The 47,339-nt window shown below is 71.9% G+C and carries 43 protein-coding genes; 13 read left to right on the forward strand and 30 right to left on the reverse strand.

The genetic code is table 11. From position 1 onward, the window contains the following. Window positions 1-92 precede the first annotated feature (92 nt). Complete coding sequence (locus ACFQ53_RS13210; protein WP_377860401.1) at window positions 93-239, reverse strand: hypothetical protein; 147 nt, start codon at window positions 237-239, stop codon at window positions 93-95. Between the two features lie 375 nt (window positions 240-614). Here ACFQ53_RS13210 and ACFQ53_RS13215 point away from each other — a divergent pair, with 375 nt between their 5' ends. The 3 genes from ACFQ53_RS13215 (at window position 615) to ACFQ53_RS13225 (ending at window position 3,803) form a co-directional block, all read left to right on the forward strand. Beyond that, window positions 615-1,481, forward strand: coding sequence for an IclR family transcriptional regulator (locus ACFQ53_RS13215; protein ID WP_377860403.1), 867 nt, complete (start codon window positions 615-617; stop codon window positions 1,479-1,481). Window positions 1,482-1,650: 169 nt separating this feature from the next. Then, window positions 1,651-2,238 carry a hypothetical protein gene (locus ACFQ53_RS13220; protein WP_152351889.1) on the forward strand — a complete coding sequence of 196 codons (588 nt, stop codon included), beginning with the start codon at window positions 1,651-1,653 and terminating at the stop codon, window positions 2,236-2,238. After that, window positions 2,238-3,803 carry a GMC family oxidoreductase gene (locus tag ACFQ53_RS13225; protein ID WP_377860405.1) on the forward strand — a complete coding sequence of 522 codons (1,566 nt, stop codon included), beginning with the start codon at window positions 2,238-2,240 and terminating at the stop codon, window positions 3,801-3,803. Before ACFQ53_RS13220 ends, ACFQ53_RS13225 begins: the two co-directional genes overlap by 1 nt. A gap of 134 nt (window positions 3,804-3,937) precedes the next feature. Here the strand turns inward: ACFQ53_RS13225 and ACFQ53_RS13230 are convergent, their stop codons facing one another. The 3 genes from ACFQ53_RS13230 to ACFQ53_RS13240 form a co-directional block, all read right to left on the reverse strand. Beyond that, the gene (locus ACFQ53_RS13230; protein ID WP_377860407.1) at window positions 3,938-4,567 is read right to left on the reverse strand and encodes a hypothetical protein; all 630 of its coding nucleotides are present in this window, start codon (window positions 4,565-4,567) and stop codon (window positions 3,938-3,940) included. Window positions 4,568-4,677: 110 nt separating this feature from the next. Next, window positions 4,678-5,517 carry an SDR family oxidoreductase gene (locus ACFQ53_RS13235; RefSeq protein WP_249479093.1) on the reverse strand — a complete coding sequence of 280 codons (840 nt, stop codon included), beginning with the start codon at window positions 5,515-5,517 and terminating at the stop codon, window positions 4,678-4,680. Between the two features lie 200 nt (window positions 5,518-5,717). Next, a complete protein-coding gene (locus ACFQ53_RS13240; RefSeq protein ID WP_377860410.1) occupies window positions 5,718-6,647 on the reverse strand; it encodes a LysR family transcriptional regulator in 930 nt (309 codons plus the stop codon). Between the two features lie 87 nt (window positions 6,648-6,734). Between ACFQ53_RS13240 and ACFQ53_RS13245 the strand changes: the two genes are divergently transcribed. Further along, a complete protein-coding gene (locus ACFQ53_RS13245; RefSeq protein ID WP_377860412.1) occupies window positions 6,735-8,525 on the forward strand; it encodes an L-aspartate oxidase in 1,791 nt (596 codons plus the stop codon). 63 nt (window positions 8,526-8,588) lie between these two features. On the opposite strand, the gene ACFQ53_RS13250 is transcribed toward ACFQ53_RS13245, so the two are convergent. Continuing rightward, the gene (locus ACFQ53_RS13250; RefSeq protein WP_377860414.1) at window positions 8,589-10,166 is read right to left on the reverse strand and encodes an AMP-binding protein; all 1,578 of its coding nucleotides are present in this window, start codon (window positions 10,164-10,166) and stop codon (window positions 8,589-8,591) included. Window positions 10,167-10,259: 93 nt separating this feature from the next. Further along, complete coding sequence (xylB, locus tag ACFQ53_RS13255; protein ID WP_377860416.1) at window positions 10,260-11,669, reverse strand: xylulokinase; 1,410 nt, start codon at window positions 11,667-11,669, stop codon at window positions 10,260-10,262. 261 nt (window positions 11,670-11,930) lie between these two features. On the opposite strand from xylB, the gene htpX reads away from it, so the two are divergent. Then, complete coding sequence (gene htpX, locus ACFQ53_RS13260) at window positions 11,931-12,782, forward strand: zinc metalloprotease HtpX (RefSeq protein WP_228359682.1); 852 nt, start codon at window positions 11,931-11,933, stop codon at window positions 12,780-12,782. A 31-nt stretch (window positions 12,783-12,813) separates the two neighbouring features. Here htpX and ACFQ53_RS13265 read toward each other — a convergent pair whose 3' ends face one another. Further along, window positions 12,814-13,611 carry a VOC family protein gene (locus ACFQ53_RS13265; protein ID WP_377860418.1) on the reverse strand — a complete coding sequence of 266 codons (798 nt, stop codon included), beginning with the start codon at window positions 13,609-13,611 and terminating at the stop codon, window positions 12,814-12,816. A 145-nt stretch (window positions 13,612-13,756) separates the two neighbouring features. On the opposite strand from ACFQ53_RS13265, the gene ACFQ53_RS13270 reads away from it, so the two are divergent. After that, on the forward strand, window positions 13,757-14,440 hold the full coding sequence (locus ACFQ53_RS13270) for a hypothetical protein (protein ID WP_377860420.1): 684 nt from the start codon (window positions 13,757-13,759) through the stop codon (window positions 14,438-14,440). A 12-nt stretch (window positions 14,441-14,452) separates the two neighbouring features. On the opposite strand, the gene ACFQ53_RS13275 is transcribed toward ACFQ53_RS13270, so the two are convergent. The 6 genes from ACFQ53_RS13275 to ACFQ53_RS13300 form a co-directional block, all read right to left on the reverse strand. Continuing rightward, entirely contained in the window at window positions 14,453-15,238 is a 786-nt protein-coding gene (locus ACFQ53_RS13275; protein WP_377860422.1) for a helix-turn-helix transcriptional regulator, read from the reverse strand. A 72-nt stretch (window positions 15,239-15,310) separates the two neighbouring features. After that, window positions 15,311-16,159, reverse strand: a complete 849-nt coding sequence (locus tag ACFQ53_RS13280) for a sugar phosphate isomerase/epimerase family protein (protein WP_377860424.1) — start codon at window positions 16,157-16,159, stop codon at window positions 15,311-15,313. A gap of 104 nt (window positions 16,160-16,263) precedes the next feature. Beyond that, window positions 16,264-17,436: a Gfo/Idh/MocA family protein gene (locus ACFQ53_RS13285; protein ID WP_377860426.1), complete on the reverse strand. Its 1,173-nt coding sequence runs from the start codon at window positions 17,434-17,436 to the stop codon at window positions 16,264-16,266. Window positions 17,437-17,561: 125 nt separating this feature from the next. Beyond that, complete coding sequence (locus ACFQ53_RS13290) at window positions 17,562-19,001, reverse strand: MFS transporter (protein WP_377860428.1); 1,440 nt, start codon at window positions 18,999-19,001, stop codon at window positions 17,562-17,564. A 317-nt stretch (window positions 19,002-19,318) separates the two neighbouring features. Beyond that, window positions 19,319-20,164 (reverse strand): SurA N-terminal domain-containing protein, encoded by an 846-nt coding sequence (locus ACFQ53_RS13295; RefSeq protein WP_377860430.1) that lies wholly within the window; start codon window positions 20,162-20,164, stop codon window positions 19,319-19,321. Window positions 20,165-20,393: 229 nt separating this feature from the next. Then, entirely contained in the window at window positions 20,394-21,401 is a 1,008-nt protein-coding gene (locus tag ACFQ53_RS13300) for a transglycosylase family protein (RefSeq protein WP_377860432.1), read from the reverse strand. 551 nt (window positions 21,402-21,952) lie between these two features. On the opposite strand from ACFQ53_RS13300, the gene ACFQ53_RS13305 reads away from it, so the two are divergent. The 4 genes from ACFQ53_RS13305 (at window position 21,953) to ACFQ53_RS13320 (ending at window position 26,147) form a co-directional block, all read left to right on the forward strand. After that, entirely contained in the window at window positions 21,953-22,996 is a 1,044-nt protein-coding gene (locus tag ACFQ53_RS13305) for a tripartite tricarboxylate transporter substrate binding protein (protein WP_377860434.1), read from the forward strand. Continuing rightward, window positions 22,993-23,580, forward strand: coding sequence for a tripartite tricarboxylate transporter TctB family protein (locus ACFQ53_RS13310; RefSeq protein ID WP_377860436.1), 588 nt, complete (start codon window positions 22,993-22,995; stop codon window positions 23,578-23,580). The genes ACFQ53_RS13305 and ACFQ53_RS13310 overlap by 4 nt, the downstream gene beginning before the upstream one ends. 1 nt (window position 23,581) lies before the next feature. After that, window positions 23,582-25,120 carry a tripartite tricarboxylate transporter permease gene (locus ACFQ53_RS13315; protein ID WP_377860438.1) on the forward strand — a complete coding sequence of 513 codons (1,539 nt, stop codon included), beginning with the start codon at window positions 23,582-23,584 and terminating at the stop codon, window positions 25,118-25,120. Window positions 25,121-25,205: 85 nt separating this feature from the next. Beyond that, window positions 25,206-26,147 carry a helix-turn-helix transcriptional regulator gene (locus ACFQ53_RS13320; protein ID WP_377860440.1) on the forward strand — a complete coding sequence of 314 codons (942 nt, stop codon included), beginning with the start codon at window positions 25,206-25,208 and terminating at the stop codon, window positions 26,145-26,147. Between the two features lie 16 nt (window positions 26,148-26,163). Here the strand turns inward: ACFQ53_RS13320 and ACFQ53_RS13325 are convergent, their stop codons facing one another. The 8 genes from ACFQ53_RS13325 to ACFQ53_RS13360 form a co-directional block, all read right to left on the reverse strand. Further along, entirely contained in the window at window positions 26,164-26,526 is a 363-nt protein-coding gene (locus ACFQ53_RS13325; protein ID WP_377860442.1) for a hypothetical protein, read from the reverse strand. A gap of 1 nt (window position 26,527) precedes the next feature. Beyond that, window positions 26,528-27,208, reverse strand: coding sequence for an N-acetylmannosamine-6-phosphate 2-epimerase (locus ACFQ53_RS13330; protein ID WP_377860444.1), 681 nt, complete (start codon window positions 27,206-27,208; stop codon window positions 26,528-26,530). 97 nt (window positions 27,209-27,305) lie between these two features. Beyond that, a complete protein-coding gene (locus ACFQ53_RS13335; RefSeq protein WP_377860446.1) occupies window positions 27,306-28,322 on the reverse strand; it encodes an ROK family protein in 1,017 nt (338 codons plus the stop codon). Further along, window positions 28,309-29,268: a dihydrodipicolinate synthase family protein gene (locus ACFQ53_RS13340; protein ID WP_377860448.1), complete on the reverse strand. Its 960-nt coding sequence runs from the start codon at window positions 29,266-29,268 to the stop codon at window positions 28,309-28,311. The genes ACFQ53_RS13335 and ACFQ53_RS13340 overlap by 14 nt, the downstream gene beginning before the upstream one ends. A gap of 46 nt (window positions 29,269-29,314) precedes the next feature. Further along, entirely contained in the window at window positions 29,315-30,148 is an 834-nt protein-coding gene (locus ACFQ53_RS13345) for an ABC transporter ATP-binding protein (protein WP_377860450.1), read from the reverse strand. Further along, the gene (locus ACFQ53_RS13350; protein ID WP_377860452.1) at window positions 30,145-32,313 is read right to left on the reverse strand and encodes a dipeptide/oligopeptide/nickel ABC transporter permease/ATP-binding protein; all 2,169 of its coding nucleotides are present in this window, start codon (window positions 32,311-32,313) and stop codon (window positions 30,145-30,147) included. Before ACFQ53_RS13350 ends, ACFQ53_RS13345 begins: the two co-directional genes overlap by 4 nt. 1 nt (window position 32,314) lies before the next feature. Further along, entirely contained in the window at window positions 32,315-33,280 is a 966-nt protein-coding gene (locus ACFQ53_RS13355; RefSeq protein WP_377860454.1) for an ABC transporter permease, read from the reverse strand. Window positions 33,281-33,386: 106 nt separating this feature from the next. Continuing rightward, window positions 33,387-35,000 carry an ABC transporter substrate-binding protein gene (locus ACFQ53_RS13360; RefSeq protein ID WP_377860456.1) on the reverse strand — a complete coding sequence of 538 codons (1,614 nt, stop codon included), beginning with the start codon at window positions 34,998-35,000 and terminating at the stop codon, window positions 33,387-33,389. Window positions 35,001-35,267: 267 nt separating this feature from the next. Here ACFQ53_RS13360 and ACFQ53_RS13365 point away from each other — a divergent pair, with 267 nt between their 5' ends. Beyond that, a complete protein-coding gene (locus ACFQ53_RS13365; RefSeq protein ID WP_377860458.1) occupies window positions 35,268-35,960 on the forward strand; it encodes a FadR/GntR family transcriptional regulator in 693 nt (230 codons plus the stop codon). Window positions 35,961-36,009: 49 nt separating this feature from the next. Here the strand turns inward: ACFQ53_RS13365 and ACFQ53_RS13370 are convergent, their stop codons facing one another. The 8 genes from ACFQ53_RS13370 to ACFQ53_RS13405 form a co-directional block, all read right to left on the reverse strand. Continuing rightward, window positions 36,010-37,149: a hypothetical protein gene (locus ACFQ53_RS13370; RefSeq protein WP_377860460.1), complete on the reverse strand. Its 1,140-nt coding sequence runs from the start codon at window positions 37,147-37,149 to the stop codon at window positions 36,010-36,012. A gap of 258 nt (window positions 37,150-37,407) precedes the next feature. Then, entirely contained in the window at window positions 37,408-37,737 is a 330-nt protein-coding gene (locus ACFQ53_RS13375) for a plasmid stabilization protein (RefSeq protein WP_377860462.1), read from the reverse strand. 81 nt (window positions 37,738-37,818) lie between these two features. Next, entirely contained in the window at window positions 37,819-38,265 is a 447-nt protein-coding gene (locus tag ACFQ53_RS13380) for a hypothetical protein (protein WP_377860464.1), read from the reverse strand. A 47-nt stretch (window positions 38,266-38,312) separates the two neighbouring features. Continuing rightward, window positions 38,313-38,942 (reverse strand): mismatch-specific DNA-glycosylase, encoded by a 630-nt coding sequence (locus ACFQ53_RS13385; RefSeq protein ID WP_377860466.1) that lies wholly within the window; start codon window positions 38,940-38,942, stop codon window positions 38,313-38,315. Beyond that, window positions 38,939-39,838: a TIGR02206 family membrane protein gene (locus ACFQ53_RS13390; protein WP_377860468.1), complete on the reverse strand. Its 900-nt coding sequence runs from the start codon at window positions 39,836-39,838 to the stop codon at window positions 38,939-38,941. Before ACFQ53_RS13390 ends, ACFQ53_RS13385 begins: the two co-directional genes overlap by 4 nt. A 57-nt stretch (window positions 39,839-39,895) precedes the next feature. Continuing rightward, the gene (locus ACFQ53_RS13395) at window positions 39,896-42,025 is read right to left on the reverse strand and encodes a fructose-specific PTS transporter subunit EIIC (protein ID WP_377860470.1); all 2,130 of its coding nucleotides are present in this window, start codon (window positions 42,023-42,025) and stop codon (window positions 39,896-39,898) included. A gap of 106 nt (window positions 42,026-42,131) precedes the next feature. Next, window positions 42,132-43,289 carry a 1-phosphofructokinase family hexose kinase gene (locus tag ACFQ53_RS13400; RefSeq protein WP_377860472.1) on the reverse strand — a complete coding sequence of 386 codons (1,158 nt, stop codon included), beginning with the start codon at window positions 43,287-43,289 and terminating at the stop codon, window positions 42,132-42,134. Beyond that, a complete protein-coding gene (locus tag ACFQ53_RS13405) occupies window positions 43,286-44,047 on the reverse strand; it encodes a DeoR/GlpR family DNA-binding transcription regulator (protein ID WP_377860474.1) in 762 nt (253 codons plus the stop codon). Before ACFQ53_RS13405 ends, ACFQ53_RS13400 begins: the two co-directional genes overlap by 4 nt. 205 nt (window positions 44,048-44,252) lie before the next feature. Between ACFQ53_RS13405 and ACFQ53_RS13410 the strand changes: the two genes are divergently transcribed. Continuing rightward, complete coding sequence (locus tag ACFQ53_RS13410) at window positions 44,253-44,768, forward strand: phosphoribosyltransferase (protein ID WP_200501749.1); 516 nt, start codon at window positions 44,253-44,255, stop codon at window positions 44,766-44,768. A gap of 42 nt (window positions 44,769-44,810) precedes the next feature. Here the strand turns inward: ACFQ53_RS13410 and ACFQ53_RS13415 are convergent, their stop codons facing one another. After that, entirely contained in the window at window positions 44,811-46,424 is a 1,614-nt protein-coding gene (locus ACFQ53_RS13415; protein WP_377860476.1) for a glycoside hydrolase family 10 protein, read from the reverse strand. A gap of 208 nt (window positions 46,425-46,632) precedes the next feature. On the opposite strand from ACFQ53_RS13415, the gene ACFQ53_RS13420 reads away from it, so the two are divergent. Next, complete coding sequence (locus ACFQ53_RS13420; protein WP_249479128.1) at window positions 46,633-47,277, forward strand: NAD(P)-binding oxidoreductase; 645 nt, start codon at window positions 46,633-46,635, stop codon at window positions 47,275-47,277. The last annotated feature ends 62 nt before the right edge of the window (window positions 47,278-47,339 follow it).

The following is a 47,339-nucleotide window of genomic DNA, read 5'->3' on the forward strand; positions in this document are numbered from 1 at the left end:
TCGACTACCGCACCCCCGCAGCGGTCGAAGCGTCCTACACTCACCCCACGACGACCGCGCCCGCCTAACCACGGAACGAAACCCAGGGCGCTTCACGTGATCACCTGGTCGGAGACCTTGTAGCTGGTGATGTCGATCGGGTGCGTGCTCGCGCTCGCCGCGGGGGCGAGGGCGACGGACGCGAGAAGTGCGATCAGGACGGCGACCACCGGCGCCATCAGTCGCTGGATTCTGGACACAGGACCTCCCAGGGAAACGGGCAGCAGGAAAAGGGGATGATGCAGGTAGGACAGGGAAAACGGTGAAGCAGGATGTTGTGCGGCGCCCACCATCGGACGCAGCATCCAGGGCTCCCTCCGACCCTCGATGGCAGGAAGATAACCCGAGACCCCGACATCCGAGAAGAGTCGGACGTGCGTGGCGTGATGCGCCGCGCCCTGACAGCAGGGAACGCCTGTCGTGCACGACCCAGTCGGGCACGCGTCCGCCGCTTCCGCTCACGCAGGGCGAGGCCTGGGCGAACACTCGGCAAGCGGCGCTCGGAGGCGCCTGCACGGGGGAGTCGCCGGTGCTCTCGGTATGACACCGGGATGCGGACCTGAGAGGATGAGCGGGTGACGACGGTGTTCAACCAGAAGCGGGGCGACGAGGCCCCGGAAGGTCGGGGCGAGGCTCCGGAGCGGCTGGGCGAGGACGCCTCGCTGGACCACCACGAGGACGCTCCTGCAGGTCAGATCCCCCGTGCGTTCGCGGTGCTCGAGGCCGTGGCGGCCCATGGCAGCAGCACGGCGCGCGCGATCGCGGATGCCACGGGCATCCCCCTGCCCACCGTGTACCGCCTCGCCCAGGAGCTCATCCGCGCCGGCTACCTGGTGCACCTGAAGGACGAGAAGCGCTTCGCGCTCGGCTACCAGCTGCACCGGCTCGCCGTCGGCCTCCACGAGGACCTCGGGATCCCGTGCGCGGTGCGCAACGAGGTCTGCGCGATGCACCGCGACCTCGGGATGGCCTCCTACCTCGCGATCCACCGCGGCACCGACTTCGTGGTCGTGTTCGTGGCGGACTCCCCGCAGGCCCCGCGCCTGAGCCCCATGGGTTTCGGATTCCACGAGAGCCCTCACGCGACCGCCTTCGGCAAGGTGGGGCTCGCGGCCCTCAGCATCGAGGAGCGCGACGACTACCTCGCCGGCCGCACCCTCATGGCGCACACCGACCGCACCCTCACCGATCCCGAGGTCCTGCGCCGCCAGCTCGACGAGATCTCCGAGCGCGGCGTCGCCTGGGAGCACCAGGAGTTCCAGAGCGGCACCGACTGCCTGGCCGCGTCCTTCAAGGCCGACGACGGCATGCTCATCGGCACGGTCGCCGTCTCCGCCCCGGTGCGCGCCTACGAGGGCCGCACGCGCCACATCGAGGACCGCGTGCGCGCCTGCGCCTCCCGGGCGGGCCGCGCCTACCGCCTGGGCGGTCACCAGGGCTGAAGGCGGGCCCCGCCGCTCACGCCCGAGGATCCGGCCCCGACGCGACCCGCCCGTCGGCCCCCGTTCTCGCCCGACGAGAACGCCCGTGGCCCGGGCTCCCGCCGCCTTCCTAGTGTGTGTCTCGGATCACCGACGATCACCGGCGACGACGCCGGAGGAAGGACACGTCATGAGCACATCGGACTGCGGCGAAGCGGTCAACGACGTCGAGGGGACCGCGGAGGCCCATCGCACGCTCGTCGCCCTCATCAAGGCCGCCTTCCCCCACCAGAAGACGGTGCCCGACTCGGCGTACGAACGGGTCGCCGACACGGTCCTCTCCCAGGCCGAGGAGAGCGCGTGGCTGCGGGCGAAGGTCGCCCAGGGCCTGGACTCCCTGCAGGGCCTGGCCGACGGGCGCTTCCACGAGCTGCCCCAGGAGCAGGCCTACCTGATCCTGCTGCGCATCCAGCACACGACGTTCTTCGGCTTCATCCGCCAGACCGTCGTCGTGAACCTCTACGAGGACGAGGAGCTCTGGGAGGCCGTCGGTTACGAGGGGCCCTCGTTCGAGAAGGGCGGGTACATCGACCGCGGCTTCGACGACCTCGACTGGCTGCCCGACCCGCGCATCGAGGAGTACGACGGCGAGCCGCTGCAGGAGGTCGTCTCCGACCTGCCGACGGCGGCGTCCACCCGCAGCACGCGCGGCGCTGCCGTGCCCGCAGGACAGAGCAAGGCGCGCTCGACGCGCGTGGGATCCGGGAGGAAGAACTGATGACCAGCATCGACCACGACGCGAAGCCCGTCGTCATCGTCGGCTCCGGCGCCGGCGGCGGCACTCTCGCCTACGAGCTCACCAAGCAGGGCATCGAGTGCGTGCTCCTGGAGGCCGGCCCCTACCTGCGCAACGAGGACTACATGAACCTCGAGTGGGAGGCCTTCAACCAGATGGCCTGGACCGACACCCGCACCACCTCGGGCTCCTGGCGGGTGGCGACGGACTTCCCGAACCTCCCCGCCTGGATCGTCAAGGCGGTCGGCGGCACCACCACCCACTGGTCGGGTGCGACTCCGCGCTTCAAGGCCCACGAGTTCTCGCCCCGCAGCACCTACGGCCGCATCGACGGGGCGAACCTGCTGGACTGGCCGATCACCCTCGAGGAGCTCGAGCCGTACTACACGCGGGCCGAGGACGCGATCGGCTCCACCCACCGCGGCGGACGCAAGGCGCTGCCGGCGAACAACAACTTTAAGGTGCTCGCCGCCGGCGCCGAGAAGCTCGGCATGAAACACTACGCGACCGGTCCCTACGGCACCAACGCCGAGCCCTACGACGGCCGTCCCGCCTCCGTCCAGGACGGCTTCAACTTCCAGGGCGACAAGAACCGCTCGAAGTGGTCGACGATGGTGCGGGAGATCCCGCGGGCCCTGGAGACCGGGAAGCTCGACCTGCGGCCAGACTCGCACGTCGCGCAGATCCTCCACGACCGCAGCGGACGCGTGGACGCGGTTCTCTATCTCGACTCCGAGGGCAAGCTGCACCGCCAGTGCGCCTCCGTGGTGTGCGTGGCGGGCAACTCCATCGAGACCCCTCGCCTGCTGCACATGAGCTCGTCCTCGATGTTCCCCGACGGGCTCGCGAACTCCTCCGGGCAGGTGGGCCGCAACTACATGCGCCACCTCACGGGCAGCGTGTACGCGCAGTTCGACAAGCCCGTGCACATGTACCGCGGGGAGACCATGGCCGGGCTCGTCGCCGACCAGTCGGTGCACAATCCCGCCCGCGGCTTCGCGGGCGGCTACTACATCGAGACGATCTCCCTGGGGCCCGCCTTCATGGCGAGCTTCGTGGAGCCCGGCGCCTGGGGGCCGGAGTTCACCGCGCTGCTGGACGGGTACGAGAACACCGCCGGCTGCTGGATCGTGGGGGAGGACATGCCCCAGGAGTCCAACGCGATCACGCTGAACTCGACGGTCACCGACCAGCACGGCCTGCCCGTCGCGGACGTCCGCTACGACGACCACGCCAACGACCTGGCCATGCGCGAGCACGCCTACTCCACGTCGCAGAAGCTCTACGACGCGGTGGGCGCGGTCTCCAGCCACCGCACCCCGCCCTACCCCTCGACGCACAACCTGGGCACCTGCCGCATGAGCGAGCGCCCCGAGGACGGCGTCGTGGACAAGTGGGGCAGGGCGCACGACGTGCCGAACCTGTTCATCTCCGACGGCTCGCAGTTCACGAGCGGCGCGGCGGCGAACCCGACGCTCACGATCGTCGCGCTCGCGATCCGCCAGGCCGAGTACCTCGCCGATGCCCTGAAGAAGGGCGAGGTCTGAGGACGAGGACGACGGACACGGCCGACGTGAGCCGCTGACCCGAGCAGTCGACGGGCCCGTGCCCCGGGAGAGATCCCGGAGCGCGGGCCCGTCGGCTGCTCGCCGTTCCCCGTGGTCGCTTCTCCCCGCCGGCATCACCGGCCCAGCATCAGCGGGACCAGGTAGGCGAGCGAGAACGCCTCGTAGAGGGCTCCGATCACGAGCAGGACGAGCGCCGGGAGCAGGAGCACGCCGAGGGCGCGCAGGCCGCGCAGGTAGCCATCGCGCCGACGCTCGACCCCCACGCTCGCGGGGCGCAGCCACGCCCTGCCCAGCACGAAGGCGCCCAGCATGACCAGCACGTAGGCCTGCACCTCGAGGAGCAGGGTCAGCGAGTGCGGGACGAGCGTGGTGCGCACGGTGGGGTCGACGGGGGCGAGGGATGTGCCGATGCTGAGCGCTCGCACGGCGAAGATCGCGATGCCCGCGAAGGGCACGATCAGGGAGGGCACGGAGATCGAGGCGATGACCACCGTCCCCACGTTGATCGCGAAGATGACGAGGGCGAACAGCAGCGGTGTGGACATCAGCGAGCTCGCGAGGGCCGTGGATCCGTTGGATTCCATGTCGGCCAGGCTCGCGGCGTTCAGCCCGGGGAAGAGCGCGCCGACTGCCATGCCGACGAGCACGAGGCCGTAGGCCAGGAGACTCAGCAGCAGGTAGGCGCGCCGGTTCTCCCGGAGGATGCCGAGGACGGGGACGAGGGGACTGTGCAGGGACCGCATGGTGCGTCCTCCTGGGGTGAGGGGGCCGGGTTCCGGCTCTGTCCCCTCACCCCAGACGGTGTGGTCACCACAGGGTCAAGCTCGGCCCTGCGGCCGAGGAGGCGCGGACCTCAGCTGAACTGGATGCCGCCGTCGACGAGGATCGTCTGGCCGGTGACGTAGTCCGAGTCCTCGCCGGAGAGGTAGGAGACCAGGCGTGCGATGTCGTCGGGCTCCGAGACGCGCCCCAGATGGATGGACTCCGCGTTCTCCGCGAGCGCCTCGCCGCGCTTCTGCCCGTTCTTCGCGGCGAGCTTCTCGTCGATGAGGTCCCACATGGCGGTGCCCACGATGCCGGGGCCGTAGGCGTTCACGGTGATGCCGTGCTCGGCCCACTCCATGGCCGCCGCCTGGGTGAGGCCGCGCACGGCCCACTTGGTCAGCGAGTAGGGGCCGAGGAAGGCGAAGGGGCGGAAGGCCACGATCGAGGCGGCGCCGATGATCTTGCCGCCGTGGCCCTGGGCGACCATCTGCTTCGCCGCCTGGCGGTAAGAGTTGAACACTCCCGTGATGTTCACGTCGAGGATCTTCTGGAAGTCCGCGGCGTCGTAGTCCAGAAGCTCCTTGACCTGCGCGATGCCGGCGTTGGCGACGAACACGTCGAGGTGGCCGCCGGCGGAGACCGCGGTCTGCACGAGCGCGGCCACCGAGTCCTCGTCGCTGACGTCCACGGTGGCGCCGGTCGCGGTGCCGCCGGCCTCGGTGATCGCGGCGACGGTCGCGTCGATGCCCTCCTGCATGCTCGGCAGGTCGGCGACGACGACGTGCAGGCCGTCGCGCCCGAGACGCTGCGCGATGCCCTCGCCGATGCCGCGGGCCGAGCCGGTCACGACCGCGACCTTCCGCCCCTCCGGGGCCTTCGCGCGGGCCTTCTCCACGGTCGAGAGTTCCTGGGATCCGGTGCTGTTCATGGCGTCTCCTCATCGAGTCGTTCTCGGGGTCGGAGTCCGGAGGTCGGTGCGGTGTGATCGACCGGTCGACGGGCGGGCTCCTCGTGGCCTGCGACTCAGGTCACGCTCTCAGCAGACCAAGCGCGCGGGCCGACCGGCAACGCGGGTTCTCGCGCCGCGAGAAGCAGGCGAGAAGCCGCCTCTGACGGGCCGACGGAGCGTCAGGACAGCAGCGGCACGACCCCGGGCCCCGCCATCGCGGGAACGCTCGCGAGCACCATCTCGTGCATCGCCGCGGCCGCCGCGCTCGCCTGCGCGTCACGACGCAGCGCAAGGTTGACCGTACGCTCGAGCGCCGGGCGGACCAGCCGTGCCGAGCGCAGGCCCGCGCGCCCGCGCACCACCATCGCGGGCACGACGGCGACGCCGATCCCGCGCTCGACGAAGCGCAGCACGGCGTCCATCTCCGCGCCCTCGACGGCGATCCGCGGGGTGAGGCCGTGGGCGGCGAAGGCCGCGTCGGTCGAGGCCCGCAGCTCGTAGGAGCGGTTGAAGGCGACCTGGGGGAGCGCGGCGAGCTCGGCGAGGGTGACCTCGTCCGGCAGCGTCGTCCCGTCGTGCGGGCGCTGCGCGGTCGCGACCACCACGAGCTCCTCGCGCAGCAGCGGGACCAGCCGCGCCTCGTCGGCACCCGGGCGGTCCTCGCGGGTCACGGTGAGGGCGAGGTCGAGGTCGCCCGCCTCGAGGGCCTCGGCGAGGGTGTGCGCGCCGGCCTCGAGCACATGTAGCTCGATGTCGGGATGGCGTGCGTGGAAGGCGGCGAGCACGTCCGCCACGAGCGAGACGCACAGTGTGGGCGGGGCGCCGATGCGCACGAGCCCGCGGCGCAGGCCGGCGAGCTCGTCGAGGGTCCGACGGGCGGAGCGCTCGTCGGCCAGGATCCGCCGGGCGATCGGCAGCAGCGCCTCGCCCGCCGCGGTGAGCGCGGCGCCCCCGCGGCCGCGATCGAAGAGCGGGGCGCCCAGCTCGGCCTCGAGCCCCGCGATCTTCCGGGAGAACGAGGGCTGGGTGAGGAAGAGCTCCTCGGCAGCGTGCGTGAAGGTGCCCAGCCTCGCGGCGGCATCGAAGGCCTGCAGGTGATCGATCCTCATGGTGCCCACGGTATATGCGATTCGCGTATCGAAGGCACGCCGGAGTTGCATTAGCGCTATGGAAGCAGCGTCCGTAGCGTCGGCCGCATGAGCGATGACGCGACCACCCCCGACGACCAGGCGCAGAGCGCGAACCCCACGGCACCTCCCACCCGACTGCTCTCGACCTCGGTCCTCGTGATCGGCACCGGCGGCGCAGGCCTGCGCGCCTCCATCGAGCTCGCCGAGCGCGGCGTCGAGGTCCTCGCCGTCGGCAAGCGGCGCACCCACGACGCGCACACGACCCTCGCCGCCGGCGGCATCAACGCGGCGCTGGGCACCATGGACCCCGAGGACTCCTGGCGCCAGCACGCCGCCGACACCCTGCGCGAGTCCTACTTCCTCGCCGACCCCGAGATCGTCGAGACCGTCACCCGCAGCGCCGCCCGCGGCATCGAGGACCTCGAGCGCTGGGGCATGCCCTTCGCCCGCGAGGCCGACGGCCGGCTCTCCCAGCGCTTCTTCGGCGCCCACACCTATCGCCGCACCTGCTACGCCGGCGACTACACGGGCCTCGAGATCCAGCGCACGCTCATGCGCCGCGCCCGCGAGCTCGACGTGCCGATCATCGACACCGTCTACATCACCCGGCTGCTGGTCGCGCACGGCGCCGTGTTCGGCGCCTACGGCTTCGACATCGTCACGGGCCAGGAGGTGCAGATCGACGCCGACGCCGTGATCCTCGCCGCCGGCGGCCACACCCGCATCTGGCGGTACACCTCCTCGCGGCGCGACGAGAACACCGGGGACTCCTTCCGCCTGGCCGCGCTCGCCGGCGCCCGCATCCGCGACGCCGAGCTGGTGCAGTTCCACCCCTCCGGTCTGCTGGCGCCGGAGGACGCCGCGGGCACCCTCGTCTCCGAGGCGGCGCGCGGCGAGGGCGGCGTGCTGCGCAACGCCCGCGGCGAGCGCTTCATGGAGCGCTACGACCCGGAGCGGAAGGAGCTGTCCACGCGCGACCGGGTCGCGCTGGCGAACTTCACCGAGATCGCCGAGGGCCGGGGCACGGAGAGCGGGGGCGTGCTCCTGGACGTCTCGCACCTGCCGCGCGAGCAGATCCTCGAGAGGCTCCCGCGCGTCTACCGGACCCTCATCGACCTGCAGATGCTCGACATCACCACCACCCCCATCGAGGTCGCGCCCACCGCCCACTACTCGATGGGCGGGGTCTGGGTGCGCCCCGAGGACCACGGCACCGGGGTCGACGGGCTGTTCGCGATCGGGGAGGCCTCCTCGGGGCTGCACGGCGCGAACCGCCTGGGCGGGAACTCCCTCATCGAGCTGCTCGTCTACGGGAGGATCACCGGCGCCGAGGCCGCCCGGTACGCCCGGGAGCGCACGCGCATCGAGCGCGATCCGCGGGCCGTCGAGATCGCCCACGAGGAGATCCGCGCCTTCCTCACCGGCGACGGCATCGAGGTGTCGCGGCGGCTGCAGCGCGAGGTGCGCGACGTGATGAGCGCGCACGCGGGCGTGGTGCGCACCGAGGACGGGCTGCGCGAGGGACTCGATCAGATCCAGGAGCTCGAGACGCGGGCCCTCGAGGTCACCGCGCATCCCGATATCGCCGGCTTCGACGACCTCGCCCACGCCTTCGACCTGCTCGGCTCCCTGCTCGCCGCCCGCGCGACCCTCGAGTCCGCGATCGAGAGGCGCGAGACCCGCGGCTGCCACAACCGCGCGGACTTCCCGGACCAGGACCCGCAGCTGCGCGGGAACATGGTGTGGAGCCCCGACGACGGCGTGGTGTTCGAGCCGCTGCCCGAGGTGCCCGAGGACCTGCGCGATCTGGTCGAGGCTCCGTCCGACGACTCCTCGGAGGGCAAGCTCGTCGAGTGAGTCGAGATCCTCGCCGCCGCGGGCCCGGGGACCACCTCAGGCTTTCCGGGCCCGCACCGCTGCTCAGGCGCTCCGCAGGTTCCGGCGCAGGATCTTGCCGCTCGAGGACTTCGGGATCGCATCGATCATCACGACCTGCCGGACCTTCTTGTAGGGCGCGACGCGCCCCGCGACGAAGTCCATGACGTCCTGCTCCGTGAGCTCGGCGCCTTCCTGGAGGACGACGAAGGCCTTGGGGATCTCCTCGCCTGCCTCGTCCCGACCGCCGACGACGGCGGCGTCGGCGATCTGCGGGTGGGCGAGCAGGGTCGCCTCGAGCTCGGCCGGCGCGACCTGGTAGCCCTTGTACTTGATGAGCTCCTTGAGCCGGTCGATGAGGGAGACCACGCCCTCGGCGCTCACGGTCGCGATGTCGCCCGTGTGCAGCCAGCCGTCCTCGTCGATGGTCAGCGACGTGGCCTGCTCGTTGTTGAGGTACCCGATCATGACGTTGGGTCCCTTGCAGCACAGCTCCCCGGGCTCGCTGACGCCGGTGGAGGGCACCGGGATCTCCTCGCGGGTGGCCGGGTCCTGCAGCATGCACTCCATGTTGGGGACGGTGATCCCGACGCTGCTGAGCGGCAGGTCGTCCCTCCCGGCGGGGATCAGCTGCGAGACGGGGCTCATCTCGGTCATCCCGTATCCCTGGCGCACCGAGCAGCCCAGGCGGCGGGCGACGGCGCCGCCGACCTCCCCGTCCAGCGGCGCGGCGCCGGAGAACACGGCGGTGACGGCCGAGAGGTCGAACTCGTCGACGAGCGGATGCTTGGCCAGGGCGACCGCGATCGGCGGGGCGATGAACACGAACGTGCAGCGCTGGTCCTGCACGATCCGCAGGAACTCCGGCAGGTCGAAGCGCGGCATCGTCACCAGGGTCGCGCGCTGCAGGAGGGCGAGATCCAGGAGCACCGTCATCCCGTAGATGTGGAAGAAGGGCAGCACGGCCAGCACGCGGTCGTCGGGCCCGACCCCCACGAGGTCGGCCGACTGGGCGACGTTGGCGACGAGGTTGCGGTGGGTGAGCATCACGCCCTTGGGCCGCCCCGTCGTGCCCGAGGAGAAGGGGAGCACCGCGAGATGCGTCGAGGGGTCCACGGACACCTCGGGCGCTGGGGCGCCGGAGGCGAGCAGGTCGGCGAGCGAGTCATGGCCCTCGGCGCCGTCGAGCACGATCAGGCGCTCGGAGGGGATGCCCGCCGCGGAGGCGCCCTCCGCCGCTGCGGACAGCAGAGGGGAGACGGTCAGCAGGGTCCCCGCCCCCGAGTCCTCGAGCTGGACGGCGACCTCGTGCCCCGTGGCCAGCGCGTTCACCGTGGTCGCCGTGGCGCCCGCGCGCAGGATCCCGTGGAAGACGGCGACAAAGGCGGGGGAGTTGGGGGAGTGCAGGGCCACGACGTCCCCGACGCCCACGCCGCGCGCAGCGAGCGCGCCGGCGACCGCGTCGACCTGGTCCCGCAGGGCGCCGTAGGTGGTCTCGGCTCCCGAGGCGCCGTCGACGACGGCGACCTTCTCCAGGTCCTCCGGGGAGAGCGAGGTGAACAGCAGGTCGTACAGCGTCAGATCGGGGATCTCGACGTCGGGGCGGGGGCTGTGGAACGGCATGGTGTCTCCTTCGACGACTCGTCGCACGGACGGTGCGAGGAGTCTATGGGCGCGACCCGGCGCCGGATGGGAGATCCCGGGGAGCAGGACCCGTCACGTCCACTCGGAGGTGCGCTCCTTGAGCTGCCGGTAGGCGTCCATGACCTGCGGCGTGGGCTCTGCCGTGAGAGTGCGCCCGCCGGCGATCTCCCAGGCCGGGGGCTCGTCGTCGCCCGTGAGCGCCCAGGCCGCCTGCCGGGCGGCGCCCAGCGCCACGTACTCGCCCTCCGGTGCGATCGTCACCTCGCGGCCGAAGACCGCCGGTGCGAGGCGGCGCACCGCCTCGTTCTGCGCGGCGCCGCCGATCAGCACGATCCTGCGCGCCCGGCCGCCCGGCAGCGAGTCGCCCAGGAGATCCTCGAGCGCCGAGATCCCGTCGGCCAGGGAGCACAGCAGGCCCTCGACCGCGGCGCGGGCGATGTCGCCGCGCGTGGTCGCGGTCGACATGCCCTGGAGGGTGGCGCGGGCCGTCGGCCGATTGGGCGTGCGCTCGCCGTCGAAGTACGGCAGCAGGGTGACGCCGCCCGCCCCGGGCTCCGAGGCGAGTGTCAGATCCGCGAGACCCGCGAAGTCCACCTGCAGCAGCTCGCGCGCGAAGTCGAGGATGCGGGCCGCGTTGATCGTGGTGGCCATCGGCAGGAAGCGCCCGGTGGCGTCGGCGAAGCCCGTGACGGTGCCGGAGGCGTCGGCGGGGCGCGCATCGCTCACCATCGCGCACACGCCCGAGGTGCCGATCGAGACCGAGACGTCGCCGGGGCCGAGCGAGAGCCCGAGGGCCGCGGCCATGTTGTCGCCGGTGCCCGCGGCGATCGCCGCGCCGGAGGCGGTGCGCGCCATGACCTGCTGAGGCGCGGCCGGCAGCTCGGGCAGCGCGAGGTCGCGCCCGCCGGTCGCCAGGCGCAGGAGCTCGTGGTCCCAGCCCTCCTCGCGGGTCGAGTAGTAGCCGGTCCCCGAGGCGTCCCCGCGGTCGGTGAAGAAGGCGTCGCCGCCTGCGGAGAGACGGCGGGAGACGAAGTCGTGGGGCAGGAGCACGCGCTCGGCCCTGTCCAGGGACTCGGGCTCGTTCTCGGCGATCCAGCGCAGCTTGGTCGCGGTGAGGGAGGCGACGGGCAGGGACCCGATGCGGTCGACGGTCGCTGCGGCGCCCCCGATGTCCTCGATGAGCGCGGCGGCCTGCGGGGCGGAGCGGGTGTCGTTCCACAGCAGCGCCGGGCGCACCACCTCCCCGTCCCCGTCGAGCAGCACCATGCCGTGCTGCTGGCCCCCCACGGAGACGGCGTCGGCCCGTTCGAGGAGGCCCTCGCAGGCCGTCCCGAGGGCGTCGATCCACGCGCGGGGATCGACCTCTGTGCCGCCGGGATGGGGCGCGCGCTGCTCGGCGAGGACCTCGCCGCTCTCCGCGTCGACGAGGACGGCCTTGGTCGCCTGGGTCGAGGAATCGATGCCGAGCACGGCGGTGGGCATGGGGCCTCCAGGGAGCACTGGTCGGGGAGCGGCACGGGGTCGAGCCACAGCTTACGGGGCGTGATGTCGCCCGCATCACGGCCCGGACGGGGAACGCGGGGCCGGCGTGGAGCGTTCCACCAGCAGACCCCCGCCGTGCCCCCAGGGGACGCACATAGTGTGGCGGGGCCGGACAGCACCTCAGCACCGCACCTGAGCACCGCACCTCAGCCCAGCACACCTCTCGAGGCCGACGAAGGAGAAGCCGTGGGACGCAGCGTCATGAACATCGTGAAGACAGCGCTGCTGTTCGGCGTGCTCTGGGGCGTGCTGCTCGCCGTCGGCTACATGCTCGGCGGGAACTTCATCTGGATCTTCGCGCTCATCGGCCTGGTCGGCACGTTCATCAGCTTCTGGAACTCCGACACCATCGCGATCCGCTCGATGCGCGCCCGCGAGGTCTCGCCGCAGGAGGCGCCCGGGCTGCACCGCATCGTGCAGGACCTCGCGGACCAGGCCGGACAGCCCATGCCGCGCCTGTACATCTCGCCCACGCAGCAGCCCAACGCCTTCGCGACCGGGCGCAGCCCGAAGCGCGCGGCCGTGTGCTGCACCGAGGGCATCCTGCAGCTGCTCGACGAGCGCGAGCTGCGCGGCGTGCTCGGCCACGAGCTCATGCACGTGTACAACCGCGACATCCTCACCAGCTCCGTCGCCGCGGGCGTCGCGGGCGTGATCACCTCGCTCGCGCAGATGGCCCTCTGGTTCGGCGGCGGGCGCGATCGTCAGGGCGGCGGCGGCATCATCGGCGCGCTGCTCGCGATGATCCTCGCCCCGCTCGCCGCGACGCTCATCCAGCTCGCGATCTCCCGCACGCGCGAGTACTCGGCGGACCACGACGGCGCCGAGCTCACCGGCGATCCGCTCGCCCTCGCCTCCGCGCTGCAGAAGATCTCCGGCGGCGTCGCCGCGCACCCGCTCCCGCAGGAGCAGGAGCTGCAGGACGCCGCGCACATGATGATCGCGAACCCCTTCCGCGGCGGCGGCATGGGCCAGCTGTTCTCGACCCATCCGCCCACGGAGCAGCGCATCGCCCGCCTCCAGCGCCTCGCCCAGGAGATGGGCCGGGCCTGACCCGGAGTGCAGGCGTGCGGCCTGCTCGCTCTCAGCCCTCGGGGACGGCCTCGCCCATCGCGCTGATCTGGAAGGTCGCGCCGGCCGGGTCGGCGACGGTCGCGATGCGGCCGAACGGGGAGTCGACGGGGCCGTCGAGCAGGCTCCCGCCGAGCTCCTGCACCCGGGCGACCGCGGCGTCGGCCGCCTCGACCCCGAGGTAGATCCGCCAGCCGGTCGCCTCCTTCGGCATCACGCCCGTGGCGTCGCAGATGCCCCAGCCGTTCTTCCCCTCCGGGCCGTTGGTGACGTACCGGAAGCCGTCGTCGTCCATCGGCTCGCTCATCGGGACCAGGTCCGCGTCGACCACGCTGCGGTAGAACGCGCAGGCGCCGTCGAAGTCGTGCGTCATCAGCTCGAACCACACGGGCGATCCCGGCGAGCCGGTGAAGTCGAAGCCCTCGAGCGTGCCCGCCTGCCAGAGGCCGACGCCCGCCTGCGTCGAGTCGAGGACCACCACCATGCTTCCCTGATCGCCCACGGGGTGGGGGCCGGCGACGATGACCCCGCCGTTCTCGGTGACGCGGCGGGCGCGGGAGTCGATGTCGTCGACGAGGAGATACACGCTCCAGGCGGCGGGGAGCGGGTCGCCCTCCGGGCAGGTCATGCCGGTGACGTCCATGAGCCCGCCGACGAGGGCGCCGTCGTTGCGGATCAGGTGGTAGTGGTTGAAGTCCTCGCCCATGTCCTCGAACTCCCACCCGAACAGGCCGGAGTAGAAGGCCTTCGCGGCGTCGACGTCGTGGACGCTGACGTCGAGCCAGGTGGTGCTTCCGATGCTGCGGGTCATGGTCTGCTCCTTCGTCCGAGTGGCAGGGAACGGGGCCGTTCACTGCGCGAGCGCCCCGCCGGGGCGACCGGTGCGCTCACCACGCTAGATGCCCGCGCGCGGCGCGGTATGTCCGTTCCTGCGCGGTGCCGGTATCGTCCGGTCCATGGCCGACTGGTTCCGCAGCACCACATGGACGTCCGAGGATGCCGAGCAGTTCGAGCTGCGACTGGGCAGGGCCAGGTCCCACAACCGCGCCCAGTACCTGCGGATCCAGGGGGCGCATCTCGAGCGCGAGGGCCTGCGGGCACCCGCTCGCGAGCTCTGGCGGCGGGCCATCGCGCAGGGTGAGCCCGACTCGGAGCGCTGGGCGGCGATGGAGCACCTCGCAGGCTCCCTGCACGAGGACGATCCCGAGGAGGCCGAGCGCCTGCTGCGCACCCTGCTCGCGGAGAATCCGCCGCTGCAGGGCACCAGCCAGCTCGCGCACGTGGAGCTCGCAGACCTGCTCGCGCGACGCGGCACGCGCGCCGCGCTGCGTGAGGCGCGCTCCCTTCTGCGCGCCTCCGAGAGCAAGGGGTCCAGCGTGCCGATCCAGGATTTCCGGCGCGAGCTCGTGCGCGCCCGGGTCCATCACGCCGGGGGTCAGCGGCGCCGCGCCGCGCAGGCGGCTCGCAGCGCGCTCGCGGCCGCCGGGCGGGAGACCCCTGCGGCGTCCGCGCCGGGCCTGGCCGTCCAGGACCTCGCTCCGGAGCTCGAGACGTGGCTGCGATCGGTCGCGGAGACCGGCCGTTCCGCCGGGCGGGAGGCCGACGAGCGAGCGCGCCACGTCCGGTGGCGCCGGGGCTGACCGGCCCCGCGCTCACGGCCGACGGAGCGAGGGCAGCGCCGAGAGCAGCGGGACCGGGCTCGACCCGTCCTGCGGGCCGAAGCGCAGCGTGACGGCGCCCGCCGCCAGGAGCGGCGCAGGGTGCACGGCGACCACGGGGGCCGCGGGCACCAGCTGCTCCTCGACGCTCGCGTGCGCCGGCACCGCGAAGCCGAGCAGGAACGGCGCGCCCGGGCAGAGCGGAAGACGCGCGTCGAGGCGCCCGCGCAGCAGCATCCCGGCGCGCGGGAGCCCGATCGGCGCGGGATGCGGATACCAACCCACCCACACCGAGGGGTCCCCGCGCGGGCTGAAGCCCGCGGGCAGATCGAGTCCGACGGCGATCGCGCCCGCGCCGTCGCCCGTGATCGTGAAGGGGCGCACGGGGCGGCCCGCGACCTGGTCCGCGAGGCGCCGCAGCGACGCCGGCGGCAGGCCGACACCCGCCCGGAAGCGGCGGGAGAAGCTCGAGAGGGAGTCGAAGCCGACCTCCGTGGCCACGTCGACCACGGGGAGCGTCTCGTCGGCCAGGAGCATCCGTTTGGCCGCGTCGATCCGCAGAGCGGTGAGGTAGCGGCCGGGGGAGACGCGGTAGCGCGTGGTGAACAGCCGCGAGAAGTGGAAGGGGCTGTAGCCGGCCTGCTCGGCGAGGTCCTCGACGCCGAGCTCCGCCGAGCGTCCGCGCGCCAGATCGAGCACGGAGGCCCAGCGGGCGGCCGTGCGCGCATCGTCGGTCGGAGTGGGGGTCGGGGCGGCACCAGGGGGCGTGATCGCGGTCACGTCGGAGAGTATACGAAGGGGCCCCGACATCGACCCGCGGGCCAATGCCGGGGCCCCGGCGGGAGCGCGGCGTCAGTAGCCGATCGAGCGCAGGTACTCGCGGGAGTCGCGGATCGCGTCGATCGGGTCGCGACCGTAGGTGTCGTCCTGCTCGATGAGGAAGTACTCGGCCCCGGCCTTCTCGGCGGCGGGCAGCAGATCGGGCCAGTTCATGTTGCCCTGACCCACCTCCGCGAACTGGGCGAGGTTCAGGAAGTGCTCCTGGAACTCCTTCATCGAGATCTTGTCGGTGGAGAACTGCTCGTACAGCTCCTTGCTCAGCGGCGCGATGCGGAAGTCCTTGACGTGGATCAGCTTGCAGGCGCCGGCGTAGGCCTCGAGCATGTCCAGCGGGGCCATGCCGCCGCGCTGGACCCAGTGCAGGTCCACCTCGAACAGCAGCGACGGCGCGACCCGGCGCACGATGTCGAAGATGCGCTCGCCGTCGAACTGGATGAGGTCCACGTGGTGGTTGTGGTAGCAGAGCGTCACACCCTGCTCCGCGAGGCGGGCGGCGTAGGGCTCGACCTCGGCGGCCCACGCCTCGCAGGCCTCCTTCGAGACCATCGCGGAGAACGGCATCATGCCGATGCGCAGGAATCGCGAGCCCGTGCGCCTGCACGCCTCCACGGCGCGGTCGAACTCGGTCTCCAGGGCGAAGCCGTTGCCGCCGGGCGCGATCGACGCGCTCATGGCGGCGGTCTCGACCCCGAAGTCCTCCTTGCCGCGCACGAGGTCGTCGATGAGCTCGTCGGTCATCTCGACCTGGGAGACCTCGGCGGCGTCGATGTCGAGGTCGCGCACGCTGCGCAGCACCTCGTACATCCCCTTCTCGTTGATCTGGTCCTTGAGCATCATCAGCTGCAGTCCGAGGACGGGCATGATGGTCTTCTCCTTCGAAATCCGGTGGTGGTGGGTGCAGGCGGCGCCAGGGCCGCAAGGGAGGGGCCCGGCGCCGCGAACGGTGACGGCGCCCGGGTCGGGACTCAGGAACGCGTCGGGAATTCGCCTTCGGCCTCGATACGGGCATTGAGCTCGGTGAGGTAGTCGTCGGCCGGGTACTCCACGAGGTCGATCTCGCGGCCGGTCCACGCCGAGAGCTGCATGCCGGAGGCGAGGCGGACGCCGTTGATGCCCTCGGCGCCGTCGGCGATCAGCGGGGTGCCGTCGTTGATGTGGGCCGCGAAGTTGGTCAGGACGCTGATGTGCTGCTGGCCCCAGGCCGACTCGTACTCCTTGACCTCGGTCTCGTAGAGGTCGGCGGTGTCGATCTTGCCCATGAACAGCTTGCCCACGTCCTCGGCGGACATGCCGTCGGACAGCGAGCGCTCGTCCTGCTTCAGGCGGGTGATCGTCACCTTCTTGGAGGCGTCCACGACGATCTTCCCCTTGTCGAACAGCATCTCGAGGCGGTCGGTGCCGATGATGTCGTTCGTCGAGGTGATGAAGCTGCCGGTCGCCCCGTCGCCGAAGTCGACGACGGCGTTCACCTCGTCCTCGGTCGCGATGTCGCGCTGGAAGCCGAAGGCGAGCTTCGCGAACACCTTCTGCGGGACGCCGCACAGCCACTGCCAGAGGTCCAGCTGGTGGGGGGCCTGGTTCACGAGGACGCCGCCGCCCTCGCCGCCCCAGGTGGCGCGCCATGCGGACTGGTCGTAGTAGGCCTGCGGGCGCCACCAGGTGGTGATGATCCAGGAGGTGTGGCGCAGCCGTCCGAGCTCGCCGGAATCGATGAGCGCCTTGAGGTCGGTGTACACGGGGTTGGTGCGCTGGTTGAACATGATCGCGAAGGTGGTCTCCGGATGGGAGGCCGCGAAGGCGTTCATCTCCTCGACCTGCTTCGTGTACACGCCGGCCGGCTTCTCCGTGAGGGTGTGGATGCCCTTGCCGATCGCGGTGATCGTCATCTCCGGGTGCAGGTAGTGGGGGACCGTGGTGACCACCGCATCGACGTCCCCGGAGTCGAGCATCGCGATGTAGTCGTCGTAGAAGGGGACGCCCGCGTGCTTCTGCGCGGCGAGGTCCTTCTTGGCCGGGTCCGTGTCGGCGATCGCGCCGAGGGACATGCCCTCGATCTTCCCGTCGGCCAGGAGCCCGGCGTACATGCCGCCCTGGGCCCCGAGTCCGATGATGCCGAGTCGTACGTTCTTCTCCGACATGGTGTCTCCTGTCTGCGGTGGGTGACGGTTGGCCCGCACGGCGGGCCGGGTGGAGCGGGGCGGCGCCCGTGGGCACCGCTGGAGCGGCGCCGGCGACCCCTCGCGAGGAGCCGCCGACGGTCGGATCAGGCCTGCGTGCCCTCGGCCTCGTGCTTGGCCTCCAGGGCGGCGACGTTCTCGTTCACGCGCTTCTTCGACAGCGGGTACCAGAAGGCGAAGACGAGGGCGGTGGCCGCGAAGAGCAGGCCCGGCAGCAGGGTGGTCAGGCTGTAGACCCCGCTCAGCACGCCCTCGGTCTGCTGGACGCCTCCTTCTTCGTAGCCGATCCAGGCCAGGGCCCAGCCGGCGAGTCCGCCGGCGAAGGCCTGGCCGAGCTTACGGGCCCACGAGTAGATCGAGTACACGGTCGCGTCGTTCCGCTCGCCGGTGCGGATCTCCTGGAAGTCGATCACATCGGTGATGAACGCCCAGATCAGCAGATTGATGCAGCCGATGCCGAGCATCATCAGCATGTAGCCGATCATGAAGACGATCGGGCTGTCGGTGCGGATCACGCACAGGATCAGGGCGGCGACGAACGCGAGCCCCATGCCGAAGATGCCGAACTCCTTCTTGCCGAACCGCTTGCCCAGCGCGGTCGCGAAGGGGACGAGCAGCAGGGTCGGGATCAGGCCCACGAGGTTCACGAGCGAGAGCAGCGTGCCGTGGTTGTAGAAGTCGTTGTAGACGTACGGCAGCAGCGCCATCAGGGACATCTGGCCGATGAGCATGAGCAGCGCGCCCACGACGATGCCGGTCAGCGCACGGTTCGTGAGGAGCGTGCCCATCATGGCCCCGAAGCCCATGCGCTCGGCCTTGGGCTTCGGCGGGGTCTCGATGCGCTCCTCGACGTTGACGTAGCAGAGCACGTAGCAGACGACCGCGAGGATCGCGCAGGCCAGCGCCGCGAGCATCATGCGGGTGCCGGAGAGCTCGGACCGGCCGTCGATCTGCACGTAGACGACCAGGGGGAGCACCACGGAGACCGCGAGGTTCGCGAGGGTGCCGCCGAGCGAGCGGAACACGGACAGCGACGAGCGCTCGCCCACCTTGTTCGAGATGACCGAGGCCATCGAGCCGTAGGGGATGTTGATCAGCGTGTAGAAGACCGAGCCCCACAGCATGTAGGTGACGATCATCCAGGCGAGGCGCGCCCCGTAGGCGCCGTCCTGCAGGAACGGGCTGAACATCAGCACGGCCATCACCGCGACGGGGATCATGATCCGCAGCAGCCAGGGCCTGAAGCGGCCCGACCGGCGGGGCTTCAGCACGTCGATCAGGCGTCCCGCGCCCACGTCGGTGAAGGCGTCGACGATGCGGGCGGCGAACAGCAGGGTGCCCACGTGGGCCGGGTTGATGCCCATGACGTTCGTGTAGAAGATCAGGAAGAACGAGGACTGCAGCAGGAACGTGAAGTCGTTCCCGAAGTCGCCGAACATGTACCCGAACTTGTCGCGCCATCCGAAGGGGCGAACCCGGTGGGGTGTCGGGGCCGACGCGATGTCGGGAGCCTGGATCGTGCTCATGTGCATCTCCGTGTCTCATCCTTGAGAGGCAGAAGGGGGAGGGAGCACGCGTGACTTCGCTGCTCACTGCTTCGCCGTGGTGATCGGCGGGGACCGGGGTCCGCTGCGCCTGTCCTCCGATTGTGGACGGCTCGGCACGCGCGGCAACCTTGTTGCCGCGCTTTGCTCCGATGCCCGGGAAATACGATGCCCGGGGATGCGGTGGCCGGGAGACGCGGCGCTCGGGCGACGCGGCGCCCCGGAGACGCGGAGCGCCGGCGGGGATGCCCTGGAGCATCCGCCGCCGGCGCGCCGGAGAGGTGTCGGGAGGCGCGACGTCAGAGGTTGATGGTCACGTCCGCGTCCTTGCGCAGGTCCTGGGCGATCTTCGTGGCCGCTTCGCCCTCCTGCTGGGTCTTCGCCTGCTGGGCGAGCTGGTCCTTGACGTCCTTGTAGGCGGGCACCTGGGTGGAGCCCCCGCTGTCGCTCGCGCCGGAGGACCCGCCGGTCTGGCTCTGGGCCTGGCCGGCCTGCTCGTACTGCTCCTTCAGCTGCTCGTACTGCTGCTTGAGCTCCTTCTCGCTGGGATCGGAGATCTTCGCCTTCTTGTCGATGTACTCGGTGAGCTCGAACTGGGAGGCGGCGTCCTGGCGGACCTGCTTCTCGCTCGACCCCTGCTGCTCGAGCGCCTTGACGACCTCGTCGCCGGACTTCATGCCGTTCTGCTGGGCGATGGTGTCCAGGGTCTTGTCGATGTCGTCGTCGCCGGCCTTGATGCCGGCCTTGCCGGCGGCCTGGGTGAGCAGCTGGTTGTCCACGAGCTGGTCGGCGACCTGCTTCTTGAGCGAGTCCTCGTCGGGCGCCTGCCCGCCGGACTGCTGGGACATCGTGGCCTGCTGGTACTGGGACTCGTAGGCCTGGCTGAACTCGTCCTTGCTGATCTTCGTGCCGTTGACCTCGGCGACGGGATCGGGGACGCCGGAGAGGTCGGGCTTGCCCTGCTCTCCCTGCTGGGACTGGAGGCCCTGCTGGCCTCCGTCGCTCGCGGACTGCTGGGAGCCCTGCTGCTGACCGGAGCCGGACTGGTCGGCTCCCTGTCCGCCGCCGCAGGCGGCGAGGGCGAGGACGGCGGTGAGGGAGACGGCGCCGAGGGCGCGCCGGGCGGTGGTCCTGATGGTGGTCATGGATCCTCCTGGGGTGGACGGCCCGGGCGACGGTACAGGTCGAACCCTGGGGCCGTGTTCGTGGAGTGTTCAGTGCTCGCCCAGCCCCGGATGGGGGCCGACGGACGGGGGAGGAGGAGAGAGGGGCCGGGAGTGCGGGAAGCGCAGAAGACCGCGGCGGCGAGGCACGAGTGCTTCGCCGCCGCGGTCTTCGGATCCGCGGAGTGCGGGAGGGACTCCCGAGTCCGGATCAGTACAGGTTCAGGAACGCCTGCAGGGTCTTGACGCTGCCCGAGTCGAGCTGGTCGCCGCCGTTCTGGGTGGCGCCGACCTGGTGCTCGATGCCCTTGACGGTCGTCGAGCCGAGGTCGCCGTCCTGGGTGTTGCCGGTCCAGGCCTGGACGGCCTTGACGGTCTGGGCGTCCATCTTGCCGGTCTGGTCGATGTTCAGCCAGTCCTGCAGGGCCGAGACGGTCTTCGGGCCCATCTTGCCGTCGACGTCCAGGGTGCCCGCCACGGAGATGCCGGGGGCCGAGGAGTTCGAGGAGGAGGACTGCGAGGTGCTCTTCTTCGCGGTCTCCTTGGTGAAGCCGTTCTCGGTGCAGTTGTCGGCGATGCCATCGCCGTCGCAGCTCCAGTCGCCCTGCTTCTCGCTGGACTTCTTGGTGCTGGAGGTGGACTGCGAGGTGCTCTGCTTCTTCTCGGTCTTCTTGGTGAAGCCGTTCTCGGTGCAGTTGTTCGCGATGCCGTCGCCGTCGCAGCTCCAGTCGCCCTGGGGCTTGCTGGACTGCTTCGAGCTCGTGCTCTTGGAGGAACTCGAGGAGTTCGAGGACGAGGAGTCCGACGAGGTGCTCTTCTGGCTCGAGTTCGAGGAGCCGCTGGGGATGGAGGCGTCGGAGTCGCCCGAGCCGGAGAGGCCCCTGCCGCAGACGGGCCATGCGCCCTTGCCCTGGCCGGCGAGCACGCGCTCGGCGACGGCCTTCTGCTGGGACTTGGAGGCGTTCTGCGGGCTGCCGGTGCCGCCGTATGCCTTCCAGGTGGAATCGGTGAACTGCAGTCCGCCCTTGAAGCCGTTGCCGGTGTTGGTGGACCAGTTGCCGCCGGACTCGCACTGCGCGACGGTGTCCCACTGGTCGGCGTGGGCGTCGGTGGTGCTGGTCGCCATCATGCCGGTGGCGACGAGGGCGCCGCCGGCGATCGCGATGGCGCCGCGGCGGAGGTATGCGTTGAGCGTCGAGGTGCTCTCATGGGTCGACATGGGAGATGGCTCCTTCGAGAGTCGTCGATAAGGGGGAAGTCCTGGAGCAGCTGCCGAACCGCCGGGGTTGCAAGCGAACCGGGGTGCATCTGCGTCGGCCACCGTACGGGCGGGGCAGGGGCGCGCCTCAAGGCCGGTGAAGAAGAGTTGGCAGAGCCTTGACCTTGAATGCCCGGTGGCTCACACGACACGCCGTTACCTGCGCGTGACCTGAATGTTGGGGGAACGAAGTCTGGTCGTCGCGCCAAGGATTCGGGGTCCAGCACGTGACGTGGCGCGCTCCCGGTGGCGTCGACGCAGGTCATCTCCGTAAAGAATCGCCGCATCAGGTAAAAGCGCATGGTGCGACCGCGCGAGGGCATGATGCGGCCGTGCGCGGATCCGGGCGAGCTCCCGCCACGCGGGCAGGACGCGCGGAGCAGGGCCGTGCCGCGCTAGGGTGTCGGCTCCTCCCTCTCCGGTGCGGACCCCGTGCGGTCCGGACCGGGCTCGCTCGGCATCGCCGCCGCGCACCTCCTCACGGTGGCGCGATGCCCCGTCCCAGGAGTCCCATGGCCCCCGAAGAACCACCGAACGTCCACCCACCGGCATCACCCGCGGGGTCGGGATCGGCCCCGCCGCGCCGCACGGCCCTGAAGGTGCTGGGCGGCGTCGTCGCCGCGGGCGCCATCGGCACCGCCACCTACGGGTCGATCGCCTCCGCCTCCGGCGGTGAGGATCTGCGCTCGTCCCTCACGATCATCGCCCCCGCCGCCGCCGGCGGCGGATGGGACACCGCCGCGCGCTCGATGCAGCAGGCCCAGCGGGCCGGAGGCATCGTGAACAACACGCAGGTCGTGAACATCCCCGGAGCAGGCGGAACCATCGCTCTGTCCAGCCTCGCCAGCCAGCGCGGCCACGCCGAGACCCTCATGATCGGCGGCACCGGCCTGCTCGCCGCGACCATCCAGTACGGGTCCTCGACCACGCTCGAGGACGTCACGAACCTCGGCGTCGTCGTCGAGGAGAACGACGTGATCGTGGTGCCCGGCGATTCCGAGTTCGAGAGCCTCGACGACCTCGTCGAGGCGTGGAAGAAGGACGTGGGCGGCATCCCGTGGACGGGCGGCGGCTCCTTCGACCAGCTCGTGGTCACCCAGCTCGCCGTCGCCGCCGGCGTCACGGGCTCCGAGGTCAACTACATCTCCTCCGACGGCGGGGGAGAGGCCACCCAGGCACTGCTGAACGGCACGGCGAAGGCCGCCTCGAGCGGCTACCCCGACTCCGTCGACATGATCGAGTCCGGGAGGCTCAAGGCACTCGCCGTCGTCGCCGAGAAGCCGATCGAGGGCATCGACCTGCCCACCACCGTCGACCTCGGCTACGACGTGACCCTCACCAACTGGCGCTCCATGCACGCCCCGGCCGGGATCAGCGAGGACGAGATCTCCCAGCTGCTCGCGATCATCGAGGAGACGATCGCGACGCCGGACTGGAAGGAATCCGTCCGCCACTACCACTGGGCGGAGAACGTCGTGGACCGCGACGAGGTCCAGCACTACCTGGACGGGCAGGCCGAGCTGATCCGCTCGCTGTACGAGGAGCTCGGCGTATGACCACCGCCCCGCACACCCCCGACGCCCCGGACCCGGAGCCCGGCGCCTCGTCGGCCGAACCGGAGACCGGACTCCTCGCCGAGCTGTCCGTCCCGATCGTCATGACCGCCTTCGCGATCTACCTGCTCGTGGGCATCGTGACCATGAAGCTGCCGGAGGGCACGTCCTTCCCCGGCCCGCGCTTCGTCCCCGAGATCCTCGCCGGGAGCATCGCGGTGCTCGTGATCGTGCAGGTCGTCAGCGTCCTGCGCCGCCACAGCCCGCTCGCACCCGACCGCACCCGCCCCGCCGGACGCGACGAGACCGAGGGCATCGCCGGCACCGTCACCCGGCGCGTCGGCATCGCCTGGGGCCCCTTCGCCTGGGCCGTGGGCGGCTTCGCCGTGTTCGCGGTGACCCTGCCCTACCTCGGCTGGATCCTCGGCGGCGGCCTGCTGTTCTGGTGCGTCTCGCGGTCCTTCGGGTCCCGCCGCCCGCTCATGGACGTGGTGATCGCGCTCGCGGTCTCCTCCGTCGCCTACATCTGCTTCGACATGGCGCTCGGGCTCGCGCTTCCCTCGGGCCTGCTGGGAGGGGGATTCTGAGATGGATTCGATCAGCATGCTGCTGGGAGGGCTCGGCGACGCCCTCACCCTGACGAACCTGCTGTGGGTGCTCATCGGGTGCCTGCTGGGCACCGCGGTGGGCGTCATGCCCGGACTCGGGTCCTCGATGGCGGTCGCGCTGCTGCTGCCCGTCACCTTCGCCCTGGATCCGACGGCGGCGTTCATCATGTTCTCCGGCATCTACTTCGGGGGCCTCTTCGGGGACTCGACGATGGCGATCCTCATGAACACGCCCGGGCAGGCCTCGGCGATCGCCTCGACCTTCGAGGGCCATACGATGGCCCGCTCGGGCCGGGCGCCGCAGGCCCTCGCGACCGCCGCGATCGGCGCCTTCGTGGGCGGCATGGCGGCCTCGGTGCTCGTGGTGTTCTTCGCGCCGTGGCTCGCGGCCTTCTCCACGAGCTTCGGCCCCGCGGAGTTCTTCGCCCTCGCCGTGTTCGCGTTCTTCGCGACCAGCTCGGTGCTCGCCGACTCCGCGGTCAAGGGCCTGCTGGCCCTGCTGCTGGGCATCGGCATCTCGGTGATCGGCATCGACGGCGTCAGCGGCGCCCCGCGCTTCACCGCGGGCTCGCCGCTGCTGTTCGACGGGATCTCGCTGGTCACCGTCACCGTGGGGATGCTCGCCCTCGCGGAGGTCATCTACGTGGCCTGCCGCGAGCGCTTCGACCCCACGCGCTCACCCATGAAGGCCTCCGGCCGGCCGTGGCTGAACCGTGCGGAGCTCAAGGAGGCGGCGCCCGCCTGGGCGCGCGGCACGATCATCGGGCTGCCCTTCGGCGTGGTCCCGGCCGGTGGATCGGAGCTGCCCACCTTCCTCGCCTTCGGCCTCGAGCGGCGCCTGGACTCGCGGCGCACGAACCCGCGCTTCGGCAAGGGCGCCATCCGGGGCCTGGCCGCACCGGAGGCGGCGGGCAACGCGACCACAGGTATGGCGATGGGCGCCCTGCTGGCCCTGGGCCTGCCGGTCTCCGCGACAGCGGCGATGATGCTCGCGGCGTTCCGCCAGTACGGTCTGCAGCCCGGGCCGCTGCTGTTCGACCGATCGGCGGACCTGGTCTGGACACTGCTGGCGAGCTTCTTCCTCGCGATGATCGTGCTGCTGGTGATCAACCTTCCCTTCGCCCAGCTCTGGGCGAAGCTGCTGCTGATCCCCAAGCCGTACCTGTACGCGGGGATCGCTATGTTCTGCGGTCTGGGCATCTACGCCTCCAGCCCGTCGGTCGCCGACCTGCTGATCCTGCTGGTGATCGGGCTCATCGGCTTCCTGATGAGGCTCGCCGACTACCCGCTGGCCCCACTGATCATCGGCATGGTGCTGGGACCGCTCGCGGAGACCAACCTGCGCGATGCGCTCATGAGCTCGGACGGGAACGCCCTCGCGCTCCTGGACGGGCCCATCGTCTGGCTCATCTACGCGCTGCTGCTCGGGGCGATCGCGCTGACGATCCTCTCCGCGGTGCGGCGCAACGCGGCGGCCAGGCGGGCCGCGCGGGAAACGTCCGCCGACGTCTCCGTCTGACTCCCAGAAGGGCATCCGCAGGGTCGCGCCCAAGGGGGCACCGACAGGGTCTGGCACCCTGTCGGTGCCCCCGTAGTCTTCGAGGATGGATCCGATCACCGAACTGCGGGAGTTCCTCGCCTCACGCCGCGCCCGCGTGCGCCCCGAGGACGCGGGCCTGCCCGCCTTCGGCAGCCACCGCCGGGTCGAGGGGCTGCGCCGCGAGGAGGTCGCCCTGCTCGCCGGCATCAGCGTCGAGTACTACACCCGCATGGAGCGCGGACGGGTCGGCTCCGTCTCCGAGGAGGTCCTGCGCGGCATCGCACGCGCCCTGCTGCTCGACGACATCGAGTCCGATCACCTGCGGCGACTGGTGCGGGCCGCGGGCTCGCGCCGCCGGCCCGAGGGCCGCTCCCCGCTTCCGTCCGGGGCGGCGTCCGCCCGGGTCTCGGAGACGGTCCACCGGATGCTCGACATGCTCCCCGCGCCCGCCTTCGTGCGCAACGGCCGCTTCGACGTGGTCGCCGCGAACGCGATGGGCAGGGCCCTGTACAGCCCGGTGATCGAGTCGATGAGCGCGCCGAACACGGCCCGCTTCGCCTTCCTCGTGCCCACGGCTCAGCAGTTCTTCGTCGACTTCCCCGCCGCGCAGCGCGACGTGGTCGCCTTCCTGCACGCCGAGGCCGGTCGCGACCCCTTCAGCAAGGAGCTGCAGGACCTCGTCGGCGAGCTCTCCATGCGCTCCGACCGCTTCCGCGAGCTGTGGGCGCAACAGGACGTGAAGCTCCACCGCGCCGGCACCAAGCACCTGCGCCACCCGCTCGTGGGCGAGATGGTCCTGGACTACGAGGCCTTCGAGATCCCCGCGAGCCCAGGCCTGCGCCTGAACGTGTACACCGCGGCGCCCGGCTCGAGCGCGGCCGATGCGCTCGCCGTGCTCGGCAGCTGGGCGGCGAGCACCGCGGACGGGGCTGGCGGACAGGACGTGGCCTCGGACGAGGAGCCGAGCGTGGACGCCCCGTCCCGGAGCCTCCGCCGCGAACCCTGACGGCGGGTCCCCGTCCTTATGCCGGGTCGGTGAAGGCGACGGGCGTGCCCGTCGCCCGGGCGTGCGCGATCTCCCGGCGCGTGGACTCGCCGAGGTACCCGTCGGGGTTCACCACGAGCACGCGGTCGGCGAGGTCGATCCTGTGCAGGTGCAGGTTGCCGAGGGCCGCCTTCTGCTCGGGACCGATCTCCTGAGCCTCGTCCGGCGCGAACACTGCCGGGGCCAGGACGATGGCTCCCGCGAGGGTGAGGTCGCGGGTGGCCTCCTGCATCTCGCGGGCGAACCGGGTCGATCCGCAGATGCAGACGATCTCGGGACGGTCGGACGGTGCCGTGCGTTCCGAGAGCGCGTCCCGGGACACCGGCTCCTGCCGGTCCATCTCAGGACTCGACCGCGTCGCGGAACCAGCTGGTGATGGTCGTGGGGTGCGTGATCGCGGTGCCCACGACCACGGCGAACGCACCGGCATCGGCGCAGGCCGCGGCCTGCGCGGGCGTGTGCACGCGGCCCTCGGCCACGAGCACGGAGGTCGCGGGCAGGGCCACTGCGAGCTCGCTCAGCAGCTCGAGGTCGGGGCCCTCGGTGCGGGGGCGCGCATCGGTGTAGCCGGCCAGGGTGGTGCCGACGATCTCTGCTCCCGCCTCGGCCGCCGCGAGGGCCGACTCGAGGCTGTCGCAGTCGGCCATGATCGGGCCCGAGAAGCGCTCGCGGACGGCGGCGACGGTCTCGGCGAAGGTGCGGCCGTCGGGGCGGGGCCGCGAGGTGCCGTCGAGCGCCAGGACGTCCGCGCCGGCGTCGATCACGGCCAGGCAGTGATCGAGGGTGGGCGTGATGAAGACGCCCTCGCCGCCGTCCTTCCAGATCCCGATCACGGGGACGTCCACGGCCTCCTTCACCTGCCGGATGTCCTCGAGGCCCTGGGCGCGCACCGCGGCCGCGCCGCCGCGCTCGACGGAGGCGGCGACCTGCGCCATGGTGCCGGGGTCGCGCATCGGCTCCCCGGGGTAGGCCTGGCAGGACACGATCAGACGGCCCTCGAGGGCGGAGACCAGGGGATGCATCGCGGGATCCTTCCGGGAGCGGGAGCGGGAGCGGGAGACAGAGGCTGCGGGTCGGGGACGGGCGGTCGGACGGGAAGGGCGACGGGCAGCGCCCGGGTCAGGCGATGGCCCAGGCCGCCGCGCCGAGCAGCGCCGCGCGCGCACCGGCCCGCGCGGGGACCACGGGCGTCGCGGAGACGACGTCCATCGCCTCGCGCGCGACGCCCTGCCTGAGGGCATCGTCCCAGACCTCGCTCGCTCCGACGACGCCGCCCGCGAGGGCGACGGTCTGGGCGTCCAGCACGTTCAGGAGCGAGCCGATGACGCGGCCCGTGGCGAGGCCCGCCAGGCGGTAGGCCTCGCGCGCGGGGCCGTCGGCGGCGCGCGAGGCGGCGGCCAGAGCGGGCCCGTCGGCGCACTGCGCCGCGTCCGCGCCGAGGCGCCGGGCGAGGTCGAGGATCCCGGGCCCGGAGGCGAGCCCCTCGAGATGCCCGACGCGACCGCACGTGCAGGAGACGGACGCGGCCTCGGGGACGGTCACGTGGCCCACGTGGCCCGCGGCCCCGCGCACGCCCACGACCGGCCGGCCGTCGACCACCTGGGCGCCGCCGATTCCGGTCCCCACGGCCACGAGCAGCAGGGAGGAGGCGTCCCGTCCGGTGCCGAACAGGGCCTCGCCGAGTCCGTGCGCGTGGACGTCGTTGAGCGCCCGCGCGGGGATGCCGAAGCGCTCGGTGAAGGCGGCGGTCACGCGCGTCCCCGGCCAGCCCGGCAGCGAGGACGTCGCGTGCGTGATCTCCCCGCGCGCCACGTCCACGACCCCGGCCGTGGAGATGCCGACGGCCGAGATCCGGGCCTCCGCAGCACCTGCCCTGCTCGCGTCGCCGATCATGCGCGACCCGGCGTCGAGGGCGGCCTCGAGCACGGCCCGGGCCCCCTCGCGCGCGGGGGTCGGGACGGTGGTCTCCTCGAGCACCTCGGCGCGCGAGCGGTCCGCGGCGATGCTCACGCGAGCGGCCGCGATCTTGGTGCCGCCGATGTCGAGGGCGAGCACCGGGAGCGGAGCGGCGCCGGCTGCGGCGGCCTCCGATCCGCCGTCCGTCGCCTCGCGCGCCGTGGGCTCAGCGCCGGGCATCCAGCAGTCCCGCCTGATCGAGGATGGTGCGGATGCGGTCGACCGCCCCGCCCTCGATGGGGGTCATGGGCAGCGACATCGTGTTGGTCGAGAGGACGCCGAGCTCCCGCAGCGCCGTCTTGAAGGCTCCCACGCCGGCGGCCGGACCGGCCTTGTCGGTGGGCTGGAAGACGATCTCGAACAGGGCCGCGAGGCGGTCCTGCTCGGCGCGCACCGCGTCCCAGTCGCCCGCGCGCGCCGCGCGGTCCATGCGCACGTACCCGGCGGGATCGACGTTGCCGAGCCCCGGCACCGAGCCGTCGGCCCCGGAGAGGTAGGCGCCGTCGACGACGACCTCGTGGCCGGTCAGCAGCGTCAGCGGGGAGCCGGCCGCGCGGTTCAGGGCGGCCAGGCGGCGGAAGGACACGTCGTCGCCGCTGGAGTCCTTGACCCCGGCGATCGCGCCGTCGGCCGCGAGCTCCATGAGCTGGGCGGGGGCGAGCTTGACGTGCACGCAGACGGGGATGTCGTAGGCCCACACGGGCACGGAGGAGGCCGCGCCGATCGCCCGGAAGTGGGCGCCGATCTCGTCGGGCCCGGTGACCGCGTAGAACGGCGCGGTCGCGACGATGCCCGCGACGCCGTGCTTCTCGGCGGCCCGCACGTGGGAGACCACCCGATGCGTCTGCATGTCGATGACCCCTGCGAGCACGGGCACCTGACCGGCGACCTCGCCCACGACGGCGTCGAGCACGCGGTCGCGCATGGCGTCGTCGTGGTAGGCGACCTCTCCGCTCGAGCCGAGCGCGAAGATGCCGTCGACCTCTGCCTCGAGGAGGCGGGCGACGAGCCTGCTCAGGCTCGCCCGGTCGAGGTCGCCCTCAGGCGTGAGCGGGGTCAGGAGCGGCGGGACGACGCCCCGCAGCACGGTCGATCCGCCGGTGGTCTCGGGTGCGGTGGTGGTCATGGTGTCTCCTCCGAGAAGTTCGTGTGCAGTGTCGATGATCCCGTGCTCACAGCAGCGTGGGGGCCGCGGCGAGCAGGGAGCGGGTGTAGGGGTCCTCGGCGTCGGCGAAGACCTGTGCGGCGGGGCCGTGCTCGACGGCGCGTCCGCGGTTCATCACCAGGATCTCGTCGGAGACGAAGCGGACCGTCGAGATGTCGTGGGAGATGAAGACGAGCCCCAGCCCGAGCTCGGCCTTGAGGTCCATGAGCAGGTTGAGCACCTGGGCCCGCACCGAGACGTCCAGGGCGCTCGTGGGCTCGTCGGCCACGATCACGTCCGGCCGCAGGGTGAGGGCGCGCGCGATCGCGACGCGCTGTCGCTGGCCGCCGGAGATCTGGCGGGGCAGCACGTCGAGCGCGGAGACGGGCAGGCCGACCTGGTGGATGAGCTCGGTCACCCGCTCCAGCCGCTCCTTCTCCGTGCCGATCCCGTGGACCCGCAGGGGGTCCATGAGCGCCTCGCGGACGACGAGCCGCGGGTTGAGCGCCGTCGCCGGGTCCTGGAAGACGACCGAGATGGTGCGGCCGAGCTCCCGGCGCGCGGCGCGCGAGCGTCCCAGCGCCGCGCCATGGAAGAGCACCTCGCCGCTGGTGACCTTCTGCAGGCCGGTCATCACGCGCGCCAGGGTCGACTTGCCCGAGCCGGACTCGCCGACGATGCCGAGCACCTGCCCGCGGTCCACGCTCAGGCTGATGCCGTCGACCGCGCGGATGGTGTCGGGGTGCAGGAACGAGCCCGTGCGCAGGCGATGCACCACATGCACGTCGCGCAGCTCGATCACCGGACCGTCGCCCCGGTCGGTCCGTGCCGCGTCGCAGGCGCGCGGATCCTGGGCGCTCATGAGCGGCCTCCTCGGTCGTGGGTCGGAGATGTCAGGGGAGCGGTGCCGCCGGGGTCCGGGGTGGCGCGTCGCGCGGCCGCGCTCGTGTCCTTGACCGCGCCCTCGTCGGGGGACAGGGCGGCGGGCACCCGGTTGGTCGTCGCCACCAGGTGCTCTCCCGTCCGGGGCCCGACGGAGGCCCCCGCCTGCTCGTGCTCCTCGATCGCGACGAGCCGCGGGCGCACGTCGGAGCGGGCCGACGGGTCCTGCGAGCGCGGGGCGAAGCGGTCGCCGGCGGCGAACTCGCGCGGCGAGGGCACGGTCCCGGGCACCTGCAGCAGGCGCTCGGCCCGCGCCTCGATCGAGAGCACGGAGCCCAGCAGACCCCGCGTGTACTCGTGGCGGGGATCGGTGAGGATCTGGGCGGTGCTGCCCTGCTCCACGACCTGGCCCGCGTACATCACGGTGATGCGGTGGGCGAGCTGGGAGACCAGGGCGAGGTCGTGGCTGACGAAGACCATGGCGAAGCCCAGCTCCTCGCGCAGCCGTTCGAGCAGTTCCACGACCTGCCTCTGCACGGTCACGTCGAGAGCGGTCGTGGGCTCGTCGGCGATCACCAGGCGGGGGTCCCGGGTGAGCGCCATCGCGATCAGCACTCGCTGGCGCTGGCCGCCCGAGAGCTCGTGCGGGTAGGAGGAGAGCGTGCGCGCGGGGTCGAGGCCCACGAGCTCGAGCAGGTCCTCGGCGCTGCGGGTGCCGCCGCGGGAGGTCAGCTGCTTCATCTGCGCGCGGATGAGCATCGAGGGGTTCAGCGAGCTCAGCGCGTCCTGGTAGATCATCGCGACGTCGTGGCCGCGCAGGGCGTTGAGCTGCTTCGATCCCAGGTCCAGGACGTTCTTGCCGTCCAGGAGCACCTCACCGCTCACCCGTGCCGTGCGCGGGAGTAGTCCCATGATCGCGAGGCTCGTGACGGACTTGCCGGACCCCGATTCGCCGACGAGGCCCATGGTCTCCCCGGGGCGCACCGAGAAGGAGACGTCGTCGACGATGTCGACGTCGCCATGCGCCTCGGGGAAGGCGACGCGGAGGTTCCGCACCTCGAGGATCGGAGCGCCGGTCGCAGGAGAGGGGCGCTCGCCCCGTGCCTGCTCGGCCTCGCGGAGCCTGCGCAGCGAGTCGTGCAGGACCTGGCGGGCCATGTCGGCATCGGTCGCGCCGAGCACGTCCTGCTCCTCTCCCTCCACCTCGACCACGGGGCTCCGCTCGGCCTCCTCCAGGATCTTCTCCTGCGCGCGCTCGTCGGCGTCGACGTCGACCGACGCCTTGACGCGGGGGCTCGCGAAGGTGTCGGTGAGGCCTTCGGAGAGGATGTTCAGGGCGAGGACCGTGAGCAGGATGGCGACGCCCGGGAAGAACGTCGGCCACCAGTAGCCAGCCAGGAGCACCGCCTTGCCCTCGCTCATGATGTTGCCCCAGGAGGGCGACGGCGGCTGCACGCCCGCGTTGATGAACGAGAGCGAGGCCTCGAAGACGATCGCGTCGGCCACGAGCACCGTCGCGAAGACCATGATCGGCGCGAGGCAGTTGCGCGCCACGTGCTTGAACAGGATCCAGGCCGTCGAGGCCCCCATGACCTGAGATGCCGCGACGTAGTCCTCGCCGAACTGGGCGAGCACGTTCGCGCGGACGACGCGCGCCAGCTGCGGCACGTACAGGAAGGCGATCGCGAAGATGATCACCGGCAGCGAGGTGCCGAAGACCGCCACGAAGACGGCCGCGAGCGCGATGCCCGGGAATGCCATGACCACGTCGAGGATGCGCATGAGCACCTCGGAGGGCAGCTTCGCCGCGGTCGCCGCGAAGGAGCCCAGGACGGCGGCGACCACGAGCGCGGCGGCGGTGGCGCACAGGCCGATCAGCAGCGAGGAGCGGGCCCCGTGCAGCAGTCGCGAGAACACGTCCCGGCCCACGCTGTCGGTGCCCATCCAGTGCTCCGCGCTCGGAGGCTGCACGGGGGAGCCGGTCGCGAGCGGGTCGAAGGGGCTGATCACGGAGGCGAGTGCGGCGGCCAGGATCAGCAGCACCAGGAAAGCCAGGGCGACTTTCGAGGGGAGGGCGAGGGAGCGCAGCGCGCCCGGGCGGGCGCCGCTGACGGAGGCGAGGCGGGAGCCGAGTCGTCGGCGCATGTCAGATGCTCCTGATCCGGGGGTTGACGAGGACGTAGAGCAGGTCCACGAGGATGTTCACGACGATGAAGGCGATCGCCACGGTGAGCGTCACTCCCTGGACGAGGAACACGTCGTTGCGCTTCACGCCGTCGAGGATGAGCTGGCCCATCGCCTGGATGTTGAAGATGATCTCGATGATCACCGCACCACCCATCAGGTAGCCCACGCGCAGGCCCAGCACGGTGATGGGCGTGATGAGGGCGTTGCGCAGCACGTTGCGCGCGACCACGATCGGGTAGGGGACGCCGGCGCCGACGGCCGTGCGCACGTAGTCGCGGTCGAACTCCTCGACCATCGCCGTGCGCACCACGCGGGTGAGGGAGCCCGCGACCGGAACTCCCAGGGCGATCGCGGGGAGCGCGACGTTGTGGGACCACGTCATCGGGTCCGTGAGCGGACCGATCCACTGGCTGACCAGGGCGGGGAAGGCGCCCCAGCCGCCCGGGACCTCGCCGAGCCACTGGATGAGGAGGATCGCGAGCCAGAACGACGGGGTCGCGAGGGCAGCGACGGACAGCACGCGGATGAGCTGGTCGGGCCAGCGGTCGCGGAAGAGCGCGGCGAGCACGCCCAGGATCGCGGCCAGGACGATCGCGAAGGCGAGGCCCAGGAAGGTCAGCTGCAGCGTGATGGGGAAGGCCTTGGCGACCACGTCGGTGACCGGCGTGTTGCCGCTCGTGGTGCCGAGATCCCCGTGGAGCATGCCGCCGAGGAACCGCAGGTAGCGGATGACCTGCGGGTCGTCCAGACCGTTCGCCTCGCGGTACTGGGCGAGGGCGGCGGGCGAGGCGGACTCGCCGAGCGCGAGGCGCGCCGGGTCCGACGGGGAGAACGACATCACGACGAACACCAGCAGGGTGACGCCGAGGATCATGAGCGGCAGCGAGACGAGTCGCCTGCCGATCAGACGGACGAGTGAGGACACGGATCCCTCCAGGTGGGCCGGGGCGGACGGGCGGTGCGGGCCGGTGGGGGCTCGGGCCGGCGGACGGCGCCGCGGTGCGCGAGCATGTCGCGCACCGCGGCGGGCGTCACTGGGTGCTGCCGACCCCGATGAAGCTCAGGCCGGTCAGCGACGTGGGCTCGAAGCCCACGAGGGTGCTCGGGTCCCAGGCCGAGGGGGCGTTGCGGTGGAAGAGCGGGTAGAGCGGGACGTCCTCCGAGATGGCGTCGAAGGTCTGCTGCCAGAGGGCCTTCTGCTTGTCCGCGTCGGTCTCCGACATGGCCTCCTTGAGCAGGCCGGTGACCTCGGTGTATCCGTCGGAGCCCTTCCAGTGCATGCGCGTGTCGGTCCAGGTGTCGGCGAAGTACCACCAGCGCATCAGCAGATCGGGGTCGTTGCCAAACACCGAGGGGTCGCCGGGGGCGATCACCACGTCGTAGGCGCCGGGCTTGCCGTCGATCGTGTTGTAGACGTCCGCGGACTGCTTCTCGGTGAACTCGACCTTCACGCCGGCGGCCTCGAGCGACTGCTGGATGATCGGCGTGCACTGCTTGACCCAGTCGTGGTCGGTCGCCATCAGTCGGAAGCTCGTGAGGCCGGTCTCCTGGAAGAGGGACTTCGCCTTGTCGAGGTCGAGCGAGTAGACCGTGGAGGCCTGCTTGTAGTCCGGGTGGTCCTTCTGGACGAAGCAGGTGGCCGCCTCGGCCTGGCCTGACAGTCCGTCCTCGATGACCTTCTCCATGTCGATCGCGTACAGGAAGGCCTGCCGGTTCTTGAGGTCGTGGAAGGGGTTGTCCTCGCTGTTGTTGAACATCGCGAACAGCAGGCCGAACCCGAGCGGGGAATCGACGGTCGCCGAGCCCTTGAGCTGGTCGATCGAGAGGTAGGGCACGGAGTCGACCGCCTGGGCGGTCTTGGACTGCATCGCGTTGGTGCGCGTGGAGGCGTCGGGGATGATCTGCCAGGTCATCGTGGCGGCCTTCGCGGGCTGCGGGCCGTTGTACTTCTCGAAGCGCTCGAACTCAACCTTCTTCGAGGCGGCCCCGTTGTCGGTCATGGAGTACGGGCCGGAGCCGATGGGCTTCGCGTCGAAGGCCTTGGGGTCCTTCTCGACCGCGGCCTTCGGCACGATCTTCACGACGCTCAGGCGCTCGGCGAGGATCGCGACGGGGTGGGCGAGGGTGAACGTCACCGTGGTGTCGTCCTTCTTCTCGACCTTCTCGATGAAGTCGATGAAGCTCGCGTACAGCGAGGCGTTGTCGGGGTCGAGCACGCGCTCGAAGGAGAACACGACGTCGTCGGGGGTCACCGCGCTGCCGTCGTGGAAGGTCGCGCCGTCCCGGAGGGCGACGTCGACGCTGGTGCCGTCGCTCGTGGGGATGTCGGAGGCGAGGGCTGCGTAGACCTTGCGGGTCACGGGGTGGAGCTCGGTGAGGCCCTCGAGCGTGTGCCAGTTGACGGCGACCGTGAGCGCGGCGCTCGTGGTCATGGGGTCGTAGCCGTTGGTGCCGAGCTCGTAGGAGATCGCGGCGGTGATGGTGCCGTCCTCCTCGGCCTGCGTCGCCGCGGCGCCCCCGGCGTCCGAGGAGGCGTCGCCGCCGTCGCGCGGAGCGCAGGCGGCGACGGTGCCGATGATGCCTGCGGCGGCGGTGAGGAACCCCGTGGTCTTCAGCAGACTGCGGCGGGTGGTCTTCGTGGTCATGATCGGTGCGTCCCTTCGGGTGGGAGTGCTCGGCCGGACCGGATCGGTCCGAGGCCCAGGGCTCCGGGTGCGTGCAGACGGCTGCGTCCGTGCTCCCGGCGTCCCGCGCATCGAGCGGAATCTTTATCAGACGTCTGATGTCTGATGTTCTAGCGGTACTCTAGACCCGGATGCCAGTGGATCGGAACGGGTTACCGAACCGTGACCCGGATCGCATCATGGAGGCAGGACCGCGCGATCGCGCGGTCCTCGTAGGGAGGAGAGCGCATGCGCCGGAACGACGCGGGCGGGGACGTGGTGGCCCGCATCAAGGATCTGATCCTGCGCTCGGGGCTGCACCCGGGGGATCCGATGCCCACCGAGGCGCGGCTCGTCGAGGAGCTGGGCGTTGCGCGCTCCTCGGTGCGCGAGGCGATGCGCACCCTGTCGTCCCTGGACATCGTCGAGGTGCGCCACGGCCACGGAACGTTCGTGGGGAGGATGTCTCTCGCCCCGCTCGTGGACGGATTGCTGTTCCGCGCTCGCCTCAACGACGGCAACGACCTGCGCACCCTGCGTGAGGTCGTCCAGGCGCGGATCGCCCTGGACCTGTCGATCGGGCAACGGCTCGTCGAGGCGTGGCACGAGGAGGACCTGGCGCCCGCGCGCGCCGAGGTCGAGCGGATGCGGGCCGCGCACGCCGCCGGCCGGTCCTTCGCGGAGGCGGATCAGGCGTTCCACGCCGCCGTGCTCTCGAAGCTCGGCAACGAGCTGATGATGCAGCTGGGGGACGCGTTCTGGCAGGTGCACACCTCGGCGCTCCCGCTGCTCGACGTGCCTCCTGCCACGGACATCCGCCTGACCATCGAGGCGCACGACGCGATCGTCGATGCGCTCGAGGCGGGTGACACGACCGCGTACGAGAAGGCCGTGCGCGCGCACTACAGTCCGCTCGAGCGGAACCTCACCGCCTCCGAATGAGGCCGCGGGAGCCGCGGTCCGCGGCTCCCGCGGGCTCGGCCCGCGGCGCTCAGCTCGGGCTCGACTCGTGCGCTCCTTCGCGCCGCGCATCGCCACTCATGCTGCCGATGCTCGCGGCGGGCGTCGCCTCGTCGTGCCAGCGCAGCAGCGCGCCGATCCCGTCGACGAGGACGTCGGAGCCCTCGGTGTCCTCGCGCAGCGCGCTGATGCCCGCGTCGGTGCGGATGGCGCTGAGCAGCAGGCGCTCGACGTCCGGGCAGGGGCGTCCCGAGACCAGCAGCAGCTCGTCGACCTGACCGCGATCGAGCACCTGGGCGACGTCGTCGGCGCTGGTGGCGGCGGCGCCGTCACGACCGCTGGCCTCCCGGAACCGCGCGAGCAGGTCCTCCTCATGACGCGCGATGAAGTCGCGCGTCACGCGTACGACCTCCTCGCGGAAGGCGGGACGGTCCAGGCTCTTGCCTCGCGTGCCGCCGGGCACCTCGTGCAGGCGCTCGAGGGCCTCCTGTCCGAGCTCCGCCTTCAACAGTGCGCTCGAGCGCACGTCCCCGGTCAGCAGCACCATGTCGGGCCGCTGCTCGCGCACGATGCGCTCGACGGTCCGTGCGACGGCCTCGGCATTGCGCTCCCAGGAATCCTCGACGCGGGCCTCGATGTTGCTCGCGCGCCAGCCGTGCTGGGCCCCGCCGCCGAGGCTCGCCTTGTGCAGCTCGTCGTGGCCGCCGTCGACGCTCGCGTCCTCGCCCAGTCCCTCGCCGTGCTTGCTGAGGGAGGGGGCGTCGGGTGCGCGCAGGCGCAGGTCGGCGCCGGCGCGGTCCACCTCGATGAGGAGCTGGGTGACGGCGAAGGGCGTGAGCTCGAGGAGCGGCAGCAGCTCGGGCTCGTCGCCGAAGTGCGCGGACTCGTGCAGGGGCGGCACGGGCAGGACCCGATCGACGACGATCTCGTCGCCCGCGGCGATCACGGTGCGTCCGTGGCGTCCACCGATGGCCGACGGGGTCAGCAGGGTCTCGCCGATCCGGTCCAGCAGCGGAGCCGGGGCCCCGGCCGCGGCGAGCTGGTCGCGCATGCGGGCCCAGCGGGCCTCGATCTCGGTGACGGCCTGCGGATCCAGCCGCGTGGTGTCGAGGTGGACGGAGACGTAGGGGCCCTCGTTCTCCAGTGCGGACCTGAGCCAGGGAAGCTTCACGTGTACCTCCTGCATCGGCGGTGACGGCGCCCGGAGCCTGACGGCTTCAGCGCCGTGCGGGTGCCGCCACCTTTCCACGGCGCGCAGGGTGCCGCAACCGGTTCCCGCGAACTGCGCGGAGGCGAACCCATGGCGCTGTGCGCTGGGATCTTGAGATGTCCGGATGTTCCGGAACGGCGTGTCGACGCCGCGGGGCGGCGCCGCCGCGCGTCCCGGGACGATGTCCGCGGCGCGGGGCTCCGGGGGCGGACGCGTCCGTCAGTCGCGGTCCTCGACGGCGTCCTCGAGGTCGTCCTTGGTCATCGAGGACCTGCCCTCGACGTCCTGTCGCCGGGCGTCCTCGTAGAGCTGGTCGCGAGTGCGTCCCTGCGGTCCTTCGTGGGAGTGCTTCCCGCCGCGCTCGGAGGGGGACTCGTCCTTCGTCGAGGTCGTCGAGGACTCGTCGGCCTCGCCCTCCTGGGCGCGGGTCTTGTTCACGGTGCGCGCGGCGATCTCCTCCGCGGTCTCCTCGGAGCGACCCTGCTCGTGGACGCTGTCCTTCACGTGCTGGTACTGACGCTCGCGCTTCTCGCTCCATGCCTCGGGCATCACGGCCTCCTCGTCGGTGCGGATCGTTCGCGCCCGATCACCCGACCGGGCGCGATCCACAGTACGCTAGGCGGCCCGGCGTCAGCGTGCGGCCGGCGTCCCCCGGCGCTCGGAACGGGAGGCCCCGCCCCTGCGCATGCTCAGGGTGAACAGGGCGATCACGGCGACGAGGATCAGAAGTCCCACGACCACGTGCAGCCAGACCACGCCCATCTCGGCGATGCCGATCTGGATCAGGGCGAGCACGGCGACGGAGATCGCGTGCATCATCAGCCCCTTGTTGCCGCTGCGGCGCGACCACAGCACGGCGCTGACCGCGGCGGCCAGGGTGTCGAGGAAGAGCACGTAGCCGAGCGTCTGGTGGAGCGGGAACACGCCGCCGATGCTGCCCAGGATGCCCAGGCCCAGCAGGGTCTGCACGATCGCGATCAGAGCGCTGCTGCCGGCGGTCAGGCGCAGGGCGTTCAGCACGGGATCGGTGGGTGCGGACGGTGCAGGGGAGGAGGGCGAGGGCGCGTTATTCGACATGGTGTCAGCATAACTGCGGTGGGCGCGGAGGGGCCGCCCGCGCGCGCTCAGCGGGTGCTGTCCCACACCTCGCGCCAGTCGCGGGCGAGGGTGTCGATGTTCGCGTGGGCGTTCAGCCCGCTCGGCTGCGGCACCACCCACAGCAGCGAGTCCTCGGGCCACTCCTCGACGTCGGCCGGATCCTGGAGCCCGAGCTTCGCCCGGGGGAGGCGGAAGGCGGTGCGGTAGGCGGTGATGCCGGCGATCGCGACGGAGCGCGGTCGCATCTCGCGCACGCGCTCGACGAGCCGTCTCCCGCCCTCGTGCAGCTCCTCGCGCGCGAGCTGGTCGGCGCGGACCGTGGCGCGGCCGACGAGGTTCGTCAGGCCGATGCCCCGGCCGAGCAGCTGCTGCTCGTCCTCCTCGGTGAGTCCGGCGGCGCAGTCGACCTGGTGGTCGGTGAGGCCCGCGCGGTGCAGGGACGGCCAGAACCTGTTCCCGGGGCGCGCGAACGGGGCGTTGACCGCGGCGGTCCAGAGTCCGGGGTTGATGCCGACGATGAGCATGCGCAGCGGCGACGGGTCGCCCGGGCCGGGCAGGATGTCGTCGACGCCGTGAGGGTCCGTGGTGGAGACCTGCGCGAGATCGTCCTTGGTGGGACGTCGGCCTCCGAGTGGCGAGGGGCGGCGGGAAGTCATCCTGGCACTGTATCGATCCGAGGCGGATCGCCCGGCCCGGACGACGGATCATCGGCCCGGGCGTCGTCGCTGCGGCTCCCGTCGGCCCGGATCTCGCTGGCCCGGAGCTCGTCCGACCGTCCCGTCCGGCGGTCCAGCAGCACCCAGGGCAGGGTGAGGAGGACCCAGACCACCGCGATCGCGAGCGCCTCGACGAGGAGGTACCGGGGCCAGGGGCCCATCACGTCCAGCAGGCTCGGACCCGCGGGCGCATGGCTCAGGTACCCGTAGTTCGCTCCGGTCAGCGCGTTGCCGATCATCGCGATCAGTGCCCACAGCGCTGTTGCCGCGTAGGCGAACCGGAACCCTCGCCAGGTGGGGCGCATACGCAGGCCCCAGACCAGGATCACGGGGATCAGCACGCCCGTGCCGTGGGCGATCCAGTACTCGGCGAACTCGAGCGGCGGCCACACGAAGTAGTTGACGTCGGGCGTGAGCACGGACTGCATGTTCAGGGTGAGACCCCAGTAGTAGGTGATGACCACGAGGCGCCGTGCGCGGGTGATCAGGGCCAGCGGCCCGATGAAGCGCAGCACGTCGGAGAGGTGCAGCGGCAGGGACTCGTCGATGTCCCACGCCCACGGCATGAAGCCCCACAGCGTCCACAGCAGCGAGTTGGCCAGCAGCACCCCGCCGAGGACCCGCAGCCGGCGCTCGAGAACGGGCGCGCCCCCGCGATCGTTCCCGCCCTCGACCGGACGGCCCGGCCCGCGGCCCCCGCCGCGCTCGCAATCGGCGCGTCGCCGCACGATGACCGCCGCGAGGGCGCAGAGCGCCGCGATGACCGCGAGCATCGTGAGGTGCTGGGCGCCGTAGGGGGCCATGTGCCCCAGCAGGGGCGCGTCCGCGCTGTCCACACCCGCAGGGTAGACCGGCGCGGACGCGGGCAGGCGGAGGTCGCGGGCGCCGGGGCCTCAGGCGGTCGCGGCCTCGTGGCGGACGCGTCGCGCGTGCTGCTCCTTCAGCACTGTGACCAGGGCTGCCGCGAGGAGCGTGCCGATCACGATCGCGAGCACGTACCCCCACACCGGGCTGATCGCGAAGAACACGAAGATGCCGCCGTGGGGAGCCTGCGAGCCCACTCCGAACGCCATGGAGAGAGCGCCGGTGACCGCGCCGCCGGCCATCATCGAGGGGATGACGCGCAGCGGGTCGGCGGCCGCGAAGGGGATCGCGCCCTCGGAGATGAAGGAGGCGCCCAGCAGCCAGGCCGTCGTGCCGTTCTCTCGCTCCACCTGCGTGTACAGCGAGCGTCGCACCGCCGTGGACAGCGCCATCGCCAGCGGCGGCACCATCCCGGCGGCCATCACCGCGGCCATGATGTGGAAGGACGCCTCGGTCCCCTGGGAGAGTCCCGCGGTCGCGAACAGGTAGGCCGCCTTGTTGATGGGGCCGCCCAGGTCCACGCACATCATCAGCCCGAGGATCACGCCCAGCAGGATCGCGGAGGTGCCGCTCATGCCGGTCAGCGCGTTCTGCAGGGCCTCCATCACCCAGGCCAGCGGGCGGCCGAGCACGAGCAGCATGGCCCCGGCGACGATCCCCGAGGTCACGAGCGGGATGATCACGACGGGCATCAGCCCGGCGAGCCAGCGCGGCGGGCGCAGCGAGGCGAGCCACATGGCGATGAGCCCCGCCAGCAGGCCCGTCACCAGGCCGCCCAGGAAGCCCGCGCCGACCGTCACCGAGATCGCCCCGCCGATGAACCCGGGGGCGATGCCGGGGCGTCCGGCGAGGCCGAAGGCGATGAAGCCCGAGAGCGCCGCGACCAGGAAGCCCATCCCGGCGCTGCCGATCGCGAAGGCGACGGCGCCCAGGTACAGCAGCAGTCCGGCGCGCGAGGTCATCTCCTGCCCGCTCGCGCCGTCGTAGCCGAGGTGCCCGGGCAGGTTCGTCAGCGAGTTCCCGGTCGCGACGTCCTGCGCGACGTAGGAGACGTCGAACCCGCCCAGCAGGAAGCCGAGGGCCATGAGCAGGCCGCCCGCGGCGACGAACGGGATCATGTACGACACGCCCGTCATCACGGCGGCCTGGATCCGCTTGGGCCAGGAGACCGCGGCGGCGGAGCTGGTCCCGGTGCTTCCCGAGCCGCCGGAGCCGTCCGCGCCCGCGCCCTCGGCGCCGGCCTCGGCGGAGACCTTCCTCGCGCGGGGATCGCGGGCGGCCGCGACGGCCTCGTCGACCATCTCGGGGCCGTGGGAGATCGCGCGCTTGACCGGGTGCTCGATGACGGGCATCCCGGCGAAGCGCTCGCGCCCGGAGATGTTGACGTCGGCCGCGACGATGAGCGCGGAGGCCTCCGCGATCTGCTCGGACGTGAAGGGCGTGATGCCGCCCGAGCCCTGCGTCTCCACGTGCAGGCGCACGCCCTTCTCCGCGGCGGCCGTCTCGAGGGACTCGGCGGCCATGTAGGTGTGGGCGATGCCGGTCGGGCACGAGGTGATCGCGAGCAGCACGGGGGGATCCTCGGCCGTCGCGGGCGCGACCTCGGAGGTGCCGGCCGTCGGTGCGTCGGCCGCCGTTCCGTCCGTCGGGGCGGGGGCGACGTCCGCGGCCGACGCCGACTGCGCGGGTTCGGGCTCGGCTTCTGGCTCGGGCTCGATCACCCCCATCACCAGATCGGCGACCTCCTGGGGCGTCGCGGCGGCGCGCAGCGAGGCGAGGAACTCCGGGCGCACGAGGGCACGCGAGAGCTGCGCGAGCAGACGCAGATGCTGGTCGTCCGTCCCGGCGGGCGCCGAGATGCCGATCACGAGATCGGCCGGCCCGTCGGCGGATCCGAAGTCGACCGGCTCGGAGAGCCGCAGCAGGCCGAGAGCGGCCTCGTGGACGGCCTCCGTGCGGCAGTGGGGGATCGCGAAGCCGCCGGGCATGCCGGTGGCGAAGGACTCCTCGCGGGCCAGCAGCCCGGCTTCGAGACCGTCGCGGTCCGAGCGTCCGCTCGCGGCGATCAGGTCGGCCATCTGGCCGATCACCGCGGACTTGTCTCCCGCCGGCTCGACGTCCAGGTGGACGAGGTCTGCGGTCATGAGGGGTTCTGACATGGCCAGCTCCTTCTTCGGAGGGCCCGGCTCCAGCCGGGCGGGGTCATCGGTCGTCGGCGCTGGGCCGACGTGACGTCGGGTCGGATGTCCGGTGACGTCGTGCGGGTCAGAGAGCCCGCACGGCATCGGGTCGGGCGACGACCTGGTCCGGGCGGGGGATGGTGGTGCCGGGCAGGGCGACGGCCGCGCTGCCGTAGGCGACGGCGCGGGCGAGGGCCGTGGGGGCGTCCTCGTCGCGGCTGCGGGCGAGCAGGAACCCGGCGGTCGCGCAGTCGCCCGCGCCCACCGTGGAGACCACGCGGGTGGGGCCCGCGGGGCAGAACCAGGTGCCCTGAGCGCTCGCGAGCAGGGCACCGGCACCGCCGAGGGTCACCAGGACCTCCGCGACGCCCTGCGCCCGCAGGTCCTGCGCGGCCTCTCCCACGGGACCCAGCTCGGCGGAATCCAGATCCGTGCCCGCGCGCTCGAGGGCGTCGAGGGCGGCGGCATCGAGGCCCGTGAGCTGCGCGAGCTCAAGGGCATTGGGCTTGAGCAGGTCCGGTGCGGACACCGGGTCCTCGACCCAGGCGGCGGCGAGGGCGCGCAGAGGGGCGTCGGAGGTGTCGACGCCCACCCAGGCCCCGCGTTCGTGCAGCGCCCGGACCATCCGCGCGTACCAGTCCTCGGGGAAGCCGGGGGCGAGGGAACCCGAGAGCATCACCGTGTGCGCGAGGGACCGCTCGTCCGTGGACGCGCCATGGCCGTGCGGGCCGCCGGGGCTGCCGGGGCCGCCGGAGCCCGACCCCGTGAGCAGGGCGGATTCGAGGGCCGCCAGCTCGGCGGGGGAGATGTTCGCGCCCGGCTCGTTGAGCTTCGTGGTCACCGTGCCGGCGGGGTCGCCGATCGCGTCGGGGTGCTCGGCGGACCCGATGCTGCCGACGCTGCCAGTGCTGCCGCTGCTCGTGGTGCTCCCCGTGCTCTCGCTCGCCGTGCTCTCACGCGGGGAGAGCACCGTGAGATTCGTGCGCACGGCGCCGGCGACGGGGGAGGTGCGCAGCGGCGCATCGGCGTCCTCGAGCAGAGCCCGGTAGGGGTCCTCGGCCCCGACCGGCACGAGCGCCTCGACCTCGGCGCCGGCGAGGTGCAGGGCGCGGGCGACGTTCACGCCCTTGCCCCCGACCTGCGTGGCCTCCCGGACGATGCGGTGCACGCCGCCCGCGGAGAGCGGAGCGCCGAGGACGACCATGCGGTCCAGCGACGGGTTCGCGGTGAGCGTGCGGATCATGCGACCACCACCTCGGTGCCGGCGTCCTCGAGCTCGGAGCGCAGCGCCTCCGGCAGGTGCGCGTCGGTGACCAGGGCGTCGATGTCGCCCGTGCGGGCGAAGGCGACGAGCTGGCGCACCTGCGCCTTCGAGGAGTCGGCCAGCAGCACGCGCCGGCTCGAGCGCTCGACGATGGCGCTCTTCACCGCGCCCTCCTCGGGATCGGGGGTGAACAGCTCCGCGCCGTCGAAGCCGTTGCATCCCAGGAACGCGACCTCGGGGCGCAGCCGCGCGAGGGCGGACACCGTCTCCGCGCCGACGCCCGCACCGGTGCCGGGGCGCAGTCGCCCGGGCAGCACGTGGACGGTCGGGCCGGCGAGCCCGAGCGCCGCCTGCGCGACGTCGAGCGCGTGGGTGAGCACGGGCCCGGTGCGCTCGGCGAGATGGGGGACCAGCGCGAGGGTCGTGGTGCCGGCGTCCAGCAGCACGGACGCCTCGGGATCCGTGGGGAGCAGCGCCCGCGCCGCATCGGCGATCCGTCGCTTGGCCTGGGTGTTCGTGGTCCGACGCGTGTCGAGGTCGGGCTCCGCGTCGCGGGTGCGGCGGGCGATCGCGCCGCCGTGCACGCGGGCCAGCAGACCGCGCCGCTCGAGGTCGTCGAGGTCTCGCCTCACGGTCTCGGTGGTCACGTCGAAGCGCTCGGCGAGCTCCGAGACCGTCACGCGGCCGGACTGCTCGAGGGCGTCGAGGACCTGGCGCTGTCGCTCCTGGGCGTACATCACATCACCTGCGTCGTCGGAGGGCGGGTCACCGGGAGCTCGGGCCGGCTTCCGGGAATGAGCCACACACTAGAACATGAACCCACGGAAAACAACATTCGGGCATGTGGGGCTCTGTGGTGGTCGCGCGGGGCCCCGCGCTCGCCCGTCCCGGCGCGGGCGGTAGCATCGGGGCACCCCCGCTCGATCCGTCCCAGGAGCCCAGATGTCGCAGGCCTACCACGCCGATTCCTCCGATCTCGTGACGAAGGAGGTCCTCGACTGGGAGCTGTTCGGGACCGCGTCCCGGGAGCTCGCGCAGACCATCGCCGACTCGGGCTTCGATCCCGAGATCGTGATCGCGGTCGCGCGCGGGGGCCTGCTGCCCGCCGGCTCGCTCTCCTACGCGCTCGGCCTCAAGCTGGCCGACGCGATCAACGTCGAGTTCTACACCGACGTCCACGAGACCCTGCCGGATCCGGTCCTGCTCGCCCCGATGCTCGACACCGAGTCGATCCAGGGCAAGCGCCTGCTCGTGGTCGACGACGTGGCGGATTCCGGGCGCACCCTCGCCCTCGTGCTCCAGCTCCTGCGCGAGCAGGGCGCGGATGCCCGCAGTGCGGTCCTCTACGCGAAGTCCGCCTCTGTGGTCGCCCCCGATTTCGTGTGGCGGCGCACCGACGAGTGGATCGTCTTCCCGTGGTCGGCCGAGCCGCCGGTCACGCCCGCGACGCAGGCCTGATCGCGCACGCGCCCGTCTCGGGCTGCGCGGCCAGCGCGGGGGTCAGCCCCGCGGGCGGCGCACCGTCGAGGGACCGCTCTGTCGCCAGGTGCGGTCGAGCGCCGTGACCGCGTACCAGCCGCGTGCGTCCGCGCCCGCGTGCGTGTACTGCTGTGGGCTCTCGTCCTCGTCGGCCCGCACCACGGCGACGAGGTTCCGTGCATCCGCGAGGTCCCGGCTCGTCACGTGCGGTGAGCGCAGGCGCCAGATCGCGAAGCTGGTCGCCTCCCCGCTGAAGCGCAGCGTGACGCCCTTGCGCGAGGCGCGCACGGACTGCAGGTAGGGCGCGGCGGGCGCCGTCCCCTCGACGCTCTCGATGACGGGGACGATGGCCGGGTGCGCGAAGCGCTCGCGCACGAGCTGCTTGACCGCTCCGGTCTCGTCGTCGCGCATGCTCGTCGCGCTGAACCAGACATAGCCCTGGACGGAGCCCAGGTCGCGGCCCAGCTCCACGTGCTCGGAGAGCTCGCCGGGCTTCTCGAAGGTGCCGTCCACCGCCTTGTAGGCCGCCTCGCCCACGAACAGCGCGACGTCGGAGTCCTCCGCGAGGTCCGCCCACCAGCGCACCAGGGTGTCGTAGTCGGCGAGCTCGTGGCCGATCTGCCAGTAGATCTGCGGGTTGATGTAGTCGACCCAGCCCTGCTGGACCCAGCGCCGGGAGTCGGCGGAGATGATCTCGTACGACTCCGATCCCGCGGTGTCCGACCCCGCGGGATCGCTCGTGGAGTTCCTCCAGATGCCGAACGGGCTGATGCCGAAGCGCACATGCGGCTTCTCGCCGCGGATCCTCTCGTGCATCTCGCTCACCAGCAGGTCGACGTTCTCCCGCCGCCAGTCCTCGATCGTGGAGGAGCCGTCGCCATGGCGCTCGAAGGTCCCGGCGTCCGGCAGCTCCTCGCCCTCGACCGGGTAGGGGTAGAAGTAGTCGTCGAAGTGCACGCCGTCGACGTCGTAGCGGGAGACGGCGTCCATCATCGCGTCCTGCACGAAGGCGCGGACCGCGGGGACGCCCGGGTCGTAGTACAGCTTGCCGCCGTAGGCGAAGGACCAGTCCTCGTGGGTGCGCGCGGGATGGTCCTCGACGAGGTCGGCGGGGTCATCGCTGTTCATCGACACCCGGTAGGGGTTGAACCAGGCGTGGTACTCGAGGCCCCGGCTGTGGGCGGCGTCGATCTGGAAGGCGAGCGGATCATATCCGGGGTCCTCGCCCTGGGTGCCCGTGAGCCACTGCGACCAGGGCTCGAAGGGCGAGGGCCAGAAGGCATCGGCCGTGGGGCGCACCTGGGAGACGACCGCGTTCATGCCGAGCTCCTGCGCCAGATCGAGCCAGGCGAGGTACTCGCGCTTCTGCTCGTGCGCGCTCAGCCCTGTTCTCGAGGGCCAGTCGATGTTGTCCACCGCGGCGATCCACAGGGCCCGGAACTCACGCACCGGAGCGGTGTCGTGCCCGTGCCCGTGCCCGGGACCGTGTCCCGTGCCGTGGCGGCCCGCGCCGACTCCGGCGGGGGCTCCGGAGCCCCCGGCCTGCGCGGACCCCGCGCCGAGGGCGAATGCCGCACCGCCGGCGGCGGCGCCGGTGGATGCGCGGAGGAGAGAGCGACGGGCGAGGGGTTCCACGGGGCCTCCTGGGGCGGGAGAGGGGAGCGCGAGCCCGTGCGCGGACCGGCGAGCCGATCGCGCGAAGGGGACGGGACCCGAGCGCGTCCCACGCTTCCATGTCCCCGTCTCCGTGGCAAGCGTCACACGCGGCGCGTCGGCGGTCGCGGGTTCCGCCACGAGCGCACGGGGCTTCCCCCGACGGCCCCCAGGTGCGAGTGTGGGGCGCATGAAGATCACACTCATCGGAGGACATGGCAAGGTCGCGCTGCTCGCCGAGCCGCTGCTCGTCGAGGCGGGGCACGAGGTGCGCGCGGTCATCCGCAACCCGGACCAGGTGGCCGACATCGAGGCGACCGGAGCGGGAGCCGTCGTCATCGACATCCAGCGCCTGGACGAGGAGGGCTGGAAGGATCTCATCGCGGATTCCGACGCCGTCGTCTGGACGGCCGGCGCCGGCGGCGGCGATCCCGAGCGCACGTACGCGGTGGACCGCGACGGCGCGATCGCCTCGATGGACGCCGCCGCCCGTGCGGGCGCCCGCCGGTACGTCATGGTCAGCTACTTCGGCGCCGGCCCGGACCACGGGGTCGATCCCGACAACGGCTTCTTCGCCTACGCGGAGTCCAAGGCCGCGGCCGACGAGCACCTGCGCGGCACCGATCTGGACTGGACGATCCTCGGCCCGAGCGGCCTCACCATGGAGGAGCCCAGCGGCCGGATCGACGTCGAGGCCGCAGAGAGCGGCACGGTCAGCCGTGCGAACGTGGCGCAGGTGATCGCCGCGGTCATCGACCGCCCCGAGACCTTCGGCAGGTTCGTGCAGTTCAACGACGGGGAGACGCCGATCCCCGAGGCCGTCGCAGGCCTCTGACCGCCTCCGCGGAGACAGCGCGTCGGGACCGCAGCGGCCCGTGGACCCCAGGGGTCCACGGG

Source organism: Brachybacterium sp. NPDC056505, assembly GCF_042794925.1.
Lineage (GTDB): Bacteria > Actinomycetota > Actinomycetes > Actinomycetales > Dermabacteraceae > Brachybacterium > Brachybacterium kimchii.

What these genes read in the sequence shown, in the direction of transcription:
- ACFQ53_RS13220 (WP_152351889.1), top strand. Translation starts at nt 1,651, where the DNA reads ATGAGCACATCGGACTGCGGCGAAGCGGTCAACGACGTCGAGGGGACC.
- ACFQ53_RS13225 (WP_377860405.1), top strand. Translation starts at nt 2,238, where the DNA reads ATGACCAGCATCGACCACGACGCGAAGCCCGTCGTCATCGTCGGCTCC.
- ACFQ53_RS13230 (WP_377860407.1), bottom strand. Translation starts at nt 4,567, where the DNA reads ATGCGGTCCCTGCACAGTCCCCTCGTCCCCGTCCTCGGCATCCTCCGG.
- ACFQ53_RS13235 (WP_249479093.1), bottom strand. Translation starts at nt 5,517, where the DNA reads ATGAACAGCACCGGATCCCAGGAACTCTCGACCGTGGAGAAGGCCCGC.
- ACFQ53_RS13240 (WP_377860410.1), bottom strand. Translation starts at nt 6,647, where the DNA reads ATGAGGATCGATCACCTGCAGGCCTTCGATGCCGCCGCGAGGCTGGGC.
- ACFQ53_RS13245 (WP_377860412.1), top strand. Translation starts at nt 6,735, where the DNA reads ATGAGCGATGACGCGACCACCCCCGACGACCAGGCGCAGAGCGCGAAC.
- ACFQ53_RS13250 (WP_377860414.1), bottom strand. Translation starts at nt 10,166, where the DNA reads ATGCCGTTCCACAGCCCCCGCCCCGACGTCGAGATCCCCGATCTGACG.
- xylB (WP_377860416.1), bottom strand. Translation starts at nt 11,669, where the DNA reads ATGCCCACCGCCGTGCTCGGCATCGATTCCTCGACCCAGGCGACCAAG.
- htpX (WP_228359682.1), top strand. Translation starts at nt 11,931, where the DNA reads ATGAACATCGTGAAGACAGCGCTGCTGTTCGGCGTGCTCTGGGGCGTG.
- ACFQ53_RS13265 (WP_377860418.1), bottom strand. Translation starts at nt 13,611, where the DNA reads ATGACCCGCAGCATCGGAAGCACCACCTGGCTCGACGTCAGCGTCCAC.
- ACFQ53_RS13270 (WP_377860420.1), top strand. Translation starts at nt 13,757, where the DNA reads ATGGCCGACTGGTTCCGCAGCACCACATGGACGTCCGAGGATGCCGAG.
- ACFQ53_RS13280 (WP_377860424.1), bottom strand. Translation starts at nt 16,159, where the DNA reads ATGCCCGTCCTCGGACTGCAGCTGATGATGCTCAAGGACCAGATCAAC.
- ACFQ53_RS13285 (WP_377860426.1), bottom strand. Translation starts at nt 17,436, where the DNA reads ATGTCGGAGAAGAACGTACGACTCGGCATCATCGGACTCGGGGCCCAG.
- ACFQ53_RS13290 (WP_377860428.1), bottom strand. Translation starts at nt 19,001, where the DNA reads ATGAGCACGATCCAGGCTCCCGACATCGCGTCGGCCCCGACACCCCAC.
- ACFQ53_RS13295 (WP_377860430.1), bottom strand. Translation starts at nt 20,164, where the DNA reads ATGACCACCATCAGGACCACCGCCCGGCGCGCCCTCGGCGCCGTCTCC.
- ACFQ53_RS13300 (WP_377860432.1), bottom strand. Translation starts at nt 21,401, where the DNA reads ATGTCGACCCATGAGAGCACCTCGACGCTCAACGCATACCTCCGCCGC.
- ACFQ53_RS13305 (WP_377860434.1), top strand. Translation starts at nt 21,953, where the DNA reads ATGGCCCCCGAAGAACCACCGAACGTCCACCCACCGGCATCACCCGCG.
- ACFQ53_RS13310 (WP_377860436.1), top strand. Translation starts at nt 22,993, where the DNA reads ATGACCACCGCCCCGCACACCCCCGACGCCCCGGACCCGGAGCCCGGC.
- ACFQ53_RS13315 (WP_377860438.1), top strand. Translation starts at nt 23,582, where the DNA reads ATGGATTCGATCAGCATGCTGCTGGGAGGGCTCGGCGACGCCCTCACC.
- ACFQ53_RS13320 (WP_377860440.1), top strand. Translation starts at nt 25,206, where the DNA reads ATGGATCCGATCACCGAACTGCGGGAGTTCCTCGCCTCACGCCGCGCC.
- ACFQ53_RS13325 (WP_377860442.1), bottom strand. Translation starts at nt 26,526, where the DNA reads ATGGACCGGCAGGAGCCGGTGTCCCGGGACGCGCTCTCGGAACGCACG.
- ACFQ53_RS13330 (WP_377860444.1), bottom strand. Translation starts at nt 27,208, where the DNA reads ATGCATCCCCTGGTCTCCGCCCTCGAGGGCCGTCTGATCGTGTCCTGC.
- ACFQ53_RS13335 (WP_377860446.1), bottom strand. Translation starts at nt 28,322, where the DNA reads ATGCCCGGCGCTGAGCCCACGGCGCGCGAGGCGACGGACGGCGGATCG.
- ACFQ53_RS13340 (WP_377860448.1), bottom strand. Translation starts at nt 29,268, where the DNA reads ATGACCACCACCGCACCCGAGACCACCGGCGGATCGACCGTGCTGCGG.
- ACFQ53_RS13345 (WP_377860450.1), bottom strand. Translation starts at nt 30,148, where the DNA reads ATGAGCGCCCAGGATCCGCGCGCCTGCGACGCGGCACGGACCGACCGG.
- ACFQ53_RS13350 (WP_377860452.1), bottom strand. Translation starts at nt 32,313, where the DNA reads ATGCGCCGACGACTCGGCTCCCGCCTCGCCTCCGTCAGCGGCGCCCGC.
- ACFQ53_RS13360 (WP_377860456.1), bottom strand. Translation starts at nt 35,000, where the DNA reads ATGACCACGAAGACCACCCGCCGCAGTCTGCTGAAGACCACGGGGTTC.
- ACFQ53_RS13365 (WP_377860458.1), top strand. Translation starts at nt 35,268, where the DNA reads ATGCGCCGGAACGACGCGGGCGGGGACGTGGTGGCCCGCATCAAGGAT.
- ACFQ53_RS13375 (WP_377860462.1), bottom strand. Translation starts at nt 37,737, where the DNA reads ATGCCCGAGGCATGGAGCGAGAAGCGCGAGCGTCAGTACCAGCACGTG.
- ACFQ53_RS13380 (WP_377860464.1), bottom strand. Translation starts at nt 38,265, where the DNA reads ATGTCGAATAACGCGCCCTCGCCCTCCTCCCCTGCACCGTCCGCACCC.
- ACFQ53_RS13385 (WP_377860466.1), bottom strand. Translation starts at nt 38,942, where the DNA reads ATGACTTCCCGCCGCCCCTCGCCACTCGGAGGCCGACGTCCCACCAAG.
- ACFQ53_RS13395 (WP_377860470.1), bottom strand. Translation starts at nt 42,025, where the DNA reads ATGTCAGAACCCCTCATGACCGCAGACCTCGTCCACCTGGACGTCGAG.
- ACFQ53_RS13400 (WP_377860472.1), bottom strand. Translation starts at nt 43,289, where the DNA reads ATGATCCGCACGCTCACCGCGAACCCGTCGCTGGACCGCATGGTCGTC.
- ACFQ53_RS13405 (WP_377860474.1), bottom strand. Translation starts at nt 44,047, where the DNA reads ATGTACGCCCAGGAGCGACAGCGCCAGGTCCTCGACGCCCTCGAGCAG.
- ACFQ53_RS13410 (WP_200501749.1), top strand. Translation starts at nt 44,253, where the DNA reads ATGTCGCAGGCCTACCACGCCGATTCCTCCGATCTCGTGACGAAGGAG.
- ACFQ53_RS13420 (WP_249479128.1), top strand. Translation starts at nt 46,633, where the DNA reads ATGAAGATCACACTCATCGGAGGACATGGCAAGGTCGCGCTGCTCGCC.